This window comes from Mycobacterium sp. TY815, from assembly GCF_030755135.1.
Classification (GTDB): Bacteria; Actinomycetota; Actinomycetes; order Mycobacteriales; family Mycobacteriaceae; genus Mycobacterium.
In genome coordinates this window covers 1-56985 of the sequence record NZ_JAUFRX010000005.1, presented here as the reverse complement: position 1 = coordinate 56985, position 56985 = coordinate 1, and the positions used below count along the sequence as shown (strand labels likewise).

General features: G+C 67.0%; 53 protein-coding genes (1 of these 53 only partly in view). 29 read left to right on the top strand and 24 right to left on the bottom strand.

The features are described from left to right. Positions 1–3016, top strand: partial view of a nocobactin polyketide synthase NbtC gene (nbtC, locus tag QXK92_RS31860; RefSeq protein WP_306248701.1) — the 3' portion only. 8 nt of this gene lie to the left of the window's left edge; the window shows 3016 of its 3024 coding nt (coding positions 9–3024); the start codon falls outside the window, past its left edge; the stop codon is at positions 3014–3016. Here the strand turns inward: nbtC and QXK92_RS31855 are convergent. Continuing rightward, positions 3013–3222, bottom strand: coding sequence for an MbtH family protein (locus QXK92_RS31855; protein ID WP_306248699.1), 210 nt, complete (start codon positions 3220–3222; stop codon positions 3013–3015). The two genes, nbtC and QXK92_RS31855, sit on opposite strands and share 4 nt — an antisense overlap. After that, a complete protein-coding gene (gene mbtG / locus QXK92_RS31850) occupies positions 3203–4495 on the bottom strand; it encodes an NADPH-dependent L-lysine N(6)-monooxygenase MbtG (RefSeq protein WP_306248466.1) in 1293 nt (430 codons plus the stop codon). The genes QXK92_RS31855 and mbtG overlap by 20 nt, the downstream gene beginning before the upstream one ends. Positions 4496–4670: 175 nt before the next feature. Here mbtG and QXK92_RS31845 point away from each other — a divergent pair, with 175 nt between their 5' ends. From QXK92_RS31845 to QXK92_RS31800, 10 genes are all read left to right on the top strand, one after another. After that, positions 4671–6296, top strand: a complete 1626-nt coding sequence (locus QXK92_RS31845) for a (2,3-dihydroxybenzoyl)adenylate synthase (protein WP_306248464.1) — start codon at positions 4671–4673, stop codon at positions 6294–6296. 120 nt (positions 6297–6416) lie between these two features. Then, entirely contained in the window at positions 6417–6854 is a 438-nt protein-coding gene (locus QXK92_RS31840) for a hypothetical protein (protein WP_306248462.1), read from the top strand. 35 nt (positions 6855–6889) lie between these two features. Further along, the gene (locus tag QXK92_RS31835; protein ID WP_306248698.1) at positions 6890–7288 is read left to right on the top strand and encodes an MmpS family transport accessory protein; all 399 of its coding nucleotides are present in this window, start codon (positions 6890–6892) and stop codon (positions 7286–7288) included. 35 nt (positions 7289–7323) lie between these two features. Beyond that, on the top strand, positions 7324–10113 hold the full coding sequence (locus tag QXK92_RS31830; protein ID WP_306276899.1) for an RND family transporter: 2790 nt from the start codon (positions 7324–7326) through the stop codon (positions 10111–10113). Between the two features lie 89 nt (positions 10114–10202). After that, on the top strand, positions 10203–10580 hold the full coding sequence (locus QXK92_RS31825; protein ID WP_306248459.1) for a hypothetical protein: 378 nt from the start codon (positions 10203–10205) through the stop codon (positions 10578–10580). Positions 10581–10714: 134 nt separating this feature from the next. Then, on the top strand, positions 10715–10999 hold the full coding sequence (usfY, locus tag QXK92_RS31820) for a protein UsfY (protein ID WP_306248457.1): 285 nt from the start codon (positions 10715–10717) through the stop codon (positions 10997–10999). Between the two features lie 768 nt (positions 11000–11767). Further along, entirely contained in the window at positions 11768–12628 is an 861-nt protein-coding gene (locus tag QXK92_RS31815) for an SDR family oxidoreductase (protein WP_306248455.1), read from the top strand. A 34-nt stretch (positions 12629–12662) separates the two neighbouring features. After that, on the top strand, positions 12663–13583 hold the full coding sequence (locus QXK92_RS31810) for a ferritin-like domain-containing protein (protein WP_306248453.1): 921 nt from the start codon (positions 12663–12665) through the stop codon (positions 13581–13583). Between the two features lie 2 nt (positions 13584–13585). Beyond that, complete coding sequence (locus tag QXK92_RS31805) at positions 13586–15064, top strand: flavin-containing monooxygenase (protein ID WP_371934632.1); 1479 nt, start codon at positions 13586–13588, stop codon at positions 15062–15064. Next, on the top strand, positions 15061–15972 hold the full coding sequence (locus QXK92_RS31800) for a MerR family transcriptional regulator (protein WP_306248451.1): 912 nt from the start codon (positions 15061–15063) through the stop codon (positions 15970–15972). Before QXK92_RS31805 ends, QXK92_RS31800 begins: the two co-directional genes overlap by 4 nt. Here the strand turns inward: QXK92_RS31800 and QXK92_RS31795 are convergent. From QXK92_RS31795 to QXK92_RS31785, 3 genes are all read right to left on the bottom strand, one after another. Then, positions 15959–16981, bottom strand: a complete 1023-nt coding sequence (locus QXK92_RS31795) for an acyl-ACP desaturase (RefSeq protein WP_371934240.1) — start codon at positions 16979–16981, stop codon at positions 15959–15961. The two genes, QXK92_RS31800 and QXK92_RS31795, sit on opposite strands and share 14 nt — an antisense overlap. 8 nt (positions 16982–16989) lie before the next feature. Further along, complete coding sequence (locus tag QXK92_RS31790; protein ID WP_306248447.1) at positions 16990–17754, bottom strand: sigma 54 modulation/S30EA ribosomal C-terminal domain-containing protein; 765 nt, start codon at positions 17752–17754, stop codon at positions 16990–16992. A 185-nt stretch (positions 17755–17939) separates the two neighbouring features. After that, complete coding sequence (locus QXK92_RS31785) at positions 17940–19295, bottom strand: salicylate synthase (RefSeq protein WP_306248445.1); 1356 nt, start codon at positions 19293–19295, stop codon at positions 17940–17942. 339 nt (positions 19296–19634) lie between these two features. Between QXK92_RS31785 and QXK92_RS31780 the strand changes: the two genes are divergently transcribed. Further along, positions 19635–19844, top strand: coding sequence for a hypothetical protein (locus QXK92_RS31780; protein WP_306248444.1), 210 nt, complete (start codon positions 19635–19637; stop codon positions 19842–19844). 286 nt (positions 19845–20130) lie between these two features. Continuing rightward, positions 20131–21372, top strand: a complete 1242-nt coding sequence (locus tag QXK92_RS31775; protein WP_306248442.1) for a sodium-dependent bicarbonate transport family permease — start codon at positions 20131–20133, stop codon at positions 21370–21372. Between the two features lie 6 nt (positions 21373–21378). On the opposite strand, the gene hemW is transcribed toward QXK92_RS31775, so the two are convergent. Then, on the bottom strand, positions 21379–22551 hold the full coding sequence (gene hemW, locus QXK92_RS31770; RefSeq protein WP_306248440.1) for a radical SAM family heme chaperone HemW: 1173 nt from the start codon (positions 22549–22551) through the stop codon (positions 21379–21381). Positions 22552–22700: 149 nt separating this feature from the next. Here hemW and QXK92_RS34250 point away from each other — a divergent pair, with 149 nt between their 5' ends. The 5 genes from QXK92_RS34250 to QXK92_RS31750 all read left to right on the top strand — a co-directional run bounded on the left by QXK92_RS34250 (position 22701) and on the right by QXK92_RS31750 (position 26589). Next, a complete protein-coding gene (locus QXK92_RS34250) occupies positions 22701–22802 on the top strand; it encodes an Ms4527A family Cys-rich leader peptide (RefSeq protein ID WP_371934239.1) in 102 nt (33 codons plus the stop codon). A 112-nt stretch (positions 22803–22914) separates the two neighbouring features. Further along, the gene (locus QXK92_RS31765; RefSeq protein WP_306248438.1) at positions 22915–24585 is read left to right on the top strand and encodes a nitrite/sulfite reductase; all 1671 of its coding nucleotides are present in this window, start codon (positions 22915–22917) and stop codon (positions 24583–24585) included. Continuing rightward, the gene (locus QXK92_RS31760; protein WP_306248436.1) at positions 24582–25322 is read left to right on the top strand and encodes a phosphoadenylyl-sulfate reductase; all 741 of its coding nucleotides are present in this window, start codon (positions 24582–24584) and stop codon (positions 25320–25322) included. The genes QXK92_RS31765 and QXK92_RS31760 overlap by 4 nt, the downstream gene beginning before the upstream one ends. After that, entirely contained in the window at positions 25319–26032 is a 714-nt protein-coding gene (locus tag QXK92_RS31755) for a sirohydrochlorin chelatase (protein ID WP_306248434.1), read from the top strand. The genes QXK92_RS31760 and QXK92_RS31755 overlap by 4 nt, the downstream gene beginning before the upstream one ends. Before the next feature lie 320 nt (positions 26033–26352). Continuing rightward, positions 26353–26589 (top strand): DUF6480 family protein, encoded by a 237-nt coding sequence (locus tag QXK92_RS31750; RefSeq protein WP_306248432.1) that lies wholly within the window; start codon positions 26353–26355, stop codon positions 26587–26589. A gap of 16 nt (positions 26590–26605) precedes the next feature. Here QXK92_RS31750 and QXK92_RS31745 read toward each other — a convergent pair whose 3' ends face one another. The 5 genes from QXK92_RS31745 to QXK92_RS31725 all read right to left on the bottom strand — a co-directional run bounded on the left by QXK92_RS31745 (position 26606) and on the right by QXK92_RS31725 (position 30952). Then, on the bottom strand, positions 26606–27658 hold the full coding sequence (locus QXK92_RS31745) for a sulfate/molybdate ABC transporter ATP-binding protein (protein WP_306248430.1): 1053 nt from the start codon (positions 27656–27658) through the stop codon (positions 26606–26608). A gap of 21 nt (positions 27659–27679) precedes the next feature. Next, positions 27680–28492, bottom strand: a complete 813-nt coding sequence (cysW, locus tag QXK92_RS31740) for a sulfate ABC transporter permease subunit CysW (protein ID WP_306248428.1) — start codon at positions 28490–28492, stop codon at positions 27680–27682. Next, positions 28489–29361, bottom strand: coding sequence for a sulfate ABC transporter permease subunit CysT (gene cysT / locus QXK92_RS31735; RefSeq protein ID WP_306248427.1), 873 nt, complete (start codon positions 29359–29361; stop codon positions 28489–28491). Before cysT ends, cysW begins: the two co-directional genes overlap by 4 nt. Beyond that, positions 29358–30398, bottom strand: coding sequence for a sulfate ABC transporter substrate-binding protein (locus QXK92_RS31730; RefSeq protein WP_306248425.1), 1041 nt, complete (start codon positions 30396–30398; stop codon positions 29358–29360). The genes cysT and QXK92_RS31730 overlap by 4 nt, the downstream gene beginning before the upstream one ends. A 350-nt stretch (positions 30399–30748) precedes the next feature. Further along, positions 30749–30952, bottom strand: a complete 204-nt coding sequence (locus tag QXK92_RS31725; protein WP_306248694.1) for a hypothetical protein — start codon at positions 30950–30952, stop codon at positions 30749–30751. 200 nt (positions 30953–31152) lie between these two features. Between QXK92_RS31725 and QXK92_RS31720 the strand changes: the two genes are divergently transcribed. After that, positions 31153–33105, top strand: coding sequence for a glycoside hydrolase family 15 protein (locus QXK92_RS31720; RefSeq protein WP_371934634.1), 1953 nt, complete (start codon positions 31153–31155; stop codon positions 33103–33105). A gap of 39 nt (positions 33106–33144) precedes the next feature. Here the strand turns inward: QXK92_RS31720 and lepA are convergent, their stop codons facing one another. Next, a complete protein-coding gene (gene lepA / locus QXK92_RS31715; RefSeq protein WP_371934631.1) occupies positions 33145–35109 on the bottom strand; it encodes a translation elongation factor 4 in 1965 nt (654 codons plus the stop codon). On the opposite strand from lepA, the gene QXK92_RS31710 reads away from it, so the two are divergent. Further along, on the top strand, positions 35076–35687 hold the full coding sequence (locus QXK92_RS31710) for a type II toxin-antitoxin system PemK/MazF family toxin (protein WP_306248421.1): 612 nt from the start codon (positions 35076–35078) through the stop codon (positions 35685–35687). The genes lepA and QXK92_RS31710 overlap by 34 nt on opposite strands. 87 nt (positions 35688–35774) lie before the next feature. Here QXK92_RS31710 and QXK92_RS31705 read toward each other — a convergent pair whose 3' ends face one another. Further along, positions 35775–36203 carry a CBS domain-containing protein gene (locus QXK92_RS31705; RefSeq protein WP_306248419.1) on the bottom strand — a complete coding sequence of 143 codons (429 nt, stop codon included), beginning with the start codon at positions 36201–36203 and terminating at the stop codon, positions 35775–35777. A gap of 131 nt (positions 36204–36334) precedes the next feature. On the opposite strand from QXK92_RS31705, the gene QXK92_RS31700 reads away from it, so the two are divergent. The 3 genes from QXK92_RS31700 (at position 36335) to QXK92_RS31690 (ending at position 39146) form a co-directional block, all read left to right on the top strand. Then, positions 36335–37174 (top strand): ribonuclease Z, encoded by an 840-nt coding sequence (locus QXK92_RS31700; RefSeq protein WP_306248417.1) that lies wholly within the window; start codon positions 36335–36337, stop codon positions 37172–37174. 134 nt (positions 37175–37308) lie between these two features. After that, positions 37309–38700, top strand: a complete 1392-nt coding sequence (locus QXK92_RS31695) for a PE family protein (RefSeq protein ID WP_306248416.1) — start codon at positions 37309–37311, stop codon at positions 38698–38700. Positions 38701–38816: 116 nt separating this feature from the next. Further along, complete coding sequence (locus QXK92_RS31690) at positions 38817–39146, top strand: PE family protein (protein WP_306248414.1); 330 nt, start codon at positions 38817–38819, stop codon at positions 39144–39146. Between the two features lie 7 nt (positions 39147–39153). Here the strand turns inward: QXK92_RS31690 and QXK92_RS31685 are convergent, their stop codons facing one another. Genes QXK92_RS31685 through QXK92_RS31675 form a run of 3 tightly spaced genes read right to left on the bottom strand, consistent with a single transcriptional unit; the run spans position 39154 to position 42673 of the window. Next, positions 39154–39993, bottom strand: coding sequence for a transglutaminase family protein (locus QXK92_RS31685; RefSeq protein ID WP_306248412.1), 840 nt, complete (start codon positions 39991–39993; stop codon positions 39154–39156). Next, positions 39993–40979, bottom strand: a complete 987-nt coding sequence (locus tag QXK92_RS31680; RefSeq protein ID WP_306248409.1) for an alpha-E domain-containing protein — start codon at positions 40977–40979, stop codon at positions 39993–39995. The genes QXK92_RS31685 and QXK92_RS31680 overlap by 1 nt, the downstream gene beginning before the upstream one ends. Then, the gene (locus QXK92_RS31675; RefSeq protein ID WP_306248407.1) at positions 40979–42673 is read right to left on the bottom strand and encodes a circularly permuted type 2 ATP-grasp protein; all 1695 of its coding nucleotides are present in this window, start codon (positions 42671–42673) and stop codon (positions 40979–40981) included. The genes QXK92_RS31680 and QXK92_RS31675 overlap by 1 nt, the downstream gene beginning before the upstream one ends. Positions 42674–42814: 141 nt before the next feature. On the opposite strand from QXK92_RS31675, the gene rpsT reads away from it, so the two are divergent. After that, positions 42815–43078, top strand: a complete 264-nt coding sequence (rpsT, locus tag QXK92_RS31670; protein ID WP_306248406.1) for a 30S ribosomal protein S20 — start codon at positions 42815–42817, stop codon at positions 43076–43078. A gap of 28 nt (positions 43079–43106) precedes the next feature. Here the strand turns inward: rpsT and holA are convergent, their stop codons facing one another. From holA to QXK92_RS31655, 3 genes are read right to left on the bottom strand one after another with little or no spacing between them, the layout of a single operon-like run. After that, the gene (gene holA, locus QXK92_RS31665; protein WP_306248692.1) at positions 43107–44066 is read right to left on the bottom strand and encodes a DNA polymerase III subunit delta; all 960 of its coding nucleotides are present in this window, start codon (positions 44064–44066) and stop codon (positions 43107–43109) included. Positions 44067–44096: 30 nt separating this feature from the next. Continuing rightward, positions 44097–45605, bottom strand: a complete 1509-nt coding sequence (locus QXK92_RS31660; protein ID WP_306248690.1) for a ComEC/Rec2 family competence protein — start codon at positions 45603–45605, stop codon at positions 44097–44099. Positions 45606–45649: 44 nt separating this feature from the next. Next, positions 45650–46477: a ComEA family DNA-binding protein gene (locus QXK92_RS31655; protein WP_306248404.1), complete on the bottom strand. Its 828-nt coding sequence runs from the start codon at positions 46475–46477 to the stop codon at positions 45650–45652. Positions 46478–46708: 231 nt separating this feature from the next. Between QXK92_RS31655 and QXK92_RS31650 the strand changes: the two genes are divergently transcribed. Genes QXK92_RS31650 through QXK92_RS31640 form a run of 3 tightly spaced genes read left to right on the top strand, consistent with a single transcriptional unit; the run spans position 46709 to position 49362 of the window. Beyond that, a complete protein-coding gene (locus QXK92_RS31650; RefSeq protein ID WP_306248402.1) occupies positions 46709–47866 on the top strand; it encodes an acyl-CoA dehydrogenase family protein in 1158 nt (385 codons plus the stop codon). A gap of 7 nt (positions 47867–47873) precedes the next feature. Beyond that, positions 47874–48980, top strand: a complete 1107-nt coding sequence (locus tag QXK92_RS31645; protein ID WP_306248400.1) for an acyl-CoA dehydrogenase family protein — start codon at positions 47874–47876, stop codon at positions 48978–48980. A gap of 4 nt (positions 48981–48984) precedes the next feature. Further along, positions 48985–49362 (top strand): PPOX class F420-dependent oxidoreductase, encoded by a 378-nt coding sequence (locus QXK92_RS31640; RefSeq protein ID WP_306248398.1) that lies wholly within the window; start codon positions 48985–48987, stop codon positions 49360–49362. A gap of 138 nt (positions 49363–49500) precedes the next feature. Here the strand turns inward: QXK92_RS31640 and QXK92_RS31635 are convergent, their stop codons facing one another. The 4 genes from QXK92_RS31635 to QXK92_RS31620 form a co-directional block, all read right to left on the bottom strand. After that, positions 49501–49914 carry a DUF6262 family protein gene (locus tag QXK92_RS31635; RefSeq protein WP_016895229.1) on the bottom strand — a complete coding sequence of 138 codons (414 nt, stop codon included), beginning with the start codon at positions 49912–49914 and terminating at the stop codon, positions 49501–49503. Next, entirely contained in the window at positions 49911–51824 is a 1914-nt protein-coding gene (locus tag QXK92_RS31630; RefSeq protein ID WP_016895228.1) for a tyrosine-type recombinase/integrase, read from the bottom strand. Before QXK92_RS31630 ends, QXK92_RS31635 begins: the two co-directional genes overlap by 4 nt. Before the next feature lie 82 nt (positions 51825–51906). Next, the gene (locus tag QXK92_RS31625; RefSeq protein ID WP_306248396.1) at positions 51907–53004 is read right to left on the bottom strand and encodes a tyrosine-type recombinase/integrase; all 1098 of its coding nucleotides are present in this window, start codon (positions 53002–53004) and stop codon (positions 51907–51909) included. A gap of 11 nt (positions 53005–53015) precedes the next feature. Continuing rightward, positions 53016–53717: a hypothetical protein gene (locus QXK92_RS31620; RefSeq protein WP_231752585.1), complete on the bottom strand. Its 702-nt coding sequence runs from the start codon at positions 53715–53717 to the stop codon at positions 53016–53018. 270 nt (positions 53718–53987) lie between these two features. Between QXK92_RS31620 and QXK92_RS31615 the strand changes: the two genes are divergently transcribed. Then, positions 53988–55085 (top strand): XRE family transcriptional regulator, encoded by a 1098-nt coding sequence (locus tag QXK92_RS31615; protein ID WP_016895225.1) that lies wholly within the window; start codon positions 53988–53990, stop codon positions 55083–55085. A 15-nt stretch (positions 55086–55100) separates the two neighbouring features. Further along, a complete protein-coding gene (locus QXK92_RS31610) occupies positions 55101–55430 on the top strand; it encodes a hypothetical protein (RefSeq protein WP_016895224.1) in 330 nt (109 codons plus the stop codon). A gap of 72 nt (positions 55431–55502) precedes the next feature. Here the strand turns inward: QXK92_RS31610 and QXK92_RS31605 are convergent. Beyond that, positions 55503–56985 (bottom strand): cation-translocating P-type ATPase (locus tag QXK92_RS31605; RefSeq protein ID WP_306248393.1); only part of this gene is annotated, 1483 nt, incomplete at its 5' end.

Sequence of the window (56985 nt, the reverse complement as noted above, 5' to 3'; positions counted from 1 at the left end):
CGGCGCCATCCCCGTGCTGCTGTCCTCGGACACGCCCGACCTCATACCGGTCGACGCCGCCGCCCTGCTCGCCTACCTGGGGGATCACCCCGAAACCACCGCAGACATGATCGCGGACATGCTTTTTCGCACCCGGATCGCCCGCAAGCACCGCGTTCTGGCGACGGTGCGTGACCGCGGCGAATTGGTCGGGGCGCTGCACTCGATCGTCGACGGCAGCGAGCACCGCCTGGTCATGCGTGGCGATACGGCCGCGACGGCCCGCCGCTACGCGTATGTCTTTCCGGGACAAGGCAGCCAACGGCCCGGCATGGGCAGGCGGTGTTACGAGGCCATTCCGGCGTTCCGGGCCGAGGTCGAGCGTTGCGCACAGGCTTTCGCCGACGCGACCGGAACGTCCCCGCTGAGCTACCTGCTCGACGACCAGTTCGCGGGAGACGACGACGCGAGCACGGTCCAACCCGCGTTGTTCACCCAGATGGCGGGGCTGGCGGCGATGTGGCGATCATTCGGCGTCGCGCCCACCATCACCGTCGGGCACAGCCAGGGCGAGATCGCCGCAGCCTATGTATCCGGCCTGATCACCCTGACCGACGCCGTCCAGGTGATCGCGTTGCGGGCACGCGCCGCCGACGAGTTCACCGCCGGTGACTACGCGATGGCGGTGCTGGCCGCCGACCGCGAGACGTGTGAGGACCTGCTGGCCCGCTGCCCCGGCTGGGCGCAGCTCTCGGTGGTCAATTCACCTGGCATGCATGGCATTTCGGGCGACCGAGCGGCCGTGCAGAGCATCGTGGACACCTGCACCGCCCGCGACGTCTTCGCCCGGTTGATCCGCGTTCAGTATCCGGCGCATACCGGTCTGATCAACGACCTCCAGGAACAGTTGCGTGCCGGTACCCGTCGCGAGCTGTCCAGCCTGACATTCACCGACAGCGACATCGCCTGCGTCGGCGCCACGCTCGGCGGTCCGATCGCACCGGACCAGTCCGCCGACCAGTACTGGTTCTGGAACTTGCGCAACACCGTTCGCTTCGACAAGGCGATCGCGGCCGCGCAGTCGTTCGACATCGACGTCTACGTCGAACTCGCCGAACATCCGACATTGCAGCTGGCGATCCAGGAGAACCTGGCGGCCGCTGACGCTGAGCGCACGGTAGTCGGCACGTCGACCCGCACCGACACCGATCTCACCGAGTTCACCCGCAATGTGCTCCGGTGTGCGCTGCATGACCTGAACTACTCCTGGGACGGCCTCGCCATCCAGTCCGACGGCCCTCCCCCGTTGCCGCTGCGCGATTTCCCCAACACGCCCATGAACGAGATCACGCTCTGGATGCCCTACGAACAGGGCCTGTCCCCGGCGGCACGCAGGGCGCCCGTCGCCGCCCCGGTTGCCACCCCGCCGGCACCCGATCGGCGACGACTGCTCGCCGAACAGTGGGTGCGGCTGTCCCGGCGCTCTCTGGTGCCGCCGCGAACCATCGGCATCATCGACCACACCGGCGCGGCCGCGGACCTCGCCGCCACGCTGACCGTCGCCGCCGGTGACGTAGGGGCCACGGCGCGGGTGCTCAGTGCCGACCAGATACGCACCGCCGCAGGAGATCTCGATACCTGCGTCGTCCTTCTTCCGGCCACGCCGCGACGTGACGCGGCCGGATTGGTGGACGCAGTGGCGGACTTCTTCACCCAACGTGGATGGTGGCCGGGCGCGGTGGAGGGAATCACCGACTACTGGCTGGTGACCGTGGGCGGCGAGACGGTGCTGGCCGGCGATCCGCCACCCGATCCGGCACACGCGGGGGCCAGCGCCGGATTCCGCTGCGTGGGCGCCGCACACCCGGGCACCCGATTCCGCCACCTCGATATCCCGGACGCAGCTCCCGCCGGCCCGGCAGACGCGGTGGCGATCCTCGCCGCGCTGCATACCGCGCAGGAATCCGAACTCGCGTTGCGCGGTGGCGCCCTCTACGCCAAGCGGGTGGTGGGCGTAGACGCGAACCCGACCGGCACCGCCGAACCCGGCCACGTCCTCATCGTCGGCGGCACCGGCAAGCTCGGACTCGAATTCTGCGACCACTTCGCCCGCCGGGGTGCCCGCGCGATCACCCTGCTGAACCGGTCCGGCGAAACCGCCGCTGTGACACAGCGATTGCAGGGCATCCGGGCGGCCACCGGCACCGAGATCCGGGTCGCCGCATGCGACCTCCACGACGCCGCGGCGGTGACGGCGCTCGCAACCTCCGCCACGCCTGCGGATCTGATCATCCATGCCGCGGTGGAGTATTCGGGCATCGAGCTACCGGACATCACCGCCGCGGCGGTCGACCACGCGCTGCAGGCCAAAGTGGTGGGCATCGCCCGGATACTCGACACATTCCCCCGCACGGCGGACTGCCGCGTGGTGCTGTGCTCCTCGATCTCGGCGTCGGTCGGCGGGCGCGGCCTGGCTCTGTACGCGGCAGGCAATCGCATGCTCGACGCCATGGCGCACCAGCTGCGGGCCGAGGGCCTGAATTGTGTTTCGGTGCAGTGGGGTCACTGGGCGGTCCATCTCGAAGAATCCGGATCGTCGATGCTGGCCGGCCTGGGAGTGGTGCCGATGCACCCAGCCGACGCGCTCGCGGTGGACGTGACGGGGTTGCGGGACAACATGATCATCGCCGCGTTCGAGCTGGATCGTGCACGATCGGTGCTGGACGCCTGCGGCCGCGGTTCGCTGCTGTCGCAACTGAATTCGGCCGCGCCCCGCACGGCCGAACCGCCCCCGCGGGACCGGGAGATCACGTCCGGGCTGTCGCACCGGTTGGTGAGCCTGTTGGCGCAAGCCATCGGGGCCGACAGCGTCGAGGCGATCGACACCGGTATCCCGATGGTGGCGATTGGCTTGGACTCGTTGCAGGCACTGGAATTCCGGCGGCGCGTCAAGATGGAGCTGAATCACGACCTGGAGGTCGCCGACCTGCTGGGCGGGGCGTCGATCGCGGAAGTCCTGGCCAAGCTGGACGCTTAGCCGACCGCCGCACGCAGGCCTCGCGGGCGCATGTCGGCCCAGTTACGTTCCACGTAGTCGAGGCAATGCGCGCGGGTTGCCTCGCCGAGGACGACCCGCCAGCCCGCGGGAACTCGCACGGCGACCGGCCACAAGCTGTGCTGATCCTCGGCATTGACCACCACCGAGAACAGCCCGGCGGCGTCGTCAAACGGGCTGGTATGCACCGGCACCACTTCTCCCGATCGGCGAATTGGCGGCGGCGCCACCCGCACCGAGCACCCGGTCGGACAGCAGCCCCAGGCAACTGAGATTCGGGAAGCCCGGACCTTCATTCAGTCCGGACAGATTGGGCAGCAACAACCTCGGGGTGACACCGGCCACGGCCAGGTCCGGACCGATCGACTCCTCGATCCGCTCGCCCGTCAATGGGCCGCCCAACTCCAGCTCCAGCAGATCGACGGCGTCCTGACTCAGCAGCGGCAGGAACCAGAGCGCGTCGGCGCCCGAACCGTCGATGACAAGGTCGAAATCATGCACGGTTTCCTGCATTTCACCGCAGTGGTCGGTCTGCAGCGTGATCCAGATGCGCTCGTGGCGGTCGACGACCTTCGCCACCCGGCCGCGCAGATGCTTGATCCGCTCGTCGGCGAGCAGGAATTCCTGCACGCGGGCCGAGAACACGCCACGGTCGGTGCGAGCTATGCAGTCGCGGCGTTCGGCCAGCGTCAAACTGCGCCAGTGGGTGGGATCGGAGAACAGCGAGTTCTCGAAGAATCCCTCACCGCGGGTGAAAAGGGTGGCCTGGGGTGAGATCGCCGTGATCGTCGAAACACGGTGATGGAAGAGCTCATTGAGCATCGACGCGGCGGTCTCTCCACCACCGATCACCGCCACGTTCTCGGCGACGATCCGGTTGTGTCGCGACGTCCGCTCCCAGAACTGGGCGATGGACAACATCCGCGGATCGCCCGACAGGATGGACCGCTGCGGCTGACCCGGCCCGGTGATCATCACCGCATCCGCCGCCAGTGTCGCGTCGCGGGTGCGCAAATTCCAGCGCGGTCCCTGCACCGACATCTGAATCAGTTCGCCCCGAACGACTTTCAGGCCGACCATCTCGGCGACCCAGCGCAGATACCGCGCCCAGGTGTCGTGCGTGGGAGCGGGCCGGCCGCGGTCCACCCAACCGACGAACTGATCGATCGCAACCAGGTATGCCTGCCAGCTCCAGCGCATCATCCGCTCGTCGACCTCGGTGTCGCGCCCCGGCACGAGCGACGAGCGGTACGGGAAGCCGACGTCTTTCTCGGGGCTGGTTCCCAGCCGCTGCCGGCCGTCGGTCCAACCACCGCCGGCCACCCAGTTGGCCGCGACGCCGGAGCGCTCCAGGGCGACGATGTCGGGTGTTTCGACGCCCATCTCGCGCAGCACCGCCGCTTTGGCGGCCACGGCGACGGCTTTTGCACCGGCCCCGACGATCGCGAGCGTTTCACCCATCGAGCACCCACCGCGACTCTGAGGCACGGTGACGGCGTCGCCCGCCTGCCAGTGCGCCGGCGAATGATGCGCCGCCCACAACCCCACCTCCCGGCTTAGCTCAGCCTGTCCTAACTTTGTGTACGCTACCCTATATTCGCGGGCCATACACCCCCGCCCCAAGGGAGCTGTCGACTTGTCTTCTGACTCTGGTCCGCATGACGGGTTCGTGCCGTTTCCGCCGGACCGGTCCGCCGCCTACCGCGCCGCCGGCTACTGGTCCGGCCGCAGCCTCGGGGCGCTGCTGAGAGAAGCGGCGGCGCGCTGGCCCGACCGGCCGGCGGTGGTCGATGCCACCGGCAGCCACACCTACGCCGAACTGGACGCACTGGCCGATGAGGCCGCCGCCGGGTTCGCCGCGCTTCCCCTTGGCCCCGGCGACCGCGTGCTGGTGCAGCTACCCAATTCCCGCCGCTTCGCCGTCGCGTTGTTCGGATTGCTTCGTGCCGGCGCCATTCCGGTGATGTGCCTGCCCGGCCACCGGCTGGCGGAGCTGACTCACTTCGCCCGGATCAGTGGGGCGGTCGGAGCGGTCATCACCGACATCACCGCCGGATTCGACTACCGGCAGCTGGCGGAGCAGCTGATCGCCGCATGTCCGGGACTGCGACACGTCGTCGTCGACGGGGACCCTGGTCCATTCCTGCCGTGGTCGGTCCTGTGCGGCCGGCCCGGCCGGAGCGCGCCGGAACCGCTGGTCGACACCGCATCCCCGGCGCTGCTGCTGGTGTCGGGTGGCACCACCGGCCTGCCGAAGCTGATTCCCCGAACGCACGACGACTACGTCTACAACGCCACCGCCAGCGCGCAACTGTGCGAACTGACCAGCGCCGACACCTACCTGGCCGTGCTGCCGGCGGCGCACAACTTCCCGCTGGCCTGCCCCGGCATCCTGGGCGCGATCACCGTCGGAGCGACGGTGGTTTTCGGTGACGATCCCAGCCCGGAGGCCGCTTTCGCCGCCATCGAGCGCCACGGCGTCACGGTCACCGCGCTGGTTCCCGCACTGGCCAAGTTGTGGGCGCAGGCCTGTGATTGGGAGCCGGTGACGCCGAAGACGTTGCGGCTGTTGCAGATCGGCGGGTCGAAGCTGGAACCTGAGGACGCTCGCCAGGTCCGCCAGGCGCTGTGCCCGGGACTGCAGCAGGTGTTCGGCATGGCCGAAGGACTACTGAACTACACCCGGCTGGACGACCCGCCGGAGATCCTCGAACACACCCAGGGCCGGCCGCTCAGCCCCGCCGACGAAGTGCGCATCGTCGATGCGGCCGGCGCAGTGGTGCCGACGGGCGGCGAGGGTGAACTGCTGGTGCGCGGGCCCTACACGATCAACGGCTACTTCCGCGCCGAGCGCGACAACGCACGCAGCTTCGACCCCGAGGGCTTCTACCGCAGCGGAGATCTGGTTCGGCTGCGCCAGGACGGCTACCTCGTGGTCACCGGCCGGATCAAAGACGTCATCTGCCGGTGCGGTGAGACCATCGGCGCGCAGGACATCGAAGAGCAACTGCTGACCCACCCCGATGTCTGGTCGGTGGCGGCGGTCCCGCTACCCGATCCTGATCTTGGCGAACGAATTTGTGTGGCAGTTGTTTTCAGCGGAAAGCAGGCGACATTGGCGGAGTTGAACAGCCATCTGGACCGGCGCGGGCTGGCCAGCCACGCCCGCTTGGACCAACTCGTCGCGTTCGCGGCACTACCCACCACCGCAATCGGCAAGATCGACAAGAAGGCCATCGTCGCCCGGCTCACGCCGTCATAGCCCTGCACTGCTCAGACCCCGCCCGCCGTTGAGCGAAGCGGGCCCCGTGGGGTACCTTCTAGAAATCGTCGATAGCAGACGGTAGTGTTCTCTAAGTTTACTGGCGGAGTGGAAGGGAACATGCGCGTGATTCCCGGTCTGTTCGGCTATCTGACTGTCATTTCCCTTGCGCTGATGCTGGTGATGGCCACCATTGCCTCGCTGTACGTCAGACGACTGCGCGTTCGGCAGTCCACTCAGCTGAGCGAAGAGCTGGGCAGCTCGACAGTCGTCATCCGAAAACTGCGGAAACGCGAACCCATGTCGGCCGAGGAGTTGGCATACGCCAGACAGATCGTCGCCGACCGCAGTTCGCCGATGGCCCTGGCGATCCCGGGGATGATCTTTATGCTCGGGTGCTTCTACGTCTTCGGCAGCCTCGAACATCTGCACGGAGCCAGACCCTCCGAGCGGACATTTCTCGGAGGGATCCCGATGCTGACCTCCACCAACCTCGCGCTTCGCATGCTCAGCAGCAGGAGACTGAAAAGACCGCTGCGGACGGCGGTGCCGGCCTGATGGCGACCCGCCGGGCTGTGTTGCAGCGCGCCTGGATGCCGTTGGTCGCCGTTGTCGTGGTCGGTGCCGGCCTGATTGGCATGTGGAAGGTGCACCAGTTCTCCGAGCCCGCCCCCGTCCCCACCGTCAACGGGCCGCAGGCACCCCCGGACTTCAACCCCAAACAGCTCACCTATGAGTTGTTCGGCTCCGTCGGGGACGGGGGGATGCTCGTCTACGCAGACGTCGACGGACATCCGCATCGGGTCGACATCACGACGTTGCCGTGGTCACACACCGAAACGACCACGCTCACCGTGGTTTCGGGCAGCATCTCGGCGCAGGTTCACGGCGGTCAGCTCGGCTGCCGGATCCGGGTGGATGGCGTGGTCCGCAACGAGCAGTCCGATGACCATCAGGACGCCCATGTCTTCTGCATTGTGAAGTCCGCATGAGCGAGCACCGGCGCAAACGTCCGTTCTTCCCGAGAATGGTTCGCGCCCTTGCTATCCCGATCATCGTCTGCTGGGCGCTGATCGCCGTGACAACGAACACCTTTGTGCCGCAGGTAGAGAAGGTGGCCGAGGAGCTCGCCGGACCGATGGTCCCGCATTACGCCCCGTCGCAGCGGGCGTTGCTGCATATCGGGGAGAAGTTCCACGAATCCAACTCGACCAACTTGACCATGGTCGTGTTCGAAGCCGACCGGCTGCTGGGCGACCAGGACCATCACTACTACGACGATCTGATGCTTCGGCTCAAGCGCGACACCGCACACGTGCAATACGTGATGGATCTGTGGGGCAAGCCGTTCACAGCGGCGGGAGCGCAAAGCGTCGATGGCAAGTGCACCTACGTGTTGCTCCGGCTGGCCGGCGACATCGGCCAGATACAAGCCAATGCGTCGGTCAATGCCGTTCGGGACATCATCAAGAAGGACCCGCCCCCACCCGGGCTCAAGGTGTACGTCAGCGGCGCGGCTCCGCTCGCGTCGGACACGCTGAGCATCGCGAACGCAAGCCTGAACAACGTCACCATCGTGACGATCTTCCTGATCCTGGCGATGCTGCTGCTGGTCTACCGCCGCTTCTCCACCCTGCTGGTGCCTCTGGCCGGCGTGTTGATCGAGATGCTGGTCGCTAAGGGTGTGATCTCGACCCTCGGCCACTTCGGCTACATCGAACTCTCGTCGTTCGCCGTGAACATCGTGATCGCACTGACTCTGGGGGCGGGGACTGACTACGGCATCTTCTTGCTCGGCCGGTATCACGAGGCACGACAGGCGGGCGAAAGCAGGGAAGACGCGTACTACATCGCTTACAAGGGTGTCGCACCCATCGTCATCGGCTCGGGGCTGACCATCGCGGGCGCTTGCTACTGCCTGACTTTTGCGCGGCTCAACTACTTCCACACGATGGGGCCGGCGGTTGCCATCAGCATGCTGTTCACCATCGCGATGGCGATGACGCTCGGGCCGGCCATTTTGACCGTGGGCAGCCTGTTCGGTCTCTTCGATCCGAAATCGAAGGCAAAGGCCACCCTGTATCGCCGGATCGGGGCGAGCGTGGTGCGTTGGCCGGTGCCGATCCTGGCGGCCAGTTCCGCCATCGTCATGATCGGGGCGGTCTTTGTGCCGACCTACCGGCAGAATTACGACGACCGTCAGTACCAGCCGGCCGATGCACCCGCCAACCTCGGCTTTGCGGCGGCAGACCGGCACTTCCCCAAAAGCAAGCTGTTCTCCGAGATGTTGATGATCGAGACGGATCATGACATGCGAAACTCGGCCGATTTCATCTCGCTGGACCGGGTGGCCCGAAGTCTCATCCGACTGCCGGGAGTCGCGATGGTGCAAAGCATCACCAGGCCCATGGGCCGGCCGCTGGAACATGCCAAGATTCCCTATCTGTTCACCACTCAGGGCAGCGGGAGCGGTCAACAGCTCCCGTTCAGCATGCAGCAGAACGCCAACACCGACGAACAAGCCCAGATCCAAACTCACTCTGTCGCGGTGTTGCGCAAGGAGATTGACTTCTTCCAGCAGATGTCGGACCAGCTGCATCAGACAGCGCTCACCGTGGCGGATCTGCAACAGATCACCGACCAGATGAATTCGCAGATCTCCAATCTCGACGATTTCTTCCGGCCGATCAAGAGTTACTTCTATTGGGAACGCCACTGTTTCGACATCCCCGTCTGCTGGGCGTTCAGATCGGTGTTCGACGCGCTCGACAACATCGACAAGCTGGCCGAAGACATCAACGCCGCCAAAGCCTCCATCGAGGCGATCGACAGGATCGTGCCGCAGATCATCACTCAGCTCAAACTGACCGCCGATGACACCGAGGCGTTGGCCGCGCTCCTGGTCAAGTCCTACGGATCCGCAGACCTGCAGGCGATGCAGACGGATCAGACGTTCAACGACTCGGTCAACGTGGGCCTGGATTTCGACGCCGCCCGCAGTGACGACTTTTTCTATATACCCCGGGAAGGTTTCGACAACGAAGACGTCAAGACCGGCATAAAGCTGCTGATGTCACCGGACGGCAAGGCCGCGCGGTTCATCGTCACCCACGAGGGGAATGCCATGGGCCCCGAAGGGGTGGAACACGTCGACCAGTTCCCCGGCGCCATCACCACCATCCTCAAAGAGACCTCGCTGGCCGGCGCGCGGGTTTATATCGGCGGTTCGGGATCCAACGACAAGGACATCAAGGCCTACGCCGCCAACGACCTACTCATCGCGGCGATCGCCGCTTTCGTGCTGATCTTCTTGATCATGATGGTGATTACGCGAAGTTTGTTCGCCGCCATGGTTATTCCCGCCACGGTGGCATTCTCCTACGCCGGCGCGTTCGGGCTTTCCGTGCTCTTCTGGCAGCATCTCATCGGCCTGCACCTGCATTGGCTGATTTTGCCGCTGACGTTCATCATCCTGGTGGCGGTCGGTTCTGACTACAACCTGCTGTTGATCGCGCGGGTCAAGGACGAAGTGCACGCCGGGATAAACACCGGTCTCATCCGTGCGCTCGGCAGCACCGGTGGTGTCGTCACGTCCGCGGGGCTGGTGTTCGCATTCACCATGCTGGCGATGCTGAGCAGCGACCTGCGCACCATCGGTCAGATGGGCTCCACGGTGTGCATCGGCCTGCTGCTCGACACGCTGATCGTGCGTTCGTTCGTCGTGCCCTGCCTCATCAGGATTCTCGGGCCGTGGTTCTGGTGGCCGACACTGGTGCGTTCCCGCCCGTTGCGGCCCGGGCGGCAGAGCGTCAGCTGAGTTTTGGGATTCTCGCTAACGATTCAGGCTCGAGGAGAATTGTTTCTCGGACTATAGGCCGAGCCTCAGGAGAGTCATAGACTTAATTCATGAGGCAAGGATTGCTGCGTGATTTGGTATTGATGGCGGCGTGGGCGATCGGACTGTTACTCGCCGTGTGGGTGGTTCCAGGGTCCTCTTTGTCGGCGGGTGCGTTCATTCTCGCGGTAGCTCTGTTTTCCGTGGGACAGGCGGCACTGTCGGTGTGGATCCTGAAGCTGCCACAGAGATATGCGTCGCTGGTGCTGGGCGGCACCGGCTTGGCGTTGACCGTGACCGCCATGTGGCTCGCCTCGGTATTCACCCGCGGCCTGGATCTGCGTGGTGTGGAGTCGTGGGTCGCCGCCACTGTCGTGGTGTGGCTGGTGACCACAATCGGAGCAATCATCTGGCCGGTGTTTGTCCGCGACCAAGTCGGTTCGATCTGACCAGAGCGAGACCAACCCAGTTCCGGGGAAAGCCGGTTCTCACCCTGCGCACAACGGGCAAATTACTTCTCGCTGGCGTTTACCCCCTGAAGTAAAATCAAGTTCATCAGACGCGACTACCGCGGATTGGGGTGATGATGGGAGACACGCATCGAGACCCGTCAGACCGGTATAGGACGACACAACCGCGTGCGGGTTTAACGCTCAAAGACAATTTATTGTGGCCCGGGTTAATTCTGTTTGCCGTAGCCGTCGCCGGGCTCATTTGTACTGTGGCTCTGGCGGCCTATGGCCATCACGACTGGGTTATGACTACCGTCGTGATTTCCGCGCTTGCCACGCTTGCCGGAGCACTGTGGTTCGTGGTGGAGCTTCGCTACGTGACGCACATAGAAAAGCGGTGGACGAGTCACCACTGACATTCCGCGCTCGTCGATCCTTCGCCTCGATGTACGGATGAACTGTGCGCCGGAGTGTGTAGATACCGAAAGTTCCTGTCCCGCATGGCATGAGGGAACTTACCAGCACCGCACCAGATCTACGCCATCGCTGGCCCGCTCTACTACGGGCAAGGGATCGGGACGGGAATGAAGCTGCCGCCAGTTGGCCAGCACAACCCCGGCGGAAGCGGCGGCGGAGGAACGTACCCTTGGGTGGGTTCTCTGGGCGGCGGGTTGGGGCCGTCCCAGATGTTTTGCGCGACATTGCCCTTCCCTTAATCGACCAACCACCATTCGTGGCAGATGTTGTTGTCCCAGATCACCGGGTTCACTCGGATGTTTCCAGTGGGAACCGGCGGATCGCCTGGGCACCAGGTGAATGGGCCGTCGGTGCCGTCTCCCCATTGTTTGGCGTGGGCGGTGCCGGCGGACCGCCGACAAACCCCGGACGCAGTGCTGGCCGGCATCGGGGTGGCCGTTGCGCGCGCACGAAACTGAACCTTGCCGACTCGGAGGCGGCTGGCACGCGGGATCCCGGCGAAACCTGCCATTGACGAATGTCACCATTTGCGATTGACTCAGTCGCATGACCGACGCCGTTGCGGCACGCGGGGTCACTACGTCGCCCACAGCGATCGCGGTGAGCACCGTCATGGCGCGACCGATCACTACACCGGCGTCGGTGCACCGGGCGCTCGCCCACGGCACCGTATCGCGACCGAACAGCACTGCGACAGAGGCGGTTTGATGTTGGGACCATTGGACAGGCTGCTCGGCGGAAAACACCCGAGCCGGCAGGCGAAGGCGGTGGTCACCGGCGCGGGCAGCGGCATCGGCGCGGCCTTCGCCGTCGAGCTCGGCCGCCGCGGCGGCCGCGTGGTGTGCAGCGATATCGATCTGGCCGCGGCCCGGCAGACTGTCGACGAGCTCACCGCACGGGGCACCGAAGCCATCGCGGTGCGCTGCGACGTCTCCGAGGCCGACGACGTCCGGGCATTGGCCGACCAGGCGCAGGAGTGGTTCGGCACGGCACCGACACTGGTGATCAACAACGCCGGCGTCGGCGCCGGCGGCGAGCCGATCGGCGATATCCCGCTGGATAATTGGGTGCGGACGCTCGGGGTGAACCTGTGGGGACCGATCCACGGCTGTCATGTCTTCACACCCATCCTGCGCGAGTCGGGGCCGGCAGCACGAGGGATCATCAACGTGGCCTCGGCGGCGGCATTCGGGGCCGCGCCAGGTATGGCCGCCTACAACGTCAGCAAGGCCGGCGTCCTCTCGCTCTCGGAGACGCTGGCAGCCGAATTATCCGGCACCGGAATACATGTCACCGTGCTGTGCCCGACCTTCGTCAAGACCAACATCGTCGAATCAGGTCTGCAGGCCGGGCGCATCAGCGAGGAGTCCAGTGCGCTGGCCAGCAAAGTGATGCGCTGGACCGGGTTCTCCGCCGCGAAGGTCGCCCGAATCTGCTTGGACGCCAACGATCGCGGCGATCTCTACTGCATGCCCCAGCTCGAAGCCAAGTTCGGCTGGAACGTCAAACGCCTTGCCCCGCGCGCATATACGCGCGCGGTCGGTCTGGTATCGCGGGTGACCAGGTAATTCAAACACCCGTCCACCTGAAAGGAGGGGGCTGGTGGCCATCGAAATGGAAGCCATGCTCGCCAAGATCAAGGATCGGCAGTGGGCACTCGCAGACATCGACTGGGAGGCGCCGGGAGCCGAAACCATCCGGCCCGAATTCCGGCCCAAGCTCAAGGCTTTCATGGCCGACCTGTGCTGGATCGAGAACATCGGCGCCCGGGGGTTCGCGGCACTGGCCAAGAAGGCGCCCAACCCGACCATCGCCGAGATTTACCGGTACTTCCATGCCGAGGAGCAGCGGCACGCGAATGCCGAACTGGCGCTGATGAAGCGCTGGGGCATGCTGGACGAGGGTGAGATCCCCGAGCCCAACGTCAACATCCGGATGGCCATCGAATGGCTGGACACCTTCGCCGACGACATGCCGCTGTCGGTGCTGGGCACGGTGATTCCGATGCTGGAAGTGGCGCTGGACGGGGCGTTGCTGAAGTTCCTCCTGGACTCGGTGGAGGACCCGGTCTGCCACCAGGTGTTCGAGAAGATCAACAACGACGAATCACGGCACATCGCAGTCGACTTCGAGGTGCTGGAAATGATCGGCCACGCCACCGCACGCCGGTTGGCCATCGAGCTGGTCGGGCGCCTCGCCTCACCGGGTCTGATCATCGGGATGGTCATGTACGTCCCGCTGCTCAACCGGGTGCGCAATGAGATGGCCGGCATGGGAATGGAGCCCGAACGACTGTTCAACGCCGTCAACCGTTTCAGGCAGCTCGGCGAACGGGGCGAACGTACCCGGCGCGTGCCGACCTACAAACTGCTCAAGCGGCATGCCTCGTGGGTGGTCAACCCCCGGCACCCCTACCAGCTGCTGGCCAATTCCATGGTGTGGCTCTCGGACTACTACCCCAAACCGCTGCTGAAGCCCATGCCGAGCTGGTCGCGAGAACTCACCCACGAGCCGGCGGCCTGACGATGGCGGACATCCATTCCACACTCATCATCGGCGCGGGGTTCACCGGGCTCGGTGCGGCGATCCGGCTGGCCGAAGCCGGCCTGAACAAACCCGGGGACGTGATCATCCTGGAGCGCTCCGACCGGGTCGGCGGTACCTGGCGCGACACGCAGTATCCGGGCGCCAGCTGCGACGTCCCGTCGCTGCTGTACTCGTACTCGTTCGTCAAGAACCCGAAGTGGTCGCGCACCTACTCCCCCGCCCCGGAGATCTATCGGCACATCGAGGAGATGGCGAACAGGTTCGGCATCCGCCGTCATATCCGGTTCGGTCACGAGGTGACGGGTCTGAGATTCGACGAGAAAGCCGGCGTGTGGACCGCAACGACCAGAAATCGCAAGCGGTTTCGGGCGCGCACCGTCGTGCTGGCCTCCGGGCCGCTGTCGGACGCCAGCTTTCCGGACATCCGTGGGCTGGACAGCTACCAGGGGCACAAGATCCACAGTGCCCGGTGGGATTCCGAATACGACTTCGCCGGCAAGCGGGTTGCCGTCATCGGCACCGGCGCCAGCGCGATCCAGATCATCCCCGAACTGGTGAAGCAGGCTGGGTTCGTCAAAGTCTTCCAGCGCACGCCCGGCTGGGTGCTGCCGCGGCTGGATGTCGCCACGCCACCGGCGGTGCAGGCACTGTTCGCGAAAGTTCCCGCCACCCAGCAACTTGCCCGGCAACTGCTGTTCTGGGGTCACGAAGCCACCGCGACGGCGATGGTGTGGAACACCCCGCTGACCTCGGTGGTGGCCCGGCTGGGCCAGGCCCATATCCGCGCCCAGGTGAAAGATCCCTGGTTGCGCCGGCAGCTGACGCCCGACTTCGCGCCCGGATGCAAACGGATGCTGATCTCCAGCGACTATTACCCGGCGCTGCAGCGCGAGAACTGCAAGCTGATCGACTGGCCGATCGCGACGCTGAGCCCGGTCGGGATCCGCACCAGCGACGGCATCGAACACCACCTGGACTGCATCGTCTTCGCCACCGGTTACGACGTCCACCTCACCGGGCCCCCGTTCGAGGTCACCGGCCTCGGCGGTCGCTCGCTGAGCGACGAATGGGCCCGCGGCGCACAGGCTTACAAGAGCATCAACGCGCACGGGTACCCCAACCTGTTCTTCATGACCGGACCCAACTCAGGCCCCGGCCACAACTCCCTGCTCGTGTACATCGAAGGCCAGCTCGACTACGCGGTGCGCGGTATCACCACCATCCTCGACAAGGACCTGTGTTACCTCGATGTGCGCGAAGACGTCCAGCGCCGGCACAACCAGGACATCCAGCGCCGGCTGACCCGGACGACGTGGATGTCCGGCTGTTCGAGTTGGTATCTGACCAAGGACGGGTACAACGGTTCCATGTATCCGGGGACCGCCACCCAGTATCTTCGCCAGATGGGCGACTTCCGATATCGGCATTACGACGCGGTCACCCGCGTCGGCGCATGACCTCCCCCCGGCCAGAACCCGGCACGATTGCCAGCGTGCTGTACAACGTGCGGCGGGCGCCGCACCGCGTACGGCGCCAGTCACGCGATTTCGTCGAAACGGCTGTGACACAGCTCTTCGACGCCGCGGTGCGACACCCACACGGCGCCGCGGCGTCCGGCGAGTACCGGATCGAGGAGCTCGCCCGGCTGGCCGGGACCACGACGCGCAACATCCGCGTCTACCGAGACCGCGGCCTGCTACCGCCCCCGCTGCGGGTCGGGCGGATCGCACTGTTCAACGACACGCACCTGACCCGGCTGCGCCTGATCACCTCGATGCTCGATCGCGGCTACAACATCGCTCACGTCCGGGAGATGCTCAGCGCGTGGGAGGAAGGCAAGAATCTGGGCGACGTCCTGGGCCTGGAAACCGCGATCGTGGGCACCTGGACCACCGAGAAACCTCAGACGATGTCGCTGCCGCAGGCCCGCCAACTCGTCGACGACGCAACCGCTTTCGACCGGCTGGTCGCACTGCAGGTCATCCGCGTCGACGGTGAGCAGGCCACCGTCACCCGGCCCAAGCTCATCGAGGCGTTCAACGAAGTCCGCGGTTACGGCGTGAGCATCGACAAGCTGATCGACCTGCACGAGCAGATCCTGCCCAAGGTCGACGAGATCAGCGACCTGCTGGTCCGCGCCGGTTTCGAACACGTGGCGAATCGGATCAAACCCGGCGAGGCGCTGCCGGCGGACGCAGAGGTCGCCGAACTGATCACCATGCTGGTCCGCTTCCGCACCCAGGCGGTGGCGACCGTCACCGCGACCCTTGCGTCGTCGATCGAGTCGAACATCGAGACACTGGTCAGCCGCCTGCTGTCGGAGTATCTTGAGCGTTCGGCCGAGTCCGACGTCAGTGCCCGCTGAGCGTCAGCGTCCCCTCGGTGCGGAGCACGCGGGCGGCGGTGATCCGCTCAGCCTTGCGCGCCTCCCGGTCCAGATAGCGCTGCTTGGATTCCTCGAACTTCTCCGAGGCCTGCTCGAGTTCCTTGATCAACAGCGCGAGATCGTCACGCATCCGCTCCGCTTCGCCGGTGAAATCTTCGCGTTCGAAGATCCGCCACTTCCGCAGCACCGGCATCACCACCTCGTCGAGGTGGATGCGCGGGTCGTAGACCCCGCCGACGGCGATCACCACCGCCTTGCGCCGGAACTCCGGCACGGTGTACCCGGGCATTTTGAAGTTGCGCAAGATTCTGTGCACCGACTTCATCGCCTGGTTGGGCGCGATGTCCAGACCGGCCGCGCTGACATCGCGGTAGAAGATCATGTGCAGGTTCTCGTCCGCCGACACCCGGGCCAGCAACTGGTTGGCGATGCTGTCGTCGCAGGCTTTTCCGGTGTTTCGGTGTGAGACGCGGGTAGCCAGTTCCTGAAACGAGACATACATGACCGAGTCGAACAGGCTTTCCGCGAACATGTCGCCCTGCTGGTTCTGGCCGGGGCTGAAGCCGCGGGTGATCTGCTCCATCCGCAGCTTTTCCAGTTCGACCGGGTCGACCGCGCGGGTCACCACCAGGTAGTCGCGCAGCGCCGTGCTGTGCCGGTTCTCCTCGGCGGTCCACCGGTTGACCCACTGCCCCCAAGCGCCGTCCAGGCTGAAGTTCATGGAGATCTCGCGGTGATACGACGGCAGGTTGTCCTCGGTCAGCAGGTTCTGCACCATCGCCACCTGGGCCACATCGGAGAGCCGGCTCTGCCCCGGCTCCCAGTCCTGACCGTCGAGGGCGTAGTAGTTCTTGCCGTCCGACCACGGGATGTAGTCGTGCGGGTTCCATTCCTTGAACATCGACAGGTGCCGGTTGAGCAGGCGCTCGGCGACGGGTTCAAGTTCTTGCAGCAGTTGCAGATTCGTCAGTTCTTTGGGCACAGACATCTCCTGGGTTACTTGGTCGGCACCAGCAGGCCGAGGTTGCCGTCATGGCGGGGGTACAACATATGACCGCGACCGGTTTCCCGGTCGGTGTAGAACAGCAGTGGCAAGCTGTGTTCACAGGCGCGGCGTACTGCATCGGATTCGCTCAATGTCGGTGTGGCACGGGAATTCACGATCAGCGGCAGCTGTGGTCCCGGTATGCCCGGTGACCATGCCCACCCCGGTGGGAATACATGCCACTGGCGGGCCAGGCGCAATCCCGACGGTCCGGCCCGGTACACCAGTGCGTCCTCACCGGTCTCCACGTCGGTGAACAGGTGCGCGTCGTAGTCCATACCGTCCATCACGGCCACCGCTTGCAGCGGCGTGGTGCGTTGCAGTGCAACGTTTTTGCGGCGGGTGATGACGGCATCGTCACCCACCGTCAGGATCCGGCGCGCTGGATCGGGCCATGGGCGGGGCTGCCACGGCGCAAGCATCCGGCCGATATGACGGTCAAGTCTTTCCAGCGCCGGCGAGAGATCGTCGATGCCGGCGGTGACGGCGGCGACGCGCGCCGGGAGTTCGCCGACCGACAGGTTCACCTGCATCACCATTGGACCGCGGCCACAAATTCCCGTCTTGAGGCGTACCCGAGCGCCCCCGGTGATCTCGTGGGAGGCCAGAACCTCACCGACCGCCTGCGCCACCCGATCGGCCTGGACGGCGGTCACCGGGCCACACGATGTCACGTCGACATCGGGGAATTCCCGCACCACCTCGAGTGCCTTCACGCCCTAGCGACCCTTTCTGTCCATTCCGCGATATCGAACGCCGCGCAGTGAAGCTTCGCTGGCGAACGGCCGCGTCAGATAGAGCCGAAAGTCCCACCGGGAGTGCCTAAAGTCCCGAACGAATGCAGGGGGCATGAATTCCCGTGGCCGACATCACAGTGCGCCGTACCCGGGGCGTGCGAGCCTTAAATGTGACTTTCCACCAGATAAGGCGCCAGTGTCGACAACTTCTCGCACGTCTCCTCGAATTCCCGCTCGGGATTTGAGGCTTCGATGATGCCGGCTCCGGCCCGCAACCAGGTGCGGCCGTCATGTTCGTAGGCCGCTCGCAACGCCAATGCGGCATCGAGCGCACCGTCCGCCGAAAACTTCACCACCGCACCGGAATACAGGCCGCGCGGACCTTCGTCGAGACGCAGGATGGCTTCGACGCCATCCGCTTTGGGAATTCCCGAGGCGGTCACCGCGGGGAAGAGGGTTTCCAGCGCCACCATCCGGTCGCTCGTCGGGTTCAACTGCCCGGTGATGGTGGATCCGAGGTGCTGCACACTCCCGCGCTCGCGCACCGCCATGAAGTCGGTGACCGACGCAGTTCCGGGCGCCGCGATCTCGGTCACCTCCTGCAGCGAAGTCCGAACCGAGATAGCGTGTTCCACAATCTCTTTGGAGTCTGATTGCAGGTCGTCGCGAGCCTGCTTGTCCGGCACCGCACCGCGCCCCAACGCGCGAGTGCCGGCCAGTGGCTCGGTGATCACCACGCCGTCGGCCCGGACCGAGGTGACCAGCTCCGGGCTGTAACCCAGCGCGCGAATACCACCGAGCCGCAACAAGAATGACCGCACCGGTGTGTTGTGCCGCCGGCCGAGCCGATAGGTGGCCGGGAAGTCAAGCGGGAACGGCACTTCCAGGCAGCGGGACAGGATCACCTTGTGATAGCTGCCCGCGGCGATTTCGCTCACGGCCACCGCCACCCGGTTGCGGTAGCCGGACGGATCCGCAGACAGGTCGACCGCACGGGAGCGTCGTATGTCGCGCAGCCCCCCGGTGAGCAGCCTCTCCACCGCTTCCCGCTCCCGGGTGCCGCCGCCGAACAGCCGGACGTCGTCGGCGGTGACCGCGATGCGCAACCGCGGCCAGAAAACCCGGGCCAGCGGGGTGTGCGGGGCCAGCCGCGCCTGCAGGCCATAGCGGTAGACCCCGAATTCGAAGGCAACCCAGCCGAAAGCCTCATCGGTCTCCAGCAACAACCGGTCGACCGCTTCCCCGAGCACGGCTCCGGGGCGCCCCGTCCACTGTTGCCGGCGGGTAACGCCGTCGCGGATGACCCGCAGTTCGTCGCTGTCGAGCTCCACCATCGCCTGCACACCCGCGGCCAGCACCCACTCGCCGTCGTGTTCGTAGAGCAGGTATTCCTCGCCGAGCGGCTCGACCAGCACCGCGGCCAATTCGGCGGCGAGGTCGGCGGGTTCGACGTCAGCAGGAAGGGGCAGACACAGCGACGCCCCGATGACAGAGCTTGTCTGCACGCCGGTGTCCGTCACGTAAGTAAATGTAGCCTAACCTATTACCCGGCGCGCGACCCCCGGCACATTTCGCCATGAGGACAGTTCGGGCCTCATAGCAAACTAACATCCGACGCATATCCGGCAGCGATCGGCCGCTCGGCCCCTTCGCGACGTGTTCGTGCTGGCAGCGGCCCCGAATCAGCCGGCACCGACTGGTGCGTTCGACGATCGGCGCACACCAAAAGTTTCCCGATCGTTTACCTCTCGTCCGCTGGCGCGACGAGTCAACAACCCCCCGCGCTCCTAGCATCTCAACGGAAAACCGCGGGGGGATTCACCCTCCACCGCGGCCGTCACCACTGGGGAGGACCGTCCATGTTCGTCATCCGAATGACTGACGGTGAAGAGATCAAAGGCGACGTCGAGAACCTGACGTTCAACGAGGAGACCGGGGTGCTGACGGTATGCACCGTCGACGGGTTCGAAGAGACCACCACCCACTACTCGCCCGCCGCTTGGCTGTCGGTGACGCACCGCAAGCGCGACATCGACGTCAAGTCGTCGCGCCTGTCCTCTGTTCGCTGACGCGACACGAATTCTCCCAGCGAATTAACAGGTAATTGGTACCTAGTCCACACAAATAGGGCCCAAAACGCGTTAGCCAGCGCAATTACGCTTTCCGCTCGTTACGCCGGTGTTTCGGTAGTCGCAACGCCAGGAAAACTGTCCCCAAAACAGCTGTTAGACACGGATTCTGAGTGGCGACCGGTCAACGGCTCAAGCTAAGTTCGCTGCGTTGTCTGGATGTTCGTGGTCGCCAAGACGGTCAGTACTTCCTTCGAATCGCCGCAGGATGCTCGAGAGGTGCTCAATGCTGCACGAGTTCTGGGAAAACTTCACCCACAACCTGTTCAAGCCTTTGCTGCTGTTCTTCTACTTCGGTTTTCTGATTCCGATCCTCAAGGTGCGCTTCGAGTTTCCCTACGTGATCTACCAGGGCCTGACCATGTACCTGCTGCTGGCCATCGGCTGGCACGGTGGCGAGGAACTCGCCAAGATCAACGCCTCCAGCATCGGCGTCATCGTGGGCTTCATGGTGCTCGGGTTCGTCCTGAACTTCGCAATCGGTGGGCTGGCCTACCTGCTGCTGAGCAGGCTCAGCACCATGCGCGCGGTCGATAAGGCCACCGTCGCGGGCTACTACGGGTCGGACTCGGCCGGTACCTTCGCCACCTGCGTCGCCGTGCTGACCGCCGTCAACATCGCCTTCAACGCCTACATGCCGGTGATGCTGGCGGTCATGGAGATTCCGGGCTGCCTGGTCGCCCTGTACCTGGTTGCCCGCCTGCGGCACCGCGGCCTGGACGCGGCGGGCTACATGCCTGACGAGGCCGGCTACACCCCGCCGGTGCGGGCCTCGATCGGCCCCGGCACGCCGGCCAAGCCGGCACCCGGCCAGAGCCTGGACGCCGAAGCGCTCCGCGCGATCGAGCTCGAGCGCGAACTGTCGATGGAGAAGCTGGACCATCCGGACTGGGAGCCGGACCAGACGCCGCCCGCACCCCGGGGCAAGCGGATGCCGATCTTCTCCCGCGAACTCTTCCAGGAGGTCTTCCTTAATCCCGGGCTGGTGCTGCTGATCGGTGGCATCGTCATCGGCCTGGTCAGTGGCCTGCAGGGGCAGAAGGTCGTCGCCGACGACGACCGGTTCTTCGTCCTGGCCTTCCAGGGCGTGCTGTGCCTGTTCCTGCTCGAGATGGGCATGACGGCGTCGCGCAAGCTGAAGGACCTGCGATCGGCCGGGCCCGGCTTCATCCTCTTCGGCCTCCTGGTGCCCAATCTCTTTGCCACCATTGGGATTGCGGTCGCCTGCAGCTACGCCGCCCTCACCCACTCCGACTTCAAGCCCGGCACCTATGTGCTGTTCGCCGTCCTGTGCGGCGCCGCCTCGTACATCGCCGTCCCCGCGGTGCAGCGGCTGGCGATCCCGGAAGCCAGTCCGACGCTGCCCCTGGCCGCGTCCCTGGGCCTGACGTTCTCCTACAACGTGACGATCGGGATTCCGCTTTACATCGAGATCGCCCGCGTCTTCGAGCAGTGGTTCGGCGTATGACCGCCGTCAGCCCAGCAGGGTGCGCACGACCGCGTCGGCAAGCAGCCGGCCCCGGTCGCTGAGGACCAGGTGGTCGCCGTCAGACTCCAGCAACCCAGCGGCGACCACCTCCTCGGCGCGCTCCCGTTCGACCGCACTGAGCCGGGCCAGCGGCAAGCCCTGACGCAGCCGGATCTGCAGCAACACCTCCTCGGTGTGCAGCGCGTCGGCACCCAATTGCTCGAAACCGGCCACGGGTAGCGCACCTTCGCCAAGTTTGGACCCATACGTGTTGGGATGCTTGACATTCCACCAGCGGATGTCCCCGACATAGCTGTGCGCGCCGGGTCCGGCGCCCCACCACTCGCCGCGGTCCCAATACCCCAGGTTGTGCAGGCACTCACCGCCGGCACGGGCCCAGTTGGACACCTCGTACCAGCCCATTCCGGCCGCGGAAAGCCGTTCGTCGACCAACTCGTAGCGGCGCGCCAGCACGTCGTCGTCCGGCGGCTCGAGTTCACCGCTGCGGACCCGCCTGGCCATCGCGGTGCCCTCCTCGACCACCAGTGCGTACGCCGATACGTGGTCCACACCCGTCTCGACCGCGGTGTCGACCGAGCGCAGCAGGTCGTCGTCGGTTTCACCGGGTGTGCCGTAGATCAGGTCCAGGCTGACGTGCTCGAAACCCAGCGCCAGCGCCTCCCGGGCGGCGGACGCCGAGCGGTTGGGCGTGTGCACCCGGTCCAGCACCCCCAGCACCTGGGGCACCACCGACTGCATGCCCAGTGACACGCGGGTGTAGCCGGCCTCCCGGATCTCCTCGAAGAACTCCGGCCACGTCGACTCGGGATTGGCCTCGGTCGTGATCTCGGCGTTCGGAGCGAGGGTGAAGTGGTCACGCACCATGTCCAGCAACGTCGTCAGGCGGGCGCCGCCCAGCAACGAGGGGGTGCCGCCACCGACGAACACGGTATCCACCGACGGACCGGCAAGCCGCTCGGCGGCCCGTTCCAGCTCGGTGCGCAGGGCCGCGAGCCAGGCATCCGGGTTGACGCCGCCCAGCTCCGCCGGGGTGTAGGTGTTGAAGTCGCAGTAGCCGCACCGGGTGATGCAGAACGGGACGTGGACGTAGAGGCCGAACGGTCGTCCGGGGGTGAGCTGGATGGCCGGCAGTTCCGCCGGCGCCTCGGCTGGGGCCATGCCAAATCTTGGCACGGGTGCCCGGCGGGACTCGTTTCCCAGGCTATTCCCGGTTTCGTTTACCGAATCATCCAGCTTCGGGCGCTAGTTTTAATCACCGTGAGAAGAAATTTGACCTGGTAGCACGGGTGGGACGGATCCATGGCAGAATGGCACCCGTGATCGCCGCCAATTCGAACCTGCGTGTAGCGCTGGTGGCGCGGCGGCATATCGACCTCAAGCGCGTCTGCAGCTGTTGCTGTCTGCCTTGATGTCGTAGACCCAGCCCACCCGTACCACCTGCTGGCTGCCGGATCTGCGCCGCCGGAATCAACGGTGAGCTGCGCGTGTTCCAGTCGGCATGTCCGCGAAGGAGTTACCCGAATGACCACAGCACGCCCCGCAAAGGCGCCCCGTAACGAGGGTCAGTGGGCATTGGGCAATCGCGAGCCGCTGAACCCCAACGAGGAGATGAAGAAGGCGGGCGCGCCGCTCGAGGTGCGCGAGCGCATCGAGAACATTTACGCCAAAGGCGGATTCGACAGCATCGACAAGAGCGACCTGCGCGGGCGCTTCCGCTGGTGGGGCCTCTACACCCAGCGTGAACAGGGTTACGACGGCTCGTTCACCGGCGACGACAACGCGGATCTGCTCGAGGCCAAGTACTTCATGATGCGGGTGCGCTGCGATGGCGGCGCGATCTCGGCGGCCGCCCTGCGCACGCTGGGCGAGATCTCGATCGAGTTCGCCCGCGACACCGCCGACATCTCCGACCGGGAGAACATCCAGTACCACTGGATCGAAGTGGAGAACGTCCCAGAGATCTGGCGGCGCCTGGACGAGGTCGGCCTGCAGACCACCGAGGCCTGCGGCGACTGCCCCCGTGTGGTGCTGGGGTCGCCGCTGGCCGGCGAATCTCTCGACGAGGTGATCGACCCGACCTGGGCCATCGACGAAATCGTGCGCCGTTACATCGGCAAGCCCGAGTACGCCGACCTGCCCCGCAAGTACAAGACCGCCATCTCCGGCCTGCAGGATGTCGCCCACGAGATCAACGACATCGCGTTCATCGGCGTCAACCACCCCGAGCACGGGCCGGGCCTGGACCTGTGGGTCGGCGGTGGGCTGTCCACCAACCCCATGCTGGCCCAGCGGCTTGGTGTCTGGGTGCCACTGCAGGAAGTGCCCGAGGTCTGGGAGGCCGTGACGTCGATCTTCCGGGATTACGGCTACCGGCGACTGCGGGCCAAGGCGCGGCTGAAGTTCCTGGTCAAGGACTGGGGTGTCGAAAAGTTCCGCCAGGTTCTCGAGACCGAGTACCTCAAGCGCCCGTTGATCGACGGCCCGGCGCCCGCTCCGCTTGCGCATCCGATCGACCATGTCGGCGTGCAGCGCACGAAGAACGGACTCAATGCCATCGGGGCGTCCCCGATCGCCGGGCGTGTCTCCGGCACCATCCTGACCGCGATCGCCGAACTCGCCGAGCAGGCCGGCTCCGACCGGATCCGCTTCACCCCCTATCAGAAGCTGGTCATCCTCGACATCCCCGACGACAAGGTCGATCAGACGGTTGCGGGGCTGGAAGCCCTCGGCCTGCAGGTACGACCGTCGCAGTGGCGCCGGAACCTGATGGCGTGCAGCGGAATCGAGTACTGCAAGTTGTCGTTCGCCGAAACCCGGGTGCGCGCACAGTCTTTGGTGCCCGAGCTGGAAAGGCGACTGGAAGACATCAACTCCAGCCTCGATGTGCCGATCACCGTCAACATCAACGGCTGCCCCAACTCGTGCGCCCGGATCCAGATCGCCGACATCGGCTTCAAGGGGCAGATGGTCGACGACGGGGAAGGCGGCTCGGTCGAGGGATTCCAGGTGCACCTGGGTGGCGGCCTGGGCCTGGACAGTGGATTCGGGCGAAAACTGCGTCAGCACAAGGTCACCAGCGAGGAGCTGGGCGACTACATCGACCGGGTGACCCGCAACTTCCTCAAGCACCGCACCGAGGGTGAGCGCTTCGCGCAGTGGGCCGTCCGGGCCGAGGAGGACGACTTGCGATGAGTGAAGCGACCACATTGACCGAAGAGGAACTTCGCGACCTGGCGGCGCGCGGCGCGGCGGAGCTCGCCGGCGCCAACGCCACCGAACTGTTGCAGTGGACCGAAAAGCACTTCGGCGGTGTCAACGGACCCCGCGGCTGGGCGACGTGCAACTACGTGGTGGCCTCCAACATGCAGGACGCGGTGTTGGTGGACATGGCGGCCAAGGTGCGACCGGGTGTGCCGGTGCTGTTCCTGGACACGGGATATCACTTCGTGGAAACCATCGGCACCCGCGACGCGATCGAATCCGTCTACGACATCCGCGTCGTCAACGTCAACCCCGAGCACACGGTCGCCGAGCAGGACAAGCTGCTGGGCAAGGACCTGTTCGCCCGCGACCCCGGCGAGTGCTGCCGGTTGCGCAAGGTGGTTCCACTCGGCAAGGCGCTGCGCGGCTACTCGGCGTGGGTGACGGGCATTCGCCGGGTCGAGGCGCCGACCCGCGCCAACGCCCCGCTGATCAGCTTCGACGAGGCGTTCAAGCTGGTGAAGATCAACCCGCTGGCGGCCTGGTCGGATCAGGACATGCAGAACTACATCGACGAGCATGACGTGTTGGTCAATCCCCTTGTCTACGAAGGGTATCCGTCAATCGGTTGCGCTCCGTGCACCGCCAAGCCGGTCGAGGGCGCGGATCCGCGCAGTGGCCGGTGGCAGGGGTTGTCGAAGACCGAATGCGGTCTGCACGCGTCGTGACCTCTCTCGTGCTGACCGCGCACGGTAGCGCGGACCCTCGTTCGGCGGCCAACACCCGGGCCGTCGCACGCCAGGTGGCGCGGCTGCGGCCCGGCCTGGATGTGCGGGTCGCCTTCTGTGAGCACAACTCGCCGAGTCTGATCGACGTGCTCACCGAGTGCCCGGGCGAAGCCGTCGTCACTCCCCTGCTGCTGGCCGACGCTTACCATGCGCGCGTGGACATCCCGGCACAGATCGCCGACTGCTGCATCGGTGACCGAGTCTGTCAGGCCCGCGTCTTGGGTGAGGATGATCGGCTGATTGCGGTGGCCCGCCGGCGGGTCATGGAGTCAGGGTTCTCCCGGCTCGACGACAACCTGGGCGTGCTCGTGGTGGCCATCGGGTCGTCGAACCCGGCGGCCAATGCCCGTACCGCCGAGGTCGCGCCCCGCCTGGCAGCCGGAACCCGTTGGGCCGCAGTCACAACCGCGTTCGCAACGCATCGAGAGCCCTCGCTGGCCGAATCGGTGCAACGGCTGCTCGACCAGGGCGCCGCCCGGGTGGTCATCGCCCCCTGGTTCCTGGCGCCGGGTCGCATACCGGACCGGGTGCAGCGCTTCGCAGACGAGGCCGGGGTCGGTATGGCCGCGCCGCTGGGGGCGCATCCGTTGGTGGCCGAGACGGTGCTGGACCGCTTCGATCAGGCCGCTGTGAAGCGCGCCGCCGCGTAATTTGCCTCAGCCGCGGCCCTGACTCACTGAGTCTGCACGTGTGGCGACAAAGTTCGAGTACACCCCGCCATGAGCGCAGGCTCGGTGAAGCACGCTCGCGTCTGCGCGGCCCCGACTCACTGAGTCTGCACGTGTGGCGACAAAGTTCGAGTACACCCCGCCATGAGCGCAGGCTCGGTGAAGCACGGCCGCGTCTGCGCGGCCCCGACTCACTGAGTCTGCACGTGTGGCGACAAAGTTCGAGTACACCCCGCCATGAGCGCTGAACCAAGCAAGGCCCCATCGGTGTGATGCGCGCGCGACCGGGTACCCGCGCACCCATGACGGCTATGCCTCCAGACCCCAATCCGGCTCAAGTACCGGGCCTCGAGCCCGGCGGCGGTGTCCCGCCCGACTCGACGCCGCCCGACTCGGCGCAGACCTCAGGAGTGTCGGCGCAACAGCCACGCCCGAAGCGGATCCTCACGCCGATGGTGCTGACCGGAATCGTCGCGGTGATCCTGTTCGCGGTGCTGTTCGCCGGTGTCGCCGTGTGGATGCTGGCGGGCCTGCCTTAACCGGCTCCACCGCCGATCACGCGGTGGTGAGCGTCGATTCCACCTGCACCTCATCGGCGATCGGCGGCACCCGGGTGGCGCGCACGTACACCTCGTCGCCCTCCTTGAGCGCCAGCGCCTCGGCGTCACCGCGGGTGATCTGGGCGGTGAACGGCCCACCGGAGGCGGCGCTGGTCAATTCGACGCGGACCTCGAATCCGAGTGTCACCACCCGGTCGACGGTGGCGCGTACGACACCGATCGACTCCGCCGTGCCGTCGCCGCCGGCCACCGCCATTTCCGGATTGCGGCCCACCCGGATGTCGTGCGGGCGCACCAGTGCTCCGTTGAGCGCCGACACCGCGCCCAGGAAGGACATCACGAACGCGTTCTGGGGAGCGTCGTAGACCTCGGTCGGAGAACCGATCTGCTCGATGCGGCCCTTGTTGAGCACGGCGATCCGGTCGGCGACGTCCAGCGCCTCGGCCTGGTCGTGGGTGACCAGCACGGTGGTGACGTGCACCTCGTCGTGCAGACGCCGCAACCAGGACCGCAGGTCCTCGCGCACCTTGGCGTCCAGGGCGCCGAACGGCTCGTCGAGCAGCAGCACCTCCGGGTCGACGGCCAGCGCCCGGGCCAGCGCCATGCGCTGACGCTGACCGCCGGACAGCTGGTTGGGATAGCGGTTCTGAAAACCGCTGAGCCCCACCACTTCCAGCAGATGGTCCACTTTCTCGTTGATCTCCGCCTTGGGACGTTTGCGGATCTTCAACCCGAAGGCGACGTTGTTGCGCACCGTCAGATGTTTGAACGCCGCGTAGTGCTGGAAGACGAACCCGATCCCCCGGCGTTGCGGGGGCACCCGGGTGACCTCGCGGCCGTTGATCGTGACGGTCCCGGAGTCGGGCTGGTCGAGGCCGGCGATGGTGCGCAACAGCGTCGACTTACCCGACCCACTGGGCCCCAGCAAGGCGGTCAGCGATCCGGTGGGGACCACGAAGTCCACGTGGTCCAGCGCGACGAAGTCGCCGTAGTGCTTGTAGGCGTCCCGCACAACGATGGCGTTCTTGCCCTGGTCGGTCCCAGTCATGCTTCGAGTCTCCTTGTCCGGCTATTTACTTGCTTTTGCCCGACGGGCATCGAGTACCACTTGAACGATCAGCACCAACACGGCGACCCCCATCAACAATGTCGACAGTGCGTACGCGCCGTACTCCGCGCCCCGGTTGTAGCGGTCGGACACCAGCAGGGTCAGCGTCTGCGACTCGCCGGGCAGGTTGGACGACACCATGATCACCGCGCCGTACTCACCGAGGGTGCGCGCGATGGTCAGCACGATGCCGTAGGTCAGGCCCCAGCGAATGGACGGCAGCGTGATCCGCCAAAACGTCTGCCACCAACCCGAACCCAGCGTGGCGGCGGCCTGCTCCTGATCGGTTCCCAGCTCGTGCAGCACCGGTTCGACCTCGCGCACCACGAACGGCAGCGTGACGAAGATGCTGGCGAGCACGATGCCGGGGAAGCCGAAGATGATCTTGAAGCCAAGGTCGCGCTCGACGAATCCGAGGGCGCCGGCGCTGCCCCACAGCACGATCAGCGCCACACCGACGATCACCGGCGACACCGCGAACGGCAGGTCGATCACCGCCTGCAGGACGCCCTTGCCACGAAAACGGTTGCGCGCGAGCACCAATGCGGTCGGGATCCCGAACACCACATTCAGCGGCACCACGATCGCCACCACCAACAGGGACAGGTTCAGCGCCGAGACGGCGGCCGGCGTGCTGACCCAGTCGTAGAACTGACCCAGACCGGGCTGAAAAGTTCGCCACAGGATCAGCACCACCGGAACCAGCAGCAGCACCGCGATATACGCCAGCGCCGAGTAGCGCAGCAGGTAACGGACCGTCCGGGACGAGTTCACGCGGACAACTCCTCACGCCGGGCCGCACGGGAGCCGATGAGGCGCAGCACGAGCAGCACGATGAACGAAAGCGAGAGCAGCACAATGGATATCGCAGCCGCACCGGTGCGGTCGTCGTTCTCGATCAACGTCCGGATCCACTGCGAGGACACTTCGGTCTTGCCCGGTATCGCGCCGCCGATCAGCACCACCGACCCGAACTCGCCGATGGCGCGCGAAAACGCCAGTCCGGCACCGGACAACAGGGCGGGCAATAACGACGGCAGCACGACGGAGGTGAAGATCTTCGGTCCACTGGCACCCAGCGACGCCGCCGCTTCCTCCGATTCGCGGTCGATCTCCAGGAGCACGGGCTGAACGGCGCGCACGACGAACGGCAGCGTCACGAACGCCAAAGCAACTCCCACGCCCCACGACGTGTGCTGCAGATGCAGGCCGACCGGGCTGTGATTGCCGTAGAGGGCCAGCATCACCAGGCTGGCGACGATGGTCGGCAGCGCGAACGGCAGGTCGATCACCGCGTCGACGATGCGCTTGCCAAAGAAGTTGTCGCGCACCAACACCCAGGCGATCAGCAACCCGAACACCGTATTGAGCAGTGTGACGCCGGCGGAAATGGTCAGCGTCACGCGGAAGGACTCAAGTGCCGCGTGCGAGGTGACGGCCAGCCGGAAGGCGTCCCAACCGCCGCCGACGGCCTGCCAGACGATGGCGGCCAGCGGCAGCAGCACGATCACCGACAGCCAGACGGTCGCCACGCCGACCCGCAGCGAGGTGCTGCCTGCGCGTCCGCCGGGCGGTGCTGGGACATCGTCCTCGAGTTCCGGCCGGATCGCCTCGGGATTCGGGGTTGTCGTCACGGCGGTCATCCCGTGGCCTGCGTGTAGATCTTGGTGATGCTGCCCGAGTTCTTGTCGAACAGTTGCGGGTCGACGGTGCCCCACCCGCCCAGGTCGGCGATGGTCCACAGTTTCAGCGGCACCGGGAACTGGTCCCGGAACGTCGCCGCGACGGCGGGATCGACCGGCCGGAAACCGGCTTTCGCCCACAGCGTCTGTGCGGCCGCGGTGTACTGGAAGTTCTTGAAGGCTGTCGCGGCGGCGAGATGAGTGCTGGTGCTCAGCACGGCCATCGGGTTCTCGATCTTGAATGTCTGTGGCGGCGTGACGTGTTCGACCGGCTTACCGGCTCGCTCCGCGGCGATGGCCTCATTCTCGTAGCTGATCAGCACATCTCCACTGCCCTGGACGAAAACGTCCGTCGCCTCTCGCCCCGAGCCTGGACGCATTTTGACGTGTTCCCTCACCAATCGGTTGACAAACTCGATACCGGCCTGGCCGTTCCGGCCGCCTTCACTCTTGACGGCATACGGGGCCAATAAATTCCATTTGGCCGAGCCCGAACTCAGCGGGCTGGGAGTCACCACCTCCACGCCCGGGCGAAGCAGGTCGTCCCAGTCGTGAATGTTCTTCGGGTTTCCTTTGCGCACCACCAACGTCACCACCGAGCCGAACGGGATGCCTCTGGTGGCTCCGGTGTCCCAGTCCTTGGCGACCTTGCCGCCCTTGACCAGACGGGTGATGTCGGGCTCGACCGAGAAGTTCACCAGGTCGGCCGGCTTGCCTTCGGCGACGCCGCGCGACTGGTCTCCAGAGGCGCCGAAGGAGGTGATGACCTGCACACCCTTGCCTTCTTCGGAGGCATTGAACGCCGGAATCACCTTGCTCCAACCCGGTTCGGCGACCGAATAGGCGACCAGCGTGATGCTCGACTTCGCGTCAGCCAGTCCCCCGCCGCCGACGACATCGCTGGGACCACCGCTGCACGCGGCAGCGACACCGGTAATCAGGACGAGGGCGGCACAATGCCGCCATCGAGACCTGAGGTCGGAGAACCTCTGCGACATCGATTGCCTTTCAGTACGGGACATCTGGATTGCGGTCCCGTGCTGCGGAAAGGCGATTAGTCAGTAACGACGGAGATCACGAACTCCATACCAGACCGCACACGGGTTCAGGAGTCAGCGACAACAGCGTGCATCGACCGCGGCGCAACTCACCACGGCGAAAACAGCGCAGCCGAACGCCGAAACGCGGCGCTCCAGAACAGGGGCTGCGGCATGCATGTCGCGAAGCCTAACAGAGTTCACGCCGTCGGCAATTTGGCGGGCAAATCAGTGGGTGACGAGCCAGGTGACGATGACCAAGGCCACGAGCGCGACCAGAACAAGGGTGACGTGCGAACGGGGCATGGTGATTACCCGGAGGTCTCGTCGGAGTGGCGGGCGCGGCGCAGCAACTGGATTCCTTTTCCGAGCGCGGCGTCCAGCAACGTCGCCAACAGGTAGGCCAGCCCCAGGACCACCGGCATCACCGCCAGCGCCTGCAGCACGAACGGCAGGCCGGAGAGCCACAGCTCAACGCCGTCCCACCAATTGAGGAAGCCGTTCACCGTGCCCACCCTAGTCGTGGCCGGGACGGGTTTGCGCACACGTAACACCTCGGTTGCGGCGGTGGACGCAGAGCGGGTCGACGGTCGATGATGTCGGGATGGCCCTGCACCCCGATGCCGCTGATACAGCTAACGACGAGGTGGTCCCTTTGGCGGAGGAGTCCCCGACGGTCTCCGCGTCCACTGAACTTCAAACGGTCGACCCTTCGATGCCCGTCGAATTCGACTCGATTGCGCCATACCCGTCCACGTCGTCGTCGCGTAACCCGTTTCCGCCGATCGCCGATTACGCCTTTCTGTCGGACTGGGAGACGACCTGCCTGATCTCGCCGGCCGGCTCGGTGGAGTGGCTATGTGTGCCGCGCCCGGACTCCCCTAGCGTGTTCGGCGCGATTCTGGACCGCAGCGCCGGCCATTTCCGGCTCGGCCCCTACGGCGTCTCGGTGCCCTCGGCGAGGCGTTACCTGCCCGGCAGCCTGATCATGGAGACCACCTGGCAGACCCATACCGGCTGGCTGATCGTGCGCGACGCCCTGGTGATGGGACCGTGGCACGACATCGAACGGCGTTCCCGGACGCATCGCCGCACCCCGATGGACTGGGACGCCGAGCACATCCTGCTACGCACCGTGCGCTGCGTCAGCGGCACCGTCGAACTGATGATGAGTTGCGAACCGGCCTTCGACTACCACCGCCTCGGCGCGGTCTGGGAGTACTCATCCAATGCGTACGGCGAGGCCATCGCCCGGGCCAGCAAGCAGCCTGACGCCCACCCGACGCTGCGGCTGACCACCAACCTGCGCATCGGGCTGGAGGGCCGCGAGGCACGCGCCCGTACCCGGATGAAAGAGGGCGACGACGTGTTCGTCGCGCTGAGCTGGACCAAGCATCCGCCGCCGCAGACCTACCAAGAGGCCGCCGACAAGATGTGGCAGACCACCGAGTGCTGGCGGCAGTGGATCAATATCGGCAACTTCCCGGACCACCCGTGGCGCGCCTACCTGCAGCGCAGTGCCCTGACCTTGAAGGGCCTGACGTACTCGCCCACCGGCGCGCTGCTGGCGGCCAGCACCACCTCGCTGCCCGAGACGCCGCATGGCGAGCGCAACTGGGACTACCGCTACTCCTGGATACGCGACTCGACATTCGCACTGTGGGGTCTCTACACGCTGGGCCTGGATCGCGAGGCCGACGACTTCTTCGCCTTCATCGCCGACGTCTCCGGCGCCAACAGCAACGAACGTCACCCGCTGCAGGTGATGTACGGGGTCGGCGGGGAGCGCAGCCTGGTCGAAGAGGAACTCAACCATCTCTCCGGCTACGACCACGCGCGCCCGGTCCGGATCGGCAACGGCGCCTACGACCAGGTGCAGCACGACATCTGGGGTTCGGTGCTCGACTCGTTCTACCTGCACGCCAAATCGCGCGAACAGGTTCCCGAGACGCTGTGGCCGGTGCTGAAAAAGCAGGTCGAAGAGGCAATCAAGCACTGGCGGGAGCCCGACCGCGGGATCTGGGAGGTGCGTGGCGAGCCACAGCACTTCACCTCGTCGAAGGTGATGTGCTGGGTGGCGCTGGACCGTGGGGCCAAGCTGGCCGAGAAGCAGGGCGAACTCAGCTATGCCCAGCAGTGGCACGAGATCGCCGACGAGATCAAGGCCGACATCCTGGAGCACGGCGTGGACTCCCGGGGTGTGTTCACCCAGCGCTACGGCAACGACGCCCTCGACGCGTCGCTGCTCCTGGTCGTGCTGACCCGGTTCCTTCCGCCCGACGACCCGCGGGTGCGCGCCACGGTGCTGGCCATCGCCGACGAGCTCACCGAGGAAGGCCTGGTGCTGCGGTACCGGGTGCACGAGACCGACGACGGGCTGTCCGGCGAGGAAGGCACCTTCACCATCTGCTCGTTCTGGCTGGTGTCGGCGCTGGTCGAGATCGGTGAGGTGGCGCGCGCCAAGCGGCTGTGCGAGCGACTACTGGCCTATGCCAGTCCCCTGCACCTGTACGCCGAGGAGATCGAGCCGCGGACCGGACGGCACCTGGGCAACTTCCCGCAGGCGTTCACCCACCTGGCGTTGATCAACGCGGTGGTGCATGTGATCCGGGCGGAGGAGGAAGCCGACGGGTCGGGGACCTTCCAGCCCGCCAACGCGCCCGTCTGAGCCCGGCCCGGGCGTCCCGGCCTGCTTTCGGCCGGAGCGCTACTTCTTGCCCTTGTCCCCTGGCGATTCGGTGGACAAGGCTGCCACGAACGCTTCCTGCGGAACGTCAACCCGCCCAATGGTTTTCATCCGCTTCTTGCCTTCCTTCTGTTTTTCCAGCAGTTTGCGCTTACGGGTGATGTCACCGCCGTAGCACTTGGACAGCACGTCCTTGCGGATGGCCCGGATGTTCTCGCGCGCAATGATTTTCGACCCGATGGCAGCCTGCACCGGCACTTCGAACTGCTGGCGCGGGATCAGCTCCTTGAGCTTGGTGGTCATCTTGTTGCCGTAGGCGAACGCCGAGTCCTTGTGCACGATCGCACTGAACGCGTCGACCGCCTCGCCCTGCAACAGGATGTCGACCTTGACCAGCTGCGCTTCCTGTTCGCCGGCCTCTTCGTAGTCCAGGCTGGCGTACCCGCGGGTGCGCGACTTCAGCGAGTCGAAGAAGTCAAAGATGATCTCGCCCAACGGCATTGTGTAACGCAGCTCAACCCGTTCGGGCGACAGATAGTCCATGCCGCCCAACTCGCCGCGTCGCGACTGGCTCAATTCCATGATGGTGCCGATGAATTCACTGGGCGCGATAATGGTGGTCTTCACCACGGGTTCATAGACGGTGCGGATCTTGCCCTCCGGCCAGTCCGACGGATTCGTCACCACGATCTCGGTATTGTCTTCTTTGACCACGCGGTAGACGACGTTGGGTGAGGTCGAGATCAGGTCCAGGTCGAATTCGCGCTCCAGGCGTTCGCGGGTGATCTCCATGTGCAGCAGGCCCAGGAAGCCGCAGCGGAACCCGAAGCCCAGTGCCACTGAGGTTTCCGGCTCGTAGGTCAGTGCCGCGTCGTTGAGTTGCAGCTTGTCCAGGGCGTCGCGCAGGTTCGGGTAGTCGCTGCCGTCAACGGGATAGAGGCCGGAGTAGACCATCGGTTTGGGCTCGCGGTAGCCGGTCAGCGCTTCGGTGGCGCCGTGGCGGGCAGTCGTCACCGTGTCACCCACTTTGGACTGCCGGACGTCCTTGACGCCGGTGATCAGGTAGCCCACCTCGCCAACACCGAGTCCCTGGCTCGGCTTCGGCTCGGGTGAGACGATGCCGACTTCCAGCAGTTCGTGGGTGGCGCCGGTGGACATCATCGCGATGCGTTCGCGCGGGACGATCTTGCCGTCGACCACGCGGACGTAGGTGACCACGCCGCGATAGATGTCGTAGACGGAGTCGAAGATCATCGCGCGGGTGGGGGCGTCGGCGTCACCCTGCGGCGGCGGCACCTCGCGGACCACGTGGTCGAGCAGATCCGCGACGCCCTCGCCGGTCTTGCCGGACACACGCAGCACGTCGCCGGGTTCGCAGCCGATGATGTGCGCGATCTCACCGGCGTAGCGATCCGGGTCGGCGGCCGGCAGGTCGATCTTGTTGAGTACGGGAATGATGTGCAGGTCGCGGTCCAGCGCCAGGTACAGGTTGGCCAGCGTCTGCGCTTCGATGCCCTGGGCGGCGTCGACCAGCAGGACCGCGCCCTCGCAGGCTTCCAGGGCGCGGGACACCTCGTAGGTGAAGTCGACGTGGCCGGGCGTGTCGATGAGATGCAGCACGTAATCCGTGCCGTCAACGTTCCAGGGCAGCCGCACGTTCTGCGCCTTGATGGTGATGCCGCGTTCGCGCTCGATGTCCATCCGGTCCAGGTACTGGGCGCGCATCGAGCGCTCGTCGACAACCCCGGTCAGCTGCAGCATCCGGTCGGCCAGCGTCGACTTGCCGTGGTCGATGTGAGCGATGATGCAGAAGTTCCGAATCTGCGCCGGCGGGGTGAAGGTCGTGTCGGCGAAACTGGCGATGGGAAATCTCCTGGTCGGGCGGTCAGCGAGTATGCCCAGCGTATCCGTGCGCGGCAGCCGGGACACAATCGCGCGGTTATGCTGCGAGCATGGCACCGGGTAAGAAGTCGTCCGGCAAGTCACAGTGGAAGACGTTTCAGCGGTTCGCGGAGAACTTGGTCAACGAGGCTCCGAAGGTCGTTCAGCGCCTGCAGAACACGCAGGAGACGCTGAAGACCATCCAGCAGGCGGTGAAGATCACCGCGAACATCATGGCGATGGGTCTGCCGGCGCCGCCGACCGAGATCACCGCCGGCCGGCCGGTGACCAAAACGAGCTTCCCGACTGCGCAGCGGGCCCGCAAAGTGAGTTACGCACCCGACCTTGACGGTCGGGCCGATCCGGGCGAGATCGTCTGGACCTGGGTGGTCTACGAGGACGACCCGACGCGCGGCAAGGACCGGCCGGTTCTGGTGGTGGGCCGGGACCGCACCGTGCTGCTCGGGCTCATGCTCTCCAGCCAGGAACGCCACACCGACGACCGGGACTGGGTCGCCATCGGTTCCGGTGACTGGGATTACGAGGGCAGGCCGAGCTGGGTGCGGCTGGACCGGGTTCTCGACGTGCCGGAGGAAGGCATTCGCCGCGAGGGCGCGATCCTGGAACGCGAAACCTTCGAAGTGGTCGCGGCACGGCTGCGCGCCGAGTACTCCTGGCGCTGAGGTTGCGCGAGCAGACGCGAAATCGCATCGGAGCGTTTGCTCCCGTGCGATTTCGCGTCTGCTCGCGGGTGGAACTTGCGGTGAAACTCAGCCCTGGGTGATGTAGGACTGCAGCTGCTGCTGCTCGGCCTCGAGCTCACCCATCCGCGTCTTCACGACGTCACCAATGCTGACGATGCCGATCAGCTTGCGGCCATCGAGCACCGGCACGTGACGCACCCGGTTCTCCGTCATGAGCACGCTGATGCTGTCCACGGTGTCGGACTTGGTGCAGGTGGCAACGGCGCTGGTCATGATCTTGGAGACGGGGCGCGACAGCACGCTGGGACCGTGTACGTGCAGTTGGCGCACGACGTCGCGCTCGGACACGATGCCGACCACGCCCTCGTCGCCCATCACCACCATGGCGCCGATGTTCTGTTCGGCAAGACCGGCAAGCAGTTCACGGACCGTCGCATCCGGGTTGATCGTCGTCACCGCCGCACCCTTGTTCCGCAAGACGTCCGCGATCCGCATCAATGCCTCCCGTCGATGGTGATCTGATTCACACAGGCTACGACTAACTCGCCCGGCGGAAAAGGACGCAATCGAACCCGTGTCTGGTCGATTGCGGTGAACACATCCGCTCGGCTTGTAAGGATGGGTCCATGATCGAGGTGACCCTGCTCGGAACCGGAAGCCCCATCCCCGATCCCAACCGCGCCGGACCCGCCACTTTGGTGCGCGCGGGCGGCCAGGTGTTCCTGGTGGATTGCGGCCGGGGGGTATTGCAACGTGCGGCGGCGGTCGGCGTGGGAGCCGCCGGGCTCTCGGCGCTGCTGCTCACCCACCTGCACAGCGACCACATCGCCGAGCTCGGCGACGTGCTGATCACCAGCTGGGTGACCAATTTCGCGCCGGATCCCCCGCCGCTGCAGATCATCGGGCCGCCGGGCACCGCCGACGTGGTCGAGGCGACGCTGAAGGCGTTCGGCCACGACATCGGTTACCGCATTGCCCACCACGCCGATCTGAACGCGCCACCGCCGATCGAGGTCCATGAGTACACCGAGGGGCCGGTCTGGGAGCGCGACGGCGTGACGATCCGGGTGGCCCCCACCGACCATCGTCCGGTGGCACCGACGATCGGATTCCGCATCGAGTTCGACGGGGCGGCGGTGGTGCTGGCAGGCGACACGGTGCCCTGCGCGACGCTGGACGAATTGAGTGCCGGCGCAGACGCCCTGGTGCACACCGTGATCCGCAAAGACATCCTGACCCATGTTCCGCAGCAACGGGTGAAGGACGTCTGCGACTACCACTCGTCGGTGCAGGAAGCCGCCGCGACCGCGGCACGCGCCGGGGTAAGCACTCTGATCCTGACCCACTACGTGCCCGCCATCGTGCCCGGGCAGGAAGAGCAGTGGCGGTCACTGGCCGCCACCGAGTTCGGCGGACGCATCGAGCTGGGCGACGACCTGCACCGCGTGGAAGTTTCGCCACGCTGATCGCGCCCGGGCGGGGTCCGCATCTGCCGAATTTGCAGACCCGCGCCACTAAATGTTTGTGCAGGTGGAAATAGATGTTTTCGGCCTGACATCGCGGTACTATCCGCTCCTGCCGATTCGTCGAAAGGTGCCGCATGTCGTGGTTCGCCGTGGGGCCGGAGGCAGTCGCGGCTGCCGCGAACAGCCTGGCCGGCGTCGGCTCGACCATCGATGAGGCCAATATCGCCGCGGCGATGCAAACGGCCGGGGTCCCCGCAGCCGCGGCCGACCAGGTTTCGGCGGCGATCGCGGCCTTCTGGGGATCGCACGCCCAGGGTTACCAGAACATCAGCTCCCAGATGTCGGCGTTCCACGAACAGTTCGTCCGGGCGCTGTCCGGTAGCGGCGCCGCCTACGCCAACGCTGAGGCGGCGGCCGCGTCGCCTCTGCAGGAGCTGCTCGGCGTGATCAATGCGCCTACCCAGCAGCTGCTCGGGCGGCCGCTGATCGGTGACGGCGCAGACGGCGCAACCGTCGGCGGCATCGGACAGGCCGGCGGGGCCGGCGGACTGCTCTACGGAAACGGCGGCCGCGGCGGCAGCAGCACCCTCGCGGGTGTCCCCGGCGGGAACGGCGGCGCGGCGGGCCTGATCGGCAACGGCGGCGCGGGCGGCATCAGTGCCGCGGGGGCCGCTGGCGGGAACGGCGGTAGCGCGTGGCTGCTCGGCTCCGGCGGAGCCGGTGGCGCCGGGGTGGCCGGCACAGCTTCCAGCGCCGCCGGGATCGGCGGCAACGGCGGCGCGGGTGGCCTGTTCTACGGCAATGGTGGTGCCGGAGGCGCCGGCGGGGCCGGTGGAGTCGGCGCCGCCGGGGCCGGGGGCATGGGCGGCGACGCACAGTTGTTCGGCAACGGCGGCCTCGGCGGGCTCGGTGGCAACGGCGGCGGCAACCAGGGTGGTCAGGGTGGCGACGGCGGCGCGGGCGGGGCGCTGTTCGGCGCCGGCGGTGTCGGCGGCGGTGGCGGGAACGGGGACTTCGGCGGCAACGGCGGTGCGGGCGGCGGAGCCGGATACGGCTTCGGCAACGGCGGACACGGCGGCACCGGCGGGACCGGGACCACCTTCGGTGGCAACGGCGGCGACGGTGGCCGCTCGGCATTGCTCTTCGGCTTTGCCGGCGCCGGCGGTGACGGCGGCACCGGTCTGGGGCCCACCCCCAACTCCGGCGGCAGCGGCGGGGTGGGCGGCCTGGTCGGCTTGTTCGGCATCGCCGGCGACGGCGGAACAGGCGGCGCGGGCGGCGGCTTCGGCGGCCAGGGTGGCAGCGGCGCCCTGCTCATCGGCAACGCCGGGAACGGCGGTGCCGGCGGCGTCGGCATCGTCGGCAACCCCAACGGCGGCCAGGGCGGTGCGGGTGGCGATGCGCAGTTCATCGGCAACGGCGGCAACGGTGGTCCGGGCGGGATAGGCATAGCTCCCGGTACCAATGGTGCAGGTGGGGCCGGTGGTGCACCAGGTACGTTCGGCAGCCCCGGTAAACACGGCTAAAACCCACACGAATACAAATTTGTGCAGCGGTAGGCTCTCGTGACGCGTAATAATAGTTAGCGAGGCGAAAAGGCGGCCCGTCGTCGCCCGCCGTCACCGAACTCGAGGTATGCCGGATGTCGTGGTTTGTCGCAGGGCCGGAGGCGATGGCAGCCGCGGCAGGCAACCTGGCCCGCATCGGCTCGACCATCGGCGAATCCAATGCGACCGCGGCCGAGCAGACCGCAGGAGTGCCCGCATCCGCCGCCGATCAGGTGTCGGCTGCCATCGCGACATTCTGGGATGCGCACGCCCGGGGATACGTTGACATCAGCAACCAGATGGCGGCCTTCCACGATCAGTTCGTCCAAGCGTTGACCGCTGGGGGCAACGCCTACGCCAACGCCGAAGCCGCCGCAGCCTCGTCGATGCAGGGCGTGCGGGACCTGCTGGGCCCGTCGGCCTGACCGGGCGCTACGCCAGTCGGGTGATCTCGACCTCCACGTCGAGGTCAGTCGCGCCCAGCCCCGAATAGATGCCCTTCAGCGGCGACACGTCGGCGTAATCGCGGCCGACCCCGACGCTGATGTACTGCTCGGTGATCTCGGTGTCATTGGTGGGGTCGTAATTCAGCCAGCCACCGACCCACGCCTGGATCCAGGCGTGGCTGCGGCCCGCTACGGTCTTGCCGATCGCGGCGTCCGGCTTCGGATGCAGGTAACCGGACACGTAGCGTCCGGGAATCCCCATGCTGCGCAACAGAATCAGCGTCAGGTGGGCGAAATCCTGGCACACTCCCTTGCCCTTTTCCAGCGCATCCAGCCCCGACGAGTGCACACCGGTGGTCCCGGGCAGGTAGTCCAGCTCGCTGCGCGCCCACCGCGCTGCGGCGACCACCGCCTCGGCCGGGTCGTGGTTCTTGGTGATCCGCTTGCCCACGGCGGCAACACGTTTGCTGTTCGGCGTGTAGTCGGTGGGCCGCAGCACCTCGTCGAAGCGGTCGATGATGGCCCCTGACTGCAGCTCCTCCCAGCTGGTCTTGGCCGCCGGCGGCTCCGGTCGCTCGGTCTCCACCACCGACGAGGACGTCACCGTCAGTTCGGTGTGCGGCGCATGCAGGTCGAAAGCCGTGACCGCCGTGCCCCAGTAGTCGATGTAGCGGTACGACCGGGTGGCCGGGATGGTTTCCACCCGGTTCAGCACGACGTTCTGGCGGGTGTTGGAGCGCGGCGTGAGCCGCGCTTCGTTGTAGGACGCTGTCACCGGCGACCGGTACGCATACCCGGTGGTGTGCACCACCCGCATCCGCCACATCAGGATTCTCCTTGAGTTTCCAGCGCGTCCGCCAAAACGTCACGCTGCCGGGCGTCCGTCCACGCCACCCAGGGCGCGGCGTGAAAGTACTGCAGCGCCAACGCATCTCCGACATCTCGACAGGTTCGCTGCAAGCCCGCCAGCCGGTTCTCCAGCGTTTCGAGCAGCACCCCGGGCTGGACGAACTCCAGTTCGCTGCGCGCCTGACCGAGCAGCCGCTGCGCTTCGGTGGTGGCGCCGATACGGCTCTGCGGATTGTGCAGCAGCTCTTCGAGATTGTGTTCGGCCAGCCGCAGCGAGTAGAAGACCGAGCGGGGAAAAAGCCGGTCCAGCAACATGAACTCGACCACCCGGCCGGCGTCCAGCGCACCGCGATAGGTGCGCAGATATGTGTCGTGGGCCCCGGCCGAGCGCAGCAGCGTCACCCACGCCGGCGACGAGGCGCTGTCCCCCACCCGGGACAGCAGCAGCCGCACCGTCATGTCCACCCGCTCGATCGCGCGGCCCAGCACCATGAAGCGGTAACCGTCGTCGCGCGACAGCGTGGAGTCGGCCAGCCCGGCGAACATCGCCGCGCGGCCTTCGATGAACGACAGAAACTCGTGCGGCCCAAGGCGTTTGGCGGCACGCTCGCGTTCGGGCAGCGCGTGGTAGGTGGTGTTGATGCATTCCCAGGTCTCGCTGGAGGTGACCTCGCGGGCCGACCGGGCGTTCTCCCGCGCCGCCGAGATCGCATCGACGATCGAGCACCCACCGTCGGTGTTGGGGCTAAACGCCACCAGATCCGTCAACGACCAGACGTCGAGCCGGTGGTCGGGAGGTTCGATGCCGAGCACCTTCAGCAGCAGCCGGGACGCCTGGTCGGGGTCGACGCTGGAGTCCTCGAGCAGTTGGTGCACGGCGACATCGAGAATGCGCGCAGTGTCGTCGGCCCGTTCGACATAGCGGCCGATCCAGTACAGCGCCTCAGCGTTACGGGCCAGCATCAGTCGATCACCTGCTGCTGTTGCTGCTGCTGCTGTTGTTCCCGCTTCGGCTCTCCGTCGAGGGTCTGGCGTGGCTGCTGCAGGGGCTGGGTCTGCGCCGGCCTGTTGACGTCCGGGTGCTGTTCGGGCACCGGCCTGGGTAGTGACCGCACCACCTGGGCGCGTCCCAGCTCGCGGGCGGCCACCGAGGTGCGCGGCGCCAGCACCCAGGTGTCCTTGGAGCCGCCGCCCTGGCTGGAATTCACCACGCGCGATCCCTCGACCAGTGCGGTGCGGGTCAGCCCGCCGGGCAGCACCCACACTTCGTTGCCGTCGTTGACGGCGAACGGCCGCAGGTCGACGTAGCGCGGCGCCAGGTTGCCCTCGATCCGGGTGGGCACGGTGGAGAGTTCCATCATGGGCTGGGCGATCCAGCTGCGCGGATCGTCGCGGATCTTCTTACTGATCGCGGCGAGTTCCTTCTCGGAGGCTTCCGGGCCGAACACGATGCCGTAGCCGCCGGACCCCTCTACCGGCTTGATCACCAGTTCCCGGACCCTGTCGAGCACTTCTTCGCGTTCGTCGTCCAGCCAGCAGCGGTAAGTGTCCACGTTTGCCAGCAGCGGTTTCTCGCCCAGGTAGTACTCGATGATGGTCGGCACGTAGGTGTAGACGAGTTTGTCGTCGCCGACGCCGTTGCCGATCGAGCTGGAGATGACAACGTTGCCGGCACGGGCGGCGTTGACCAGCCCGGCCACCCCCAGCACCGAGTCGGCCCGGAACTGCAGCGGGTCCAGGAAGGCGTCGTCGATGCGCCGGTAGATGACGTCCACCTGACGCTCCCCCTCAGTGGTGCGCATGTAGACCTGGTTGTCGCGGCAGAACAGGTCGCGGCCCTCGACGAGTTCCACGCCCATCTGGCGGGCCAGCAGCGAGTGCTCGAAATAGGCCGAGTTGTAGACGCCGGGGGTCAGCACCACCACGGTGGGGTCGGCCTCGTTGGTGGCCGCCGAGTTGCGCAGCGCCCGCAGCAGGTGCGAGGAGTAGTCGTCGACGGTGCGGACCCGGTGGGTGGCGAACAGGTTCGGGAAAACCCGCGCCATGGTGCGCCGGTTTTCCATGACGTACGACACACCCGACGGCGAGCGCAGGTTGTCCTCGAGGACGCGGAAATCACCCTTTTCGTCGCGGATCAGGTCGATCCCGGCGACGTGGATCCGCACCCCGTTGGGCGGGACGATCCCTACCGCCTCGCGGTGGAAATGCTCGCAGGAGGTGATCAGCCGGCGCGGGATCACCCCGTCACGCAGGATGTCCTGGTCGCCGTAGATGTCGTCGAGGTACATCTCGAGGGCTTTCACCCGCTGGGTGATGCCGCGTTCCAGGCGCGTCCACTCGGCGGCTGAGATCACCCGCGGCACCAGGTCCAGCGGAAACGGCCGCTCCTGGCCGGACAGGGAGAACGTGATGCCCTGATCGATGAACGCGCGGCCCAGCGCGTCGGCCCGGGCCTTGAGCTCGGAGGCGTCCGTGGGCGCCAGTTCGGCGTAGATGCCCTTGTAGGGGCCGCGCACGTTGCCCTGCGCGTCGAACATCTCGTCGAAGGCCAATGAATAGGCGTCTGAGGTGTTGTAGCCCTCGAAGATGCGCTCGGAACGGACGCGCGACCGCCGCTGGGTTGCCTCGATCTGGTTCGGAAAACTCACCTGTGTCATGCTGCCTCAATTCCCCCATCCCGGCAGACCGAGAGTTCCGCTTTTGGGCGAAAACGTAACCGACTGATAACCTGAGCAGTCGCTATCGGGTTGCAGGTACCCCGAGCAAAGCCAAAACGAAACGGGATAGGGAACTGACGCGTGGCCAACATCAAGTCGCAGCAGAAGCGCAACCGCACTAACGAGCGCGCGCGGCTGCGCAACAAGTCGGTGAAGTCTTCGCTCCGCACGGCCATCCGGGCGTTCCGCGAGGCCACCCACGCAGGCGAGAAGGAAAAGGCAGCAGAGCTGCTGGCGTCGACCAACCGCAAGCTGGACAAGGCGGCCAGCAAGGGCGTCATCCACAAGAACCAGGCCGCCAACAAGAAGTCGGCGCTGGCGCGCTCGCTCAACAAGCTCGGCTGAGTCTTCTCCCGCTAAATCCGGAGAGCCGTCAGTTCGCGGCCAGCTCCGCGACTTGCCGTACCGCGGATTCCAGCGCATAGTCGGCGTCCACGACTGCGCCCTTCACGTTCGCGTTCAGGGTGGCGACCACGCGCGACGCGACCGCCAGCCGATCGCGCGACCAGCGCCGGGCCTGCTTCTGCGCTTTCTGCACCCGCCACGGCGGCATCTTCAGTTGCCCGGCAAGCCGGTACGGGTCACCGCTGAGCGGCATCACCACGCCGATGGTGTGGATCGCCTCAGCGAGTGCGTCGGCCAGGACCACCAGCGGCTCGCCGCGCAGCATCGCCCACCGCAACGCCTCGGCGGCGCCGGCGACGTCACCGGCCACAGCCTTGTCGGCGATATCGAAGCCCTTCACCTCCGCCTTGCCGCTGTGGTAGCGCCGGACGGCGGCGGCATCGACGGACCCACCGGTGTCGGCGACCAGCTGCGAACAGGCCGAGGCGAGCTCCCGGATATCGGAGCCCACGGCATCCAGCAGCGCCGTCACGGTCTCGTCGTCGACCCTGACCTTCAGCGCGCGGAATTCGCCCCGGACGAAGTCGCTGCGCTCGCCGGCCTTGGTGATTCGAGCGCACGGGTGCACCTGGGCACCCAATGACCGCAGGTCCGCGGCCAGCGCCTTGGCCCGCCCGCCGCCGGAATGCACCACCACCAGCACGGTGCCCGCCGGCAGGTCCGCGGCGGCCGACGCCACCAATGCGGCCGCCTCCTTGCCCGCCTCGCCGGCGGCCTCGAGCACCACGATCCGTTCCTCGGCGAACAGGGAGGGGCTCAGCAGCTCGCTGAGCTCGTAGGTGCTGACGTCACCTGCCCGCATCCGGTTGACCGGGACGTCGGCGATGCCCGCGTCCGCGGCGGCGCCGGCCCGCTGCCGGGCCGACCGCAGAATCTGCGCGACAGCCCGCTCGATCAGCAGTTCCTCTTCCCCCAGCACCAGGTGCAACGACGATTCCCCGCTCATCCGTCGATGGTGTCACGGGGGTGCGACGGCGTCTGACACGGACCACGCCACCGCGCACCCGACCGTCACCCAGGCCAGTACCAGTCGACCGCGACGCGTGCGCGCCAGCACGATGACGACGACCGTCGCGCAGCCGACCACCAGCACACCGGAAGCTCCGGCAGGCACCGGAACGCTCGCGCCAGGGACGCCGGCGGCCCAGTGCGCGACGTGCAGCACCCACCACACTTCGGGGCCGGTGAACCGGATCAGCAGCTGCGCACCCGCCGGCCAGCAGACCGCCGCCACCGCGGCCGCGGTTCCCAGCACCGTGATCGGTGCGATCGCCGGCGCTGCAGCCAGATTGGCCAGCACGGCCACCGCGCTGAAGCGGCCCGAGATGGCGGCGACGAGCGGCGCCGTCACCACCTGGGCCGCCCCGGCGACCGCGACCGCATCGGCCAGCGGTTTCGGCCAGCCCCGACCGACCAGCCGGCGCGACCAGCCGGGGGCCACGACCACGAGTGCCCCGGTGGCGATGACCGACAGCGCGAACCCGACATCGACGGCCAGGTGGGGAGCCGCCACCAGTAACACCAGCACGGTGGCCGACAGCGCCGGAATCGCCTGGCGCCGGCGCGAAGAGACCATCGCGACCAACGCGATGGCGGCCATCACAGCGGCCCGCAACACGCTGGCCGTCGGTTGAACCACGAACACGAAGGCGACCAGGGCCACGGCGGCCAGCAGCACGGCGGGCCGCGGTCCGACCAGCCGCGCGGACAGCAGCATCGCGGCACACACGATCGTGACGTTGGCCCCCGATACGGCCGTCAGGTGACTCATCCCGGCCGCGCGGAACTCATCGCTGGTGCCCGTGGCCACCAGCGACGTGTCGCCGAGCACCAGCGCAGGCAACATCGCGGCCTGATCGGCCGGCAGCGCGCGGCGTACCGCGACCGCGAACCGCCCGCGGACCGTGTGCGCGGCCCGGTATACCGGCGGCGCGCGGCCCTGCTCCGGCCGGCCCACCGCGGTCAGTACCGCGACCGTCAGATCGCGGCGCGCCGGCCGGGTGATGCGGGCAATCACCCGCACCGGCCGGCCCACCGTCAACTCGTCCGCATCGAGATCCGCAGCGTTTGCGAAAACCGTCACCCGGCCAGTTACTTCGTCATCGCCATACCGCTGCAGGGTGGCCCGGAACATCATCCGGCCACGCCCCAGCGGACGTGGGGTCTCGCTGGGTACGACGGTCACCGGCGCGACGGTGCCGAATGCCGAGGTGATCGGGTGGTGCGCGACCGCCCCGGCGCGCAGGGCGATCGCCATCCCGTACCCCGCGCCCACCACCCCGACCGCCATCAGCCCGGCGCACAGCGCGGCAGTCCCCGTTGCGGGTCCGGAGCGCACCCGCAGCCACAGCACGGCCGCGGCGGCGGCCACCACGGCGCAGCAGCAGGCCAGCGTGCCGCCGACGGGCCACGCCGTTCCGGCCGCCGTCACGACCCAGGCGGTCAGCGCGGCCGGTACCAGACGCACGTCCGCCGGCGGGGCCGCAGCGGCCGGGCACTGGCCTGCCGGACTCACACACGGACCAGCGCGCGCAGCTTGTCCAGCCGCGCCGGTCCGATTCCGTCGACCTCGGCAAGCTGATCGACCGTGGTGAACCTGCCGTGCGCCTGGCGCCAGGCCACGATCGCCGCGGCCGTGACGGGACCCACCCCGGGAAGCCCGTCCAGTTCTTCGACGGTCGCGGTGTTCAGATCCACCGCCGCCTGGGCACCCGACTTCGGCTTGCCAGACGTACTGGGCCCGCCCGGAGGCGATTGCGCGGCGGGGCTACCGGGGCCGACGGAACTGCCCAGCACCGGCGGCTTGCCCGGCGTCGGCGCCAGCCCGACCACGATCTGCTCACCGTCACCCAGCGGCCGGGCCATATTGAGCCCGATGGTGTCGGCACCGTCGACCGGTCCTCCGGCGGCCTGCAGCGCGTCAGCGATCCGCGCACCCGGAGCCAGGGTGACCAGCCCCGGCTTGTGCACCAGGCCGACGACGCTGACCACCACGGGCCGATCCGGCCCCGTGCTGGCCGAGGGCTTGGTTGACGAAACCCGTTCTACCGGTGGGAGTTTGGCCGATGTCACCGGGGCCGGGCGGTCGCGGGCCAGGGTGAAGACGGTGATCAGCACCGCGAGTGCAGCGACGACCGCCAGCGCGATGGCGCCGGCACGGCCGGGATCTGCGCGCAGCCGAGTCATCCAGCTACGCCGGGTGGCCGTGTCGGGAAGCCACCGCGGCAGCAACGAGTTCGGGTCGTCTTCGGCGCAATCGCGTTCGGAGTCCTCCGATTGCGGGTCGGGATCGCCGGCCAGCCGGCGCTGCAGGCGCTCGGCGGGTAGTTCGGTTCGCATGGCAGGACGGTATGCGCGGCCACCGCCACAACGGCCCCGCGTCACCGGGCGGACCGTGCCGTCTGTGGATCAAGCCCGATCTGTGGATGAGCCGGTGGCGGCGGCGCCGGCGGCGCTGAGGTGTGCCTGCACGACCCGGTTGGCGAATGCCGTCGCGCAGCGCCTAACGTGCAGTGCAGGACCGCCGTAAGCCCCTGCGTCGGCGGTGACCCCGGATACAGGAGGCTGCCGATGAAGCTGGCGCTCACGCCCGACGAAGCCGCGTTCCGCGACGAACTGCGAACCTTCTTCACCACCGAGATTCCCGCCGATATCCGGGACAAGGTCCGCGAAGGTGGACACCTGACCCGCGACGAGATCGTCGCCACTCACAAGCGGCTGCATGAGCACGGGATCGCGGTGCCGAGCTGGCCCGTCGAATGGGGCGGAAAAGACTGGACGCCCACCCAGTTTCAGATCTGGACCGACGAGATGCAGTTGGCCAGCGTCCCGGAGCCGTTGAACTTCAACACCAAGATGGTGGGCCCGGTGATCGCCGAGTTCGGGTCACAAGAGGTCAAGGAGCGGTTCCTGCCGCCGACGGCCAACCTGGATATCTGGTGGTGCCAGGGCTTCTCCGAGCCCGAAGCCGGATCGGATCTGGCCTCGTTGCGCACCACCGCGGTCCGCGACGGCGACAGCTACGTCGTCAACGGGCAGAAGACCTGGACGACGCTCGGCCAGTACGCGGACTGGATCTTCTGCCTGGTTCGCACCGACCCGCAGGCGCCCAAACGCCAGGCCGGCATCTCATTCCTGCTGATGTCGATGGACACCCCGGGCATCACGCTACGGCCGATCAAATTGATCGACGGCAGCGTCGAGGTCAACGAGGTGTTCTTCTCGGACGCCCGCGTCCCGGCCAATCAGCTTGTCGGAGAAGAGAATCAGGGCTGGAGCTACGCGAAGTTCCTGCTCGGCAACGAACGCACGGGTATCGCCCAGGTGGGCCGCACCAAGGTGCGCCTGGCCGAAGTGAAGCGGCGTGCCGCCGAGAACGGGCTGCTCGAGGATCCGCTGTTCGCGGCACGACTGGCCGAGGCCGAGAACGAGGTACTGGCTCTGGAACTCACCCAGGCCCGGGTGGTGTCGAGTTCCTCGGGCGGCAAACCCAACCCGGCGTCGTCGGTGCTGAAGCTGCGCGGCAGCCAACTGCAGCAGATCGCCACCGAGTTGCTGGTCGAGGTGGCCGGACCGGACGCGCTGCCGGTGGGCGTCGACGGCATCGCGTCCCCGGAGTGGGCACAGTCCAGTGCCCCGACGTACCTGAACTACCGCAAGACGTCGATCTACGGCGGTAGCAACGAAGTTCAGCGCAACATCATCTCCTCGACCATTCTCGGATTGTGAGGCTGTCATGGACTTTCAGTTGAGCGAAGAGCAGACCCTGCTGCGCGACACCACCCGGGAACTGCTGTCGCGCAGCTACGACGCCGAGAGTCGCAACAAGGCGATCGACACCGATCTGGGCTGGAGCCGCGAGGTGTGGAACCAGCTGGCGGAGATCGGCATCCTGGGCCTCGGATTCGATCCCGAGGAGGCCGGGCAACTGGAGATCATGGCGGTGCTCGTCGAGGTGGGACGCCGGCTGGCACCCGAACCGATCGTGCACGGCGCGCTGGCGCCCGGTTCGCTGATCGCCGAACTCGGCAACGACGCGCAGAAGGAACTGCTGGACGAGGTCGCCGCGGGCCGGCGGCTGCTGGCCTTCGCCCACCTCGAACCGGGCCAGCGCACCGGATCGGGCCAACCGGCCACTCGCGCTGTGCAACAGGGTGATTCGTGGACGATCAGCGGACGCAAGAACCCGGTGCTGGCCGGCGACTGCGCCGAGACGCTGGTGGTCACCGCGGCGCTGCCGGACGGCGGCACCGGGCTGTTCCTGGTGGACGCCGAGGCGGTTACGCGTGCGCCATACCGCACCTTCGACGGTCAGCGCGGCGCCCAAATCGACCTGGACGAGGCGGCCGCCGAGCCGCTGGGTGACGGGTCCGACGCGTCTGCGGCCGTCGCCAACGCCGTCATCCGGATCCAGTCAGCGCTGTGCGCCGAGGCGCTGGGCGCCATGGAGGAGGCGCTTCGCCTGACCACCGATTACCTCAAGACGCGCAAGCAGTTCGGGGTCACCCTGAACAAGTTCCAGACGCTCACCCAACGGGCCGCCGACATGTACGTGTCGCTGGAGCTGGCGCGCAGCATGAACCTGTACGCCGCGATGTCGATCGCCGACGGTAACTACGACCCGGTGATCGCCGCGCGGGCCAAGCTGCAGATCGGCCGCTCGGGCCGGCACATCGGGCAGGAAGCAATCCAGCTGCACGGCGGCATCGGCATGACCGCCGAATACCCGGTAGGCCACTACACGGCCCGGCTCACCGCGATCGACCACACGCTGGGGTCCACCGCGGACCAGCTGCGGGTGCTCATCGACCACATCGGCGACTACGACCTGGCCAAGATCTGACGCGATGACCGAACTGTCCGCGCGGGTCGTCGAGTTCCTGTCGGCGGGCACCCGCACCGGCATGCTCGGATTCGTCGCCTCGGACGGCCGGCCCCTGGTGGCGCCGGTCTGGTTCGTCGTCGACGGCGACGAGCTGGTGTTCACCACCCATCGTGAGACACCCAAAGGCCGCGCCCTGCACCGGGATCCGCGGACCGTCATCTGCGTCGACGATCCGCACCCGCCCTACTCGTTCGTGCAGGTTCAGGGCGTGGCGACGGTGAGCGATGACCCACAGGAGTTGCTGGCCGTCGCCACCCGCACCGGCGCCCGGTACATGGGCGCCGAGCGGGCGGAGGAATACGGCCGCCGCAACGCGGTTCCCGGCGATATCTCTAGGTGAGCGGCGTGTGGAGTCGACGTCTACGACGGGGCCGCGGCTTGGCGTAGGTCCGTCGTCGTGGCCGGGTTATCTGTAGGAAGTCGTCGACGGTGGTGGGCTGCGCTGTGGCCCCGTTGGTTCTGGTTGGGTCCGGTCCGGCTATGACGGATGCGGTGTCGCCGCAGGGATGCGGGATTCGAGGAGTCGGCTGCGAAGTGCTTCGTTCTCGGTGCGAAGCTGCGCGAGTTGTTCGGTGAGTTCACGGTTGCGGGCGATCGCGGTGGCGAGTTTGGTGCGTAGCGATTCCAGGCTTGCCGCGCGCCCTGTTGCGGCCGTCGCCGTGGTGGTCGTGGTGGTGCGGAGGTTGGTGATGTCGTCGCGTAGTTGGCTGTGCTGGTAGAGGAAGCTGGTCGATACACCGGCGTCGCGGGCGACGTCGACGAAGGTGACGGGCTGACCGGTGTTTCGCAGTCGGGTGATCGCGCGGCGGGCGCGGGCGGTGGCGTCGGTGGTGCGGGCGGCGGCTGCTGCGGTCAGGCGTGCGGTGCGGCGTTCGCGGTCGTCGGCGCTCACTGAGGTTCCTGCGTGGTGTTCGGGTCGATTTCGCTGATCAGTTTGGAGACCTTGTCGAGCATCGCCGTGTTCAATTCGACGGCGGCTGCGTCGCCGCGCTCGTGAGCGTCGGCGGTGAGGCGTTGCAGTTGGTCGCGGTGCGCGATATGGGCGCCGAGGAAGACCCGGCCGCCGGGGTCGTGGAAGGAGCAGTCGAGGCAGGGGTTGGGCCGGAATTCGCAGCGTTGCGCCGTTGGGAGAGTGCAGAATCCGTTGGGCAGCGCGGTGGTGAACCGGGCCCGGAGCCGCTCCACGTCGGCGTCGGTGTTGGTCGTGTCTGTTGCGGCGCTGTTCCAGAATTCACGTGCTTTGCGGGCCAGGGTGTCGTCGGTGATGCGGGCGTATGCCGAGGTCATGGTGTCGCTGTGGTGGCCGAGGAAGTCGCGCACTTCTTGTTGGGTCCAGCCGTTGTTGAGCAGTGTGGTTCCGATGGTGTGCCGGAAGCGGTGCACATCGCCGCCGGAGATCGGCTCGCCGGTGATGGTCGAGGTGGTGATGCCGTGTTCGGTGAACAGTGCGGCGAGGCGGTGCCGCAGGCCGCTGGTCGACCAGGGTTGGGTGCGGCCGGCGGCGGCGTTGGACCGGGCGCCGGGGAATAGGTGCTCGGCGTCGGGGCCGTAGGTGTCGCGCACGCGGGTCTGCTGGTCGAGGACGATGGTTGCGAGGCTGTCCGGGATGGGGAATCGGCGCCAGGCCCGGGTTTTGGGCATCCAATATTCGATCCAGTAGCCCGCGTCGGAGCGGTGCAGGCAGTCGATGGGCAGGGCGACCAGTTCGGAGATGCGGCAGCCTGCCCACCGGGTGGTGGCGATCATCGACCGCAGGGTGGGGTCGGTTGCGGGGTTGTCGACGATCAGCGTGTCGACGCGTTCGATTACGTCCGGCGGGAACGGGCGGGGGCTGCGGGTCTTGCGGTGCACGTTCTCGCCTCGTCGGAGGAACACCGCCGACCCGAGAGCGGGCACGATCTGGGTGTCGTGCAGCGACTCCAGCAGGTAGGCGGCGGTATTGGCCAACCGCGCGTCCGCTTGGGTGTCCGGTCGCCGGGTCCACGCCAGGTAGTCAAGGAAGACCGGCCTGGTCACCGCGGACGGTTCCGGTGATTCGTCGTCGCGGGTGAGGAACCGGGCGAGCTGGCGGGTGGCGCGCACCCACTGGGTCAGCGTGCCCCAGGCCAGGGTGGCGGTGGTGAGCTGCCGGCGTGCGAGTTCTTTGACCGCGTCACGCAGCCACGGCACGGTCACCGTCGACCAGTCCACGGCGGTGTGTGTCGATCCGGATTGGGTGGCGTCGAGAACGAATTCGAATCCGTCTCGCCAGTGCCAGTGGTCGTCGGCCCACGGGTCCGGGTTGGTGGCGCCGTCGAGGAGTCGGAAGAAGCGCCGAATGTAGGGTGCGCACAGGGAGTCGAACGAGCTCGCGTGCGGCCAATGCTGCCGGCACAGCAGAAGCCACTCGCCGGCGGGTCGCTCGGTGAGGGAGTCGGTGATCCGGCCGTCGGCGGTGTCGATGAGCACCATCAAGAAGCGGCGGAGGCTGGTGTTGGGGGTCCAGTCGCCGCGGCGCACCTTGGTGGCGACGACGAACCGGATCTCATCGGCCGCGATCTGCGGTAGCCGCCGGAAGTCGACGATCTGGGCCGAGAGGTGGCCGCGCGGGGCGCCGACGGGTTGGGCTTCGAAGGTTGCCCATGCGGTGAAGTCGGCGGGCTGGCCGGCGCGGAACCATTGGAAGTAGTGCGCGTAGCACAATCCGCGCCGCTCGGCGCCTGCGGAGTGGGGGCCGCCCAGCCAGTACCGCTCGCTGTTGCATGCGTCGACGGCGCAGGGGTCCGCCGCCTGGCGGCGGCGGTCTCCGGCCGGTTCGACCACCTGCCACGTCGGCTGACACCACGGCCCGTCGGGTACCCGTAGCGGCGAACGGCGGCCTCTGCGCGTGGAGTCAGGGTGGGAATCAATGTTTCTCATGGCCTGCCTCGCGCTGCGGTGGCGCCCACACCAGCTGCTCGGTGCGGCGCAATCGGTCTGCCAGATCGTCGCTGGCGAGGTGGATGTAGACGTCGGCGCTGGCGGCGTGCGACTGGCCAAGCCGGGCAGCGATCTCAGCCGACGTCCATCCGGCCTTGGCCAGCGCAGTTGCGTGGGTATGGCGCAGCATGTGTGGGTGCAGCCCGTCAAGGCCCGCTACGGAGCCGATGTGCTCGATGATCTGGTAGGCGTTCGAGTACGACAGCGGCCCGCCGACCGGGGGCCGGGACAGGTTGACGAACACGTAATCGCTGTCCAGGTTGGAGATCTCACTGAGGAGGTAAGCGGCGTACAGGTCGAAGAACCGGCGGGGCGCGGCCACCGCGAATTGCGCTCGCTGCTTTGACAGCGCCCCGTTGGCGTTGTCCTCCCGGCGGCACACCTGCACTCGCTTGCGCATCGGGTCCAGGTTGGCGTGCCGTAGGCCTAACGCCTGCCCGACCCGCAGGCCCAGGTCATAGAGCGCGGAGAGCAGCAGCCGGTCGCGGTGGGTCGACGCCGCCGCCAGCAACGTCGCGAAGTCGGCCTCGAAGTCGATCAGCTGCACGGTCTCTGCCGGCTGCTTGCCCGGCCGGGTCAACCGGGAGACCGCGCTGGGGTGGCGTTGCTCGATGTGGGCCAGGAAGCTGTGTGCCCGGCGCGGGAGCCGCGACGGGTTGCGGGTCAACACCAGATCCTGCGGTCCGCGGCCTTCGACGCGGTGGAACTCGTAGAACTCGCGCACGGCCGCGCTCACCGCTTTGACCGTTCCCGGCGCCCGGCTACCGGACCGGGTCGGCAGCGGGGGCAAACCGGCCGACAGCGCCCCCACGAAATCACACAGTGCGTCGAATACTACGGCGTCCCAGTCGATTCCGCGTGCGCCCAGCCACCGGTAGAACAAGCTCAGGTGGCGCGCATACGAGCGGACGGTGTTCTGCGACCGGCCGATCGCACGCAGCCAGTGCAGGAACTGCTCGACCTCCCCGACCGGTAGGCCTGAAGCGTCTACGACCGTCCACGACGCCCGTCCGTGGATGGTCACCGGTGCCGCCTTCACTCGGCATCCCGGGTTTCCTCGGGGCGCCGGGGCCGCACCTGGATGTCGGGCCGCAGGTCTTCCTGCGGTTGGCGGGCCGGCATCGGCGCGGCTGCGGCGGTGTCGGCAGGAAGTGCCCCGGGCAGCCACTTCATGTCGCGCTTGCGCCACGTCGCGTATTGGGCCTGCACCTTGGCCATCGGAACCTCGAAGCGGTCCCAGTCGACGCCCGGCGCGCTGACCCAGATCCGGCGGATATGGGTGTCGGTGACGATGTCGTAGTCCCAGGTCAGCTCGCAATGGGTGGGATCGCCGATCAGGCCCAGGGTCGCCGAATCCTGGGTGAAGAACGCGGTCCGCCGCGGGGTGGTCGGTTCCATCTCGTTGTGGTGGATCATCATGTGCGTCTTGCCGCGGCTGTTGATCTCGGGCCAGCGGTAGGGCTTGACGACCGTGTGTCCGGGTGGATGCATGCCGCGGGTGCTCAGCCACACATCGGTGCCCGCCGCGACGGCGGCCGCAACATATGTGCCGCGCCCGAGCCCTTGCATCACGGTTCGCAGATGTGCGGAGTGCCGGGCCGACAAGGCGTTCCAGTCATCGACGGCGGCCAGCAGCATCGCCCCCACCCCGACCGCCACCTGGTTGAGCAGCCGTCGGGCCTCCTTGCGGGAGACCGGACGGTCGGGTGTGTTGGGTTGATCCATCGGAGCTGTCACGACCCCGCCTTTCAGCCGAAAACCTTGCATAGAATCGTGCGGACCGGGGTAAAGTTTGAGGCCGGAAGACACGCCGATCGCATACGGAGCAGCCGGTCTGCAGGCGTCACGGGCTGGAGTTGCGCTATCGTCACACCAGCCACACACGCCCCACGTCCGTTAGTGGGCGTGAACTGGGAAAACGCAGATCAAACGGTGTTTCTGCGCGAATTCGCGGCGGCGGCGGGCTAGTGTCGAAAGACAGCACCGAGACGGTTGGGGAGGCGATCTGTGACGGCACCGGACCCGTACGACGACGCGGCGAACAGCGTGATGGTGCAGTTGACCCGGTTGTCGCGTGGGTGGTCGAAAAAGCGCCTGGCCGACGAGGCCGGGGTGTCGGCCTCGCACGTCAGCAGGGTCGAGGCGGGGCTGCTGCCCCTGGCAGGGAAGGCCTTGCTCGACTACGCGCAGGCCATGGAATGCCGCCCGGAAGCGCTGTGCGTGCCCTTCACCCGGTCCCCGGCCCAGGGCAGCCACTTCCGGGCCAACCTGAGTGCGGCCGAGTGGAAGCGTGACCGCGTGTGGGCGCGCGCGAATCTTGTCGCGATGCGGATCGGCCGCCTGGTGTCCCGCGCCGACATCAACCCCAAGCTTGCGCTTCCCGATCTCGACCCGGCCGACTACGCCTCCGAGCTCGGAGAGATCACCGTCGCCCAGGTTCTGCGCCGCCTGTGGCGCGTCGCCGGCCCGATCCGCTCGATGACCGAATTGCTCGAAGCCGCAGGGGTGTTCGTTGTGGTCGATGGTTTCCTCGACGACGAGATCGACGCGGTGACCCTGCGAGCAAGCGAGTATCACCCGCACCTGGTGTACGTCAACGCGGCCCGGCCGCCCGACCGCATGCGGATGACGCTGGCCCACGAACTCGGCCACCTGGTCATGGATGCGATGACGCTGGTCAGCCCCGCCGAGGCCGAGCGGCGGGCCAACAGTTTCGCCGCCGAGTTCCTCGCCCCCATCGCCGACATCGGCTTTGACTTGGACCGCGTGTCAGTGCGGGCCGTGCATGAACTCGATGAGCTGCGCCTCACCTGGGGTGTGAGCGCGTCGTCGCTGGTCGTGCGGGCCCGCGAGCGAGGTGTGCTCTCCGACTACCAGTACCGCTCGATGTTCCGGCTGCTCAACGAGACCGGCCGCATGTATGGCCCCCGCCCCGGCGTGGCCGAGGAGATGCCCCGTCTCGTCGGCGACGTACTCGGCCAACTCGCGGCCGGCGGCTACACCGCCAGTGAACTCGACGACATTACGCTGCTCACCGGCGCGCAACGCGGCGCGCTCTTCGGCGTAAGCGACAGGCCCGGCGCCCGGCACCTCACGATGGTCTAAACACCGGGCGCGATCGTGGGCTGGAATCGCACCCCGGTCCGCGACGAGCAGTGGAAAGCGCCGGTCCACTGGACCAAGCAGGGGCAAGCCCTTGAGCAGGACCACGCCGCAGGCGGCCGCCGATGCCGTGTGGTGAACGACAGTGGTGGTGCGCTCGGACGGGTCGTCCTGCGGCGCAGATACCTGCGTATCTACGCCGAACTGCGGTGGCAGACCAACAACAAAGAATGCAGCACGTACCTCTGCCAGGTATCAGGCAAGAGCCGAAGCGCAAACCTGGCGGCCGCCTGGCGGCGAGCGCACAGTCTCGGCCTGACCGCTGCCGGCCGTGACGCAAAGGCGTGATAAGTCATCGGCAAACACCACACCTTGCTGACCTCCTCGCCTGGCTGGTTACGCGATGGATGATGCCGGTGGTCAACGCGATATCGCGGAGGCGGCTACTTCGGCCACCGGATCATGGTCCCGGCCTGGCTGTGCCAGTGGTTTGGTGCGCCCGGCCCGGACACCGTTGGCGATGACGACGATTTCGGCGAGTTCGTGCACCGCGACGACCGCGGCCAGGCCGAGCACACCGGTGAGGGCGAGCGGGATGAGCACTGCGATCAATCCCAGTGAGAGGCCGACGTTTTGGAGCATGATGCGCCGGGCTCGCCGCGCGTGGGCCAGGGCCTGGGTGAGGTGGCGCAGGTCTTCACCCATGAGGGCGACGTCGGCGGTTTCGATGGCCACGTCGGTGCCCATCGCACCCATCGCGATCCCCAAATCGGCGGTGGCCAGAGCGGGGGCGTCATTGACGCCATCACCGACCATGGCCGTCGAGGAGCGTTGGCGCAGTTGACCGATCAGCGCCGCCTTGTCTTCGGGCCGCAGATCGGCATGCACCGTATCGATCCCCACCTGGCGGGCCAGGGCTTGGGCGGTCGCTTGGTTGTCGCCGGTGAGCATGGCGACCTGATAGCCGCCGCGGCGCAGGTGTTCGACGACCTGGGCGGCTTCGGGCCGCAGTTCGTCGCGCACCGCGACCGCCCCAATGACCTGACCGTTGTCTTCGACCAGCACGGCGGTGGCGCCGGCGGCCTGCATGGCCGCGACGTGTTCGGACAAGGGTCCGGGGTCGAGCCAGCCGGGGCGCCCGAGCCGTAGCCGGTGGCCGTCACGGTGGCCGAGCAGTCCGGCCCCGGTCACCGCCTCCACATCCTCAGCTGGTTGGACCGGCCCCTCGGTGGCGGCGAGAATCGCTGCAGCCAGCGGGTGTTCGCTGCGGGCCTCCAACGCCGCCGCCACATCTAACACGTGGTCGCGGCTGTTGCCGTTGGTGGTGGCGACGTCGATGACGGTGGGCTGGTTGGCGGTCAGGGTGCCGGTCTTGTCTAGCGCGACGGTGCGCACCGCGCCGAGGGCTTCCAGCGCGGCGCCGCCTTTGACGAGGACGCCGAGCTTGGAGGCGGCGCCGATCGCGGCGACGACGGTGACCGGCACCGAGATGGCCAGCGCGCACGGGGAGGCGGCCACCAGCACGACCAGGGCACGTTCAATCCACACCAGCGGATCACCCAACACGGAACCGATGGCGGCGATCAGCGCGGCCGCGACCATGATCGCCGGAACAAGCGGTTTGGCGATGCGGTCGGCCAGGCGCTGGCTGGCGCCCTTGCGGGACTGCTCAGCCTCCACGATCGCCACGATGCGGGCCAACGAGTTATCAGCAGCGCTGGAGGTGACCTCGACTTCGAGCACCCCGGTGCCGTTGATCGATCCGGCGAACACATCACTGCCGGGTCCGGCCTCCACCGGAACGGATTCGCCGGTGATGGCCGAGACATCCAGTGCGGTGCGCCCCGAGGTGATGGTGCCGTCGGTCGCGACCCGTTCGCCGGGCTTGACCAGCATCCGGTCA

What these genes read in the sequence shown, in the direction of transcription:
- mbtG (WP_306248466.1), bottom strand. Translation starts at nt 4,495, where the DNA reads ATGGGTGAAACGCTCGCGATCGTCGGGGCCGGTGCAAAAGCCGTCGCC.
- QXK92_RS31840 (WP_306248462.1), top strand. Translation starts at nt 6,417, where the DNA reads ATGCGCGTGATTCCCGGTCTGTTCGGCTATCTGACTGTCATTTCCCTT.
- QXK92_RS31835 (WP_306248698.1), top strand. Translation starts at nt 6,890, where the DNA reads ATGCCGTTGGTCGCCGTTGTCGTGGTCGGTGCCGGCCTGATTGGCATG.
- QXK92_RS31830 (WP_306276899.1), top strand. Translation starts at nt 7,324, where the DNA reads ATGGTTCGCGCCCTTGCTATCCCGATCATCGTCTGCTGGGCGCTGATC.
- QXK92_RS31825 (WP_306248459.1), top strand. Translation starts at nt 10,203, where the DNA reads ATGAGGCAAGGATTGCTGCGTGATTTGGTATTGATGGCGGCGTGGGCG.
- usfY (WP_306248457.1), top strand. Translation starts at nt 10,715, where the DNA reads ATGATGGGAGACACGCATCGAGACCCGTCAGACCGGTATAGGACGACA.
- QXK92_RS31815 (WP_306248455.1), top strand. Translation starts at nt 11,768, where the DNA reads ATGTTGGGACCATTGGACAGGCTGCTCGGCGGAAAACACCCGAGCCGG.
- QXK92_RS31805 (WP_371934632.1), top strand. Translation starts at nt 13,586, where the DNA reads ATGGCGGACATCCATTCCACACTCATCATCGGCGCGGGGTTCACCGGG.
- QXK92_RS31800 (WP_306248451.1), top strand. Translation starts at nt 15,061, where the DNA reads ATGACCTCCCCCCGGCCAGAACCCGGCACGATTGCCAGCGTGCTGTAC.
- QXK92_RS31795 (WP_371934240.1), bottom strand. Translation starts at nt 16,981, where the DNA reads ATGTCTGTGCCCAAAGAACTGACGAATCTGCAACTGCTGCAAGAACTT.
- QXK92_RS31780 (WP_306248444.1), top strand. Translation starts at nt 19,635, where the DNA reads ATGTTCGTCATCCGAATGACTGACGGTGAAGAGATCAAAGGCGACGTC.
- QXK92_RS31775 (WP_306248442.1), top strand. Translation starts at nt 20,131, where the DNA reads ATGCTGCACGAGTTCTGGGAAAACTTCACCCACAACCTGTTCAAGCCT.
- hemW (WP_306248440.1), bottom strand. Translation starts at nt 22,551, where the DNA reads ATGGCCCCAGCCGAGGCGCCGGCGGAACTGCCGGCCATCCAGCTCACC.
- QXK92_RS34250 (WP_371934239.1), top strand. Translation starts at nt 22,701, where the DNA reads ATGGCACCCGTGATCGCCGCCAATTCGAACCTGCGTGTAGCGCTGGTG.
- QXK92_RS31765 (WP_306248438.1), top strand. Translation starts at nt 22,915, where the DNA reads ATGACCACAGCACGCCCCGCAAAGGCGCCCCGTAACGAGGGTCAGTGG.
- QXK92_RS31760 (WP_306248436.1), top strand. Translation starts at nt 24,582, where the DNA reads ATGAGTGAAGCGACCACATTGACCGAAGAGGAACTTCGCGACCTGGCG.
- QXK92_RS31750 (WP_306248432.1), top strand. Translation starts at nt 26,353, where the DNA reads ATGACGGCTATGCCTCCAGACCCCAATCCGGCTCAAGTACCGGGCCTC.
- QXK92_RS31745 (WP_306248430.1), bottom strand. Translation starts at nt 27,658, where the DNA reads ATGACTGGGACCGACCAGGGCAAGAACGCCATCGTTGTGCGGGACGCC.
- cysT (WP_306248427.1), bottom strand. Translation starts at nt 29,361, where the DNA reads ATGACCGCCGTGACGACAACCCCGAATCCCGAGGCGATCCGGCCGGAA.
- QXK92_RS31730 (WP_306248425.1), bottom strand. Translation starts at nt 30,398, where the DNA reads ATGTCGCAGAGGTTCTCCGACCTCAGGTCTCGATGGCGGCATTGTGCC.
- QXK92_RS31720 (WP_371934634.1), top strand. Translation starts at nt 31,153, where the DNA reads ATGCCCGTCGAATTCGACTCGATTGCGCCATACCCGTCCACGTCGTCG.
- QXK92_RS31710 (WP_306248421.1), top strand. Translation starts at nt 35,076, where the DNA reads ATGGCACCGGGTAAGAAGTCGTCCGGCAAGTCACAGTGGAAGACGTTT.
- QXK92_RS31705 (WP_306248419.1), bottom strand. Translation starts at nt 36,203, where the DNA reads ATGCGGATCGCGGACGTCTTGCGGAACAAGGGTGCGGCGGTGACGACG.
- QXK92_RS31700 (WP_306248417.1), top strand. Translation starts at nt 36,335, where the DNA reads ATGATCGAGGTGACCCTGCTCGGAACCGGAAGCCCCATCCCCGATCCC.
- QXK92_RS31695 (WP_306248416.1), top strand. Translation starts at nt 37,309, where the DNA reads ATGTCGTGGTTCGCCGTGGGGCCGGAGGCAGTCGCGGCTGCCGCGAAC.
- QXK92_RS31690 (WP_306248414.1), top strand. Translation starts at nt 38,817, where the DNA reads ATGTCGTGGTTTGTCGCAGGGCCGGAGGCGATGGCAGCCGCGGCAGGC.
- QXK92_RS31685 (WP_306248412.1), bottom strand. Translation starts at nt 39,993, where the DNA reads ATGTGGCGGATGCGGGTGGTGCACACCACCGGGTATGCGTACCGGTCG.
- QXK92_RS31680 (WP_306248409.1), bottom strand. Translation starts at nt 40,979, where the DNA reads ATGCTGGCCCGTAACGCTGAGGCGCTGTACTGGATCGGCCGCTATGTC.
- QXK92_RS31675 (WP_306248407.1), bottom strand. Translation starts at nt 42,673, where the DNA reads ATGACACAGGTGAGTTTTCCGAACCAGATCGAGGCAACCCAGCGGCGG.
- QXK92_RS31655 (WP_306248404.1), bottom strand. Translation starts at nt 46,477, where the DNA reads ATGCGAACCGAACTACCCGCCGAGCGCCTGCAGCGCCGGCTGGCCGGC.
- QXK92_RS31650 (WP_306248402.1), top strand. Translation starts at nt 46,709, where the DNA reads ATGAAGCTGGCGCTCACGCCCGACGAAGCCGCGTTCCGCGACGAACTG.
- QXK92_RS31645 (WP_306248400.1), top strand. Translation starts at nt 47,874, where the DNA reads ATGGACTTTCAGTTGAGCGAAGAGCAGACCCTGCTGCGCGACACCACC.
- QXK92_RS31640 (WP_306248398.1), top strand. Translation starts at nt 48,985, where the DNA reads ATGACCGAACTGTCCGCGCGGGTCGTCGAGTTCCTGTCGGCGGGCACC.